At 47.2% G+C, this 57,671-nt stretch carries 47 protein-coding genes, 2 tRNA genes and 1 other RNA gene (1 of these 50 running past the window's edge); 16 read left to right on the plus strand and 34 right to left on the minus strand.

Annotation, left to right across the window (positions count from 1 at the left end; translation table 11 throughout):
* The 7 genes from HCZ42_RS11155 to rsmI all read right to left on the minus strand — a co-directional run.
* Positions 1-296: Mur ligase domain-containing protein (locus tag HCZ42_RS11155; RefSeq protein WP_254868946.1), on the minus strand; the 296-nt coding region annotated here is incomplete at its 3' end.
* Entirely contained in the window at positions 293-1,777 is a 1,485-nt protein-coding gene (murE, locus tag HCZ42_RS11160) for a UDP-N-acetylmuramoyl-L-alanyl-D-glutamate--2,6-diaminopimelate ligase (protein WP_167420778.1), read from the minus strand. The genes HCZ42_RS11155 and murE, both read right to left, overlap by 4 nt.
* Before the next feature lie 12 nt (positions 1,778-1,789).
* On the minus strand, positions 1,790-3,517 hold the full coding sequence (locus tag HCZ42_RS11165) for a penicillin-binding transpeptidase domain-containing protein (protein WP_167420779.1): 1,728 nt from the start codon (positions 3,515-3,517) through the stop codon (positions 1,790-1,792).
* Positions 3,514-3,831 carry a cell division protein FtsL gene (ftsL, locus tag HCZ42_RS11170; RefSeq protein WP_167420780.1) on the minus strand — a complete coding sequence of 106 codons (318 nt, stop codon included), beginning with the start codon at positions 3,829-3,831 and terminating at the stop codon, positions 3,514-3,516. Before ftsL ends, HCZ42_RS11165 begins: the two co-directional genes overlap by 4 nt.
* 6 nt (positions 3,832-3,837) lie before the next feature.
* Positions 3,838-4,788 (minus strand): 16S rRNA (cytosine(1402)-N(4))-methyltransferase RsmH, encoded by a 951-nt coding sequence (gene rsmH, locus HCZ42_RS11175; RefSeq protein WP_167420781.1) that lies wholly within the window; start codon positions 4,786-4,788, stop codon positions 3,838-3,840.
* A 180-nt stretch (positions 4,789-4,968) separates the two neighbouring features.
* Positions 4,969-5,398, minus strand: an RNA gene (rnpB, locus tag HCZ42_RS11180) — RNase P RNA component class A.
* A gap of 110 nt (positions 5,399-5,508) precedes the next feature.
* The gene (gene rsmI / locus HCZ42_RS11185) at positions 5,509-6,375 is read right to left on the minus strand and encodes a 16S rRNA (cytidine(1402)-2'-O)-methyltransferase (RefSeq protein ID WP_167420782.1); all 867 of its coding nucleotides are present in this window, start codon (positions 6,373-6,375) and stop codon (positions 5,509-5,511) included.
* A 63-nt stretch (positions 6,376-6,438) separates the two neighbouring features.
* Between rsmI and HCZ42_RS11190 the strand changes: the two genes are divergently transcribed.
* From HCZ42_RS11190 to HCZ42_RS11205, 4 genes are read left to right on the plus strand one after another with little or no spacing between them, the layout of a single operon-like run.
* Complete coding sequence (locus HCZ42_RS11190) at positions 6,439-8,253, plus strand: penicillin-binding protein activator (RefSeq protein ID WP_167420783.1); 1,815 nt, start codon at positions 6,439-6,441, stop codon at positions 8,251-8,253.
* Positions 8,243-8,605, plus strand: coding sequence for a YraN family protein (locus tag HCZ42_RS11195; protein WP_167420784.1), 363 nt, complete (start codon positions 8,243-8,245; stop codon positions 8,603-8,605). The genes HCZ42_RS11190 and HCZ42_RS11195 overlap by 11 nt, the downstream gene beginning before the upstream one ends.
* A gap of 3 nt (positions 8,606-8,608) precedes the next feature.
* Positions 8,609-9,199: a phosphoheptose isomerase gene (locus tag HCZ42_RS11200; RefSeq protein ID WP_053408982.1), complete on the plus strand. Its 591-nt coding sequence runs from the start codon at positions 8,609-8,611 to the stop codon at positions 9,197-9,199.
* Between the two features lie 3 nt (positions 9,200-9,202).
* Positions 9,203-9,775 carry a BON domain-containing protein gene (locus HCZ42_RS11205; protein WP_167420785.1) on the plus strand — a complete coding sequence of 191 codons (573 nt, stop codon included), beginning with the start codon at positions 9,203-9,205 and terminating at the stop codon, positions 9,773-9,775.
* 52 nt (positions 9,776-9,827) lie between these two features.
* On the opposite strand, the gene sspB is transcribed toward HCZ42_RS11205, so the two are convergent.
* The 8 genes from sspB to zapE form a co-directional block, all read right to left on the minus strand.
* A complete protein-coding gene (sspB, locus tag HCZ42_RS11210) occupies positions 9,828-10,298 on the minus strand; it encodes a ClpXP protease specificity-enhancing factor (protein ID WP_167420786.1) in 471 nt (156 codons plus the stop codon).
* Positions 10,299-10,307: 9 nt separating this feature from the next.
* A complete protein-coding gene (gene sspA / locus HCZ42_RS11215) occupies positions 10,308-10,943 on the minus strand; it encodes a stringent starvation protein SspA (RefSeq protein WP_167420787.1) in 636 nt (211 codons plus the stop codon).
* 97 nt (positions 10,944-11,040) lie between these two features.
* On the minus strand, positions 11,041-11,778 hold the full coding sequence (locus HCZ42_RS11220; RefSeq protein WP_167420788.1) for a cytochrome c1: 738 nt from the start codon (positions 11,776-11,778) through the stop codon (positions 11,041-11,043).
* Positions 11,775-13,040 (minus strand): cytochrome b, encoded by a 1,266-nt coding sequence (locus tag HCZ42_RS11225; RefSeq protein ID WP_167420789.1) that lies wholly within the window; start codon positions 13,038-13,040, stop codon positions 11,775-11,777. The genes HCZ42_RS11220 and HCZ42_RS11225 overlap by 4 nt, the downstream gene beginning before the upstream one ends.
* A complete protein-coding gene (gene petA / locus HCZ42_RS11230) occupies positions 13,040-13,633 on the minus strand; it encodes a ubiquinol-cytochrome c reductase iron-sulfur subunit (protein WP_053408987.1) in 594 nt (197 codons plus the stop codon). Before petA ends, HCZ42_RS11225 begins: the two co-directional genes overlap by 1 nt.
* 331 nt (positions 13,634-13,964) lie before the next feature.
* Positions 13,965-14,357, minus strand: coding sequence for a 30S ribosomal protein S9 (rpsI, locus tag HCZ42_RS11235; RefSeq protein WP_005436094.1), 393 nt, complete (start codon positions 14,355-14,357; stop codon positions 13,965-13,967).
* 15 nt (positions 14,358-14,372) lie between these two features.
* Positions 14,373-14,801, minus strand: coding sequence for a 50S ribosomal protein L13 (gene rplM / locus HCZ42_RS11240; protein ID WP_005372872.1), 429 nt, complete (start codon positions 14,799-14,801; stop codon positions 14,373-14,375).
* Between the two features lie 245 nt (positions 14,802-15,046).
* Entirely contained in the window at positions 15,047-16,159 is a 1,113-nt protein-coding gene (gene zapE / locus HCZ42_RS11245; protein WP_167420878.1) for a cell division protein ZapE, read from the minus strand.
* Between the two features lie 152 nt (positions 16,160-16,311).
* Between zapE and zapG the strand changes: the two genes are divergently transcribed.
* The 3 genes from zapG to degS all read left to right on the plus strand — a co-directional run bounded on the left by zapG (position 16,312) and on the right by degS (position 19,456).
* The gene (zapG, locus tag HCZ42_RS11250; RefSeq protein ID WP_167420790.1) at positions 16,312-16,767 is read left to right on the plus strand and encodes a Z-ring associated protein ZapG; all 456 of its coding nucleotides are present in this window, start codon (positions 16,312-16,314) and stop codon (positions 16,765-16,767) included.
* 126 nt (positions 16,768-16,893) lie between these two features.
* Positions 16,894-18,261 carry a DegQ family serine endoprotease gene (locus HCZ42_RS11255; protein WP_167420791.1) on the plus strand — a complete coding sequence of 456 codons (1,368 nt, stop codon included), beginning with the start codon at positions 16,894-16,896 and terminating at the stop codon, positions 18,259-18,261.
* Positions 18,262-18,394: 133 nt separating this feature from the next.
* Positions 18,395-19,456, plus strand: coding sequence for an outer membrane-stress sensor serine endopeptidase DegS (gene degS / locus HCZ42_RS11260; RefSeq protein ID WP_167420792.1), 1,062 nt, complete (start codon positions 18,395-18,397; stop codon positions 19,454-19,456).
* Positions 19,457-19,512: 56 nt separating this feature from the next.
* On the opposite strand, the gene parC is transcribed toward degS, so the two are convergent.
* From parC to nudF, 6 genes are all read right to left on the minus strand, one after another.
* The gene (gene parC / locus HCZ42_RS11265) at positions 19,513-21,786 is read right to left on the minus strand and encodes a DNA topoisomerase IV subunit A (protein ID WP_167420793.1); all 2,274 of its coding nucleotides are present in this window, start codon (positions 21,784-21,786) and stop codon (positions 19,513-19,515) included.
* A 3-nt stretch (positions 21,787-21,789) separates the two neighbouring features.
* Entirely contained in the window at positions 21,790-23,670 is a 1,881-nt protein-coding gene (gene parE, locus HCZ42_RS11270; RefSeq protein ID WP_167420794.1) for a DNA topoisomerase IV subunit B, read from the minus strand.
* A gap of 207 nt (positions 23,671-23,877) precedes the next feature.
* The gene (gene yqiA / locus HCZ42_RS11275; protein ID WP_167420795.1) at positions 23,878-24,459 is read right to left on the minus strand and encodes an esterase YqiA; all 582 of its coding nucleotides are present in this window, start codon (positions 24,457-24,459) and stop codon (positions 23,878-23,880) included.
* Positions 24,460-24,488: 29 nt separating this feature from the next.
* Positions 24,489-25,307: a 3',5'-cyclic-AMP phosphodiesterase gene (gene cpdA / locus HCZ42_RS11280; protein WP_167420796.1), complete on the minus strand. Its 819-nt coding sequence runs from the start codon at positions 25,305-25,307 to the stop codon at positions 24,489-24,491.
* Between the two features lie 10 nt (positions 25,308-25,317).
* The gene (locus HCZ42_RS11285; protein WP_053408996.1) at positions 25,318-25,758 is read right to left on the minus strand and encodes a DUF1249 family protein; all 441 of its coding nucleotides are present in this window, start codon (positions 25,756-25,758) and stop codon (positions 25,318-25,320) included.
* On the minus strand, positions 25,746-26,375 hold the full coding sequence (gene nudF / locus HCZ42_RS11290) for an ADP-ribose diphosphatase (RefSeq protein WP_167420797.1): 630 nt from the start codon (positions 26,373-26,375) through the stop codon (positions 25,746-25,748). Before nudF ends, HCZ42_RS11285 begins: the two co-directional genes overlap by 13 nt.
* Positions 26,376-26,607: 232 nt before the next feature.
* Here nudF and tolC point away from each other — a divergent pair, with 232 nt between their 5' ends.
* Entirely contained in the window at positions 26,608-27,912 is a 1,305-nt protein-coding gene (gene tolC / locus HCZ42_RS11295) for an outer membrane channel protein TolC (protein ID WP_167420798.1), read from the plus strand.
* Between the two features lie 71 nt (positions 27,913-27,983).
* Here the strand turns inward: tolC and HCZ42_RS11300 are convergent, their stop codons facing one another.
* From HCZ42_RS11300 to HCZ42_RS11310, 3 genes are all read right to left on the minus strand, one after another.
* Positions 27,984-28,430 carry a hypothetical protein gene (locus tag HCZ42_RS11300; RefSeq protein ID WP_167420879.1) on the minus strand — a complete coding sequence of 149 codons (447 nt, stop codon included), beginning with the start codon at positions 28,428-28,430 and terminating at the stop codon, positions 27,984-27,986.
* Between the two features lie 5 nt (positions 28,431-28,435).
* Positions 28,436-30,778 (minus strand): aerobic respiration two-component sensor histidine kinase ArcB, encoded by a 2,343-nt coding sequence (gene arcB, locus HCZ42_RS11305; protein ID WP_167420799.1) that lies wholly within the window; start codon positions 30,776-30,778, stop codon positions 28,436-28,438.
* A gap of 298 nt (positions 30,779-31,076) precedes the next feature.
* On the minus strand, positions 31,077-32,024 hold the full coding sequence (locus tag HCZ42_RS11310) for a TIGR01212 family radical SAM protein (RefSeq protein ID WP_167420800.1): 948 nt from the start codon (positions 32,022-32,024) through the stop codon (positions 31,077-31,079).
* Between the two features lie 532 nt (positions 32,025-32,556).
* Here HCZ42_RS11310 and gltB (HCZ42_RS11315) point away from each other — a divergent pair.
* The 5 genes from gltB (HCZ42_RS11315) to HCZ42_RS11335 all read left to right on the plus strand — a co-directional run bounded on the left by gltB (HCZ42_RS11315) (position 32,557) and on the right by HCZ42_RS11335 (position 45,441).
* Positions 32,557-37,098 carry a glutamate synthase large subunit gene (gene gltB, locus HCZ42_RS11315; RefSeq protein WP_167420801.1) on the plus strand — a complete coding sequence of 1,514 codons (4,542 nt, stop codon included), beginning with the start codon at positions 32,557-32,559 and terminating at the stop codon, positions 37,096-37,098.
* Positions 37,098-38,567: a glutamate synthase subunit beta gene (locus HCZ42_RS11320; protein WP_167420802.1), complete on the plus strand. Its 1,470-nt coding sequence runs from the start codon at positions 37,098-37,100 to the stop codon at positions 38,565-38,567. Before gltB (HCZ42_RS11315) ends, HCZ42_RS11320 begins: the two co-directional genes overlap by 1 nt.
* Positions 38,568-38,998: 431 nt before the next feature.
* Positions 38,999-43,462 (plus strand): glutamate synthase large subunit, encoded by a 4,464-nt coding sequence (gltB, locus tag HCZ42_RS11325; RefSeq protein ID WP_167420803.1) that lies wholly within the window; start codon positions 38,999-39,001, stop codon positions 43,460-43,462.
* A 20-nt stretch (positions 43,463-43,482) separates the two neighbouring features.
* Positions 43,483-44,895 carry an FAD-dependent oxidoreductase gene (locus tag HCZ42_RS11330; RefSeq protein ID WP_167420804.1) on the plus strand — a complete coding sequence of 471 codons (1,413 nt, stop codon included), beginning with the start codon at positions 43,483-43,485 and terminating at the stop codon, positions 44,893-44,895.
* Between the two features lie 117 nt (positions 44,896-45,012).
* Complete coding sequence (locus HCZ42_RS11335) at positions 45,013-45,441, plus strand: DUF1499 domain-containing protein (RefSeq protein ID WP_167420805.1); 429 nt, start codon at positions 45,013-45,015, stop codon at positions 45,439-45,441.
* 56 nt (positions 45,442-45,497) lie between these two features.
* Here HCZ42_RS11335 and truB read toward each other — a convergent pair whose 3' ends face one another.
* The 10 genes from truB to ubiT form a co-directional block, all read right to left on the minus strand.
* The gene (truB, locus tag HCZ42_RS11340) at positions 45,498-46,436 is read right to left on the minus strand and encodes a tRNA pseudouridine(55) synthase TruB (RefSeq protein WP_167420806.1); all 939 of its coding nucleotides are present in this window, start codon (positions 46,434-46,436) and stop codon (positions 45,498-45,500) included.
* Positions 46,436-46,831 (minus strand): 30S ribosome-binding factor RbfA, encoded by a 396-nt coding sequence (gene rbfA, locus HCZ42_RS11345; RefSeq protein WP_167420807.1) that lies wholly within the window; start codon positions 46,829-46,831, stop codon positions 46,436-46,438. The genes truB and rbfA overlap by 1 nt, the downstream gene beginning before the upstream one ends.
* A gap of 114 nt (positions 46,832-46,945) precedes the next feature.
* On the minus strand, positions 46,946-49,612 hold the full coding sequence (gene infB / locus HCZ42_RS11350; protein ID WP_167420808.1) for a translation initiation factor IF-2: 2,667 nt from the start codon (positions 49,610-49,612) through the stop codon (positions 46,946-46,948).
* A gap of 23 nt (positions 49,613-49,635) precedes the next feature.
* Positions 49,636-51,123 (minus strand): transcription termination factor NusA, encoded by a 1,488-nt coding sequence (gene nusA / locus HCZ42_RS11355; RefSeq protein WP_167420809.1) that lies wholly within the window; start codon positions 51,121-51,123, stop codon positions 49,636-49,638.
* 24 nt (positions 51,124-51,147) lie between these two features.
* Positions 51,148-51,603: a ribosome maturation factor RimP gene (gene rimP, locus HCZ42_RS11360; protein ID WP_053409009.1), complete on the minus strand. Its 456-nt coding sequence runs from the start codon at positions 51,601-51,603 to the stop codon at positions 51,148-51,150.
* Positions 51,604-51,825: 222 nt separating this feature from the next.
* A tRNA-Met gene (locus HCZ42_RS11365) sits at positions 51,826-51,902 on the minus strand.
* Between the two features lie 58 nt (positions 51,903-51,960).
* Positions 51,961-52,044 (minus strand) — tRNA-Leu (locus HCZ42_RS11370).
* A 15-nt stretch (positions 52,045-52,059) separates the two neighbouring features.
* On the minus strand, positions 52,060-52,392 hold the full coding sequence (gene secG, locus HCZ42_RS11375; protein WP_053409010.1) for a preprotein translocase subunit SecG: 333 nt from the start codon (positions 52,390-52,392) through the stop codon (positions 52,060-52,062).
* 273 nt (positions 52,393-52,665) lie between these two features.
* Positions 52,666-53,169 carry a GNAT family N-acetyltransferase gene (locus HCZ42_RS11380; protein WP_167420810.1) on the minus strand — a complete coding sequence of 168 codons (504 nt, stop codon included), beginning with the start codon at positions 53,167-53,169 and terminating at the stop codon, positions 52,666-52,668.
* On the minus strand, positions 53,153-53,680 hold the full coding sequence (gene ubiT / locus HCZ42_RS11385) for a ubiquinone anaerobic biosynthesis accessory factor UbiT (protein ID WP_167420811.1): 528 nt from the start codon (positions 53,678-53,680) through the stop codon (positions 53,153-53,155). Before ubiT ends, HCZ42_RS11380 begins: the two co-directional genes overlap by 17 nt.
* A gap of 197 nt (positions 53,681-53,877) precedes the next feature.
* Here ubiT and HCZ42_RS11390 point away from each other — a divergent pair, with 197 nt between their 5' ends.
* The 3 genes from HCZ42_RS11390 to HCZ42_RS11400 form a co-directional block, all read left to right on the plus strand.
* Entirely contained in the window at positions 53,878-55,917 is a 2,040-nt protein-coding gene (locus HCZ42_RS11390) for a sensor domain-containing protein (RefSeq protein ID WP_167420812.1), read from the plus strand.
* A gap of 115 nt (positions 55,918-56,032) precedes the next feature.
* The gene (gene ubiU / locus HCZ42_RS11395; protein WP_167420813.1) at positions 56,033-57,046 is read left to right on the plus strand and encodes a ubiquinone anaerobic biosynthesis protein UbiU; all 1,014 of its coding nucleotides are present in this window, start codon (positions 56,033-56,035) and stop codon (positions 57,044-57,046) included.
* Between the two features lie 20 nt (positions 57,047-57,066).
* Positions 57,067-57,671, plus strand: the 5' portion of a protein-coding gene (locus HCZ42_RS11400) for a U32 family peptidase (RefSeq protein WP_167420814.1). 274 nt of this gene lie beyond the right edge of the window; the window shows 605 of its 879 coding nt (coding positions 1-605); the start codon lies at positions 57,067-57,069; the stop codon falls past the right edge of the window.

Here is a 57,671-nt window from a genome sequence, read left to right on the forward strand (position 1 = left end):
TGGCAGACTTGATGAACAAACTGTCCCAACAAACCCAGCGCAACCTTAGTATCTTTTACTAGCAACTGAGGCGTATTGGCGTCAATCGCTTTGCTGACTAATAGTGCGCTAGCGCCCGCTTCAACCGCCTTATCGGCAAAGTCGTGAGCGTCAAAACGCTCGCCGACTAATGCAACAAACAGTGAGCCAGATTCAATGGTTCTGGTATCGGTTGAGACTTTATCAATCGCAACATCATCACCAATAAGCTGCGCGTCGAGCACGTCAACTAACTGAGAAAGCATCAAGGTGATCATTGACTCAGCTCCAATAGTTGCATTGCAGACTCTCGATCTGAGTAATGTACCGTTTCTGTCGCCAGCACTTGATAATCTTCGTGTCCTTTACCTGCGAGCAAAATAATGTCGTTCTCACTGCTGTTGTTCAACGCGTGTTGCAGCGCTTTAAAACGCTCGTGCTCGACAATTGCTCCGCTCGGCTGATTCATACCCGCGAGCATATCTTGGACGATCAACTGAGGAGACTCGCTACGCGGGTTATCGTCAGTCAGAATCACTTTGTTGGCTAACCGTTCACCGATACTCGCCATCATTGGACGCTTACCTGTATCTCGGTCCCCGCCGCAACCAAAGATCGCCCATAGCTTGCCAGTACAATGTACGCGCAGTGCTAGCAAAGCTTTTTCTAACGCATCAGGTGTGTGTGCATAATCGACGACAATTTTGGCTTTACCTTCGCGTTGGAACAGTTCCATACGGCCAAGAACCGGTTTCAACTCGCTTGCTGACTCAATCAGTTGTTGCTTGTCAAAACCTAAAGCGAGTAGTGTAGCGAACGCAACCAATACGTTATTTGCATTGAACTCACCGATTAGTGGTACGGTAAATTCACCGTCACCAAAGCTGCCCGTGAACGCAAGGGAGATTCCCTCTTCTGAGTACTCGACATGTTTGGCGTAAACCGCGTTTTTCGCCTGAGTGGGCTTAAGAGAGACTGCCAACGTATTGTCTAGTTGTAGCGCCCATTTTGCACCGACTGGATCGTCAATATTGATCACTGGAGTTTCACAAAGGTGCTGAGTGAATAGTGACAGCTTAGCGCGCTCGTACTCTTTCATCGTACCGTGGTAGTCGAGGTGGTCTCGACTGAGGTTGGTAAACACACCAGCTTTAAATGGCAGCGTCTTAACGCGCCCTTGCACTAACCCATGCGATGAAATCTCCATCGCAGTGTACTGCGCACCTTGTGTCTCTAACTCGGCCAGCGTGTACTGAATTTCAATGGCGTTACCGGTCGTATTCGCAGCTGGTTGTAGTGCGTCTAAGAAACCATTTCCCGTTGTCCCCAACACAGCGGCACGTTGGTTAACCAGTTCAAGCCACTGAGCGATGAGTTGAGTAATGGTGGTTTTGCCGTTGGTGCCTGTCACACCAATCAACTGCATGTTGTTTAGGGGATACAAACGTGCAGCCAGCGCAGACAGCTCTTTGTCTAGCTCTTCAATGTAAACAACAGGAACATTGCCATGGAACTCAACATGAGCATGGCTGTGGGTATCGCTCGCTTGGGCGATCACCGCGTTAGCACCACGCTCGATGGCAGACGCAATATAGTCACGACCATCTACCGCATGACCTTTAATCGCAACAAACGTTGTGCCTTGAGTCACCTTTCGGCTATCTAATTCCAAATGAGAAACCATCACTTCATCGGTAGGCGTTGTCGGAAGTTCCGCCCACGGTTCGAGTAATGTCGAGAGTGTGAGTTGTATAGACATAGAGTCTCTCAATTAATTATCTTTAAATCTGTTTTCGTCAGGCGCCACGTTGAGTATTTGCAGCGTGCCTTTTAAAATCTCTGAGAATACAGGCCCCGCAACCGAACCACCGTAGTAGTTATCGCCTTGCGGTTCGTTGACCACCACCACCAAAGCCACTCTCGGGTCACTTGCTGGAGCAATACCCGCGGTGTAAGCGAAATATTCATCGCCATAGCCACCTGCGATCGCTTTACGTGATGTGCCTGTTTTTGCCGCCACGCGATATCCCGGAACCGCAGCTTTTGTCGCTGTACCGCCTGGTTGCGTAACCGTCTCAAGCATAGCAAGAACTTTACGTGCGTTCTCACGATCAATAACTTGTTTTGAGAAGTCTTGCTGATTGTTTTCAATAATATGAACAGGCTGGTACTTACCTAAGTTACCCAGCGTGGCATAAGCATGCGCAAGTTGCAGCGGAGTAATGGTTAGACCATAACCAAACGAGAGCGTCGCGATCTCAAACTTCGACCAACGACGGCGGTTAGGAAAAATGCCTTGAGTCTCACCAACGAGGTTCAAACCAGAAACCTGACCAAAACCGACCGAGCTGTACATTCCCAGCAGCGCTTCTAACGGCATATCAAGAGCCAGCTTCGCCACACCGATGTTACTCGACTTTTTCAAGATGGTTGTGAGGTCGGCTTTACCAACTTTGGAAACATCCCGTACGCGGCTACCACCGATCTGCATAACCCCACGTCCGGTGTCGATAACAGTTTTATCGTTCGCCACTCCGTTTTCCAGCGCGGCGAGTACCACAAACGGTTTAATTGTCGAGCCTGGTTCAAACGCATCGGTAATAACGCGGTTACGCATTTTCGCCGACTGTAGATCTGAGCGGTTGTTCGGGTTGTAAGATGGCGCGTTGACCATCGCTAATACTTCGCCGGTCTTCACATCAAGAATAACCGCAGAGCCAGAGGTGGCGCGGTAATCGGCCACCGCCTGCTTAATCGCTCGGTAAGCGATCGCTTGGATACGCTGGTCGATAGTTAATTGCAGCGGCTTGCCTTCTTCACGTTCTTCCAGTGAGATGTTTTCGACTACGCGGCCATAACGGTCTTTACGGATAATGCGTTTGCCCGCTTCACCAGTAAGCCATTTATCGTAGCTGCGCTCAACGCCTTCCAGACCATGCCCGTCGATACCAGTCACGCCAACTAAGTGAGCACTAACCTCACCTGCTGGGTAGTAACGACGAGACTCGGCTTTTAGGCCAATACCAGACAGTCGCAACTCACGAATGTAATGAGCCATAGCCGGACTAACTTGGCGCTGAAGATAAATAAAGCGGCGGGATTTATTGTCGTTAATCTTGTTGATCAGGTCGTCACGTTTCAGACCTAATACGTCCGCGAGCGCGTGCCAGCGGTCGATATCACGCAAGCCACCTTCTTTAAAGATGGTTACCGGGTCAGCCCATACGGCTTCGACAGGGACACTCACCGCAAGTGGTTCACCATTGCGATCAGAGATAATACCGCGTGCAGAATGTAGGGTTTTTGCCCTGACAGAGCGCAGATCACCTTGTTTGATAAGATTATCGGGCTCGACAATTTGGATATAGCCGATACGACCGACTAAGGCGGCAAAAGCACAAAAGACAAAGAACAACACCAAATAAAAACGCCAACGAATCAACGTTACTGGTTGTTCTGCTTCCTGTTTCTTTACTGGTGTGACTTTTTTTGTGCTCATGGGAGATGAATAACAACTTCTTTATCTGATTCCGGACGCTTCATTTCAAGTTCGTCTTTTGCAACAGACTGAACGCGGCTATGTTCCGCCAGCGCCGTTTCTTCCAACAGTAAGTTTCGCCACTCGCTATCCAAGCGTTCACGCTCAACAAGCGCTTGATCTTTTTCAGTGATCGCCTGACGTGTGTGGTGAGTGGTAAACACCACGCCCATTGCGCTGGCAAAGATCAAAACCAATATGACAAGAGGGACTCGTCCTACTGTCAGTAGGTCAAGCGCTATCAATTTGGCTAAGTTGTGGGTCTGCTTACTCATTGGCGATTAGAGTTTTTCTGCGATACGTAATACTGAGCTGCGAGAACGAGTGTTGACTTCAACTTCTTGTTTTGACGGTTTGATTGCTTTACCTACCGCTTTCAAATTCGCGCTACCCAGCGCTTTGATTTGTTCTTCGGTCAGAGGGATTCCGTGTGGCACTTCTGGTCCTTTGCTCTCTTTGCGGATAAAGCGTTTAACCATGCGATCTTCCAACGAGTGGAAACTGATCACTGACAGTCGACCTTGAGGAGCAAGAATGCTCGCCGCGCCTTTCAATGCGGTATCAATTTCTTCCAACTCACTGTTGATGTAAATACGAAAAGCCTGAAAAGCACGAGTCGCCGGATGTTTTTTCTCTTTGAAGCTTTTTGGCGCTGCGTCTGAAATCAGTTTTGCCAATTGACCTGTACGCGTCAGTGGTTCGTTTTCTTCGTTTTCACGATACGCAACGATAGCTTTAGCGATACGGCGAGCGTGTTTATCTTCACCGAATTCACGAATCACCCAAGTGATGTCATCAAGATCCGCTTCCATCAACCATTGTGACACTGGGATACCTGATGTCGGGTCCATACGCATATCTAACGGACCGTCTTTCATAAAGCTAAAACCGCGCTCGGCGTCGTCTAACTGAGGAGAAGAAACGCCCAAATCAAGTAGTACACCATCAACCTTACCAACTAGGTCGTACCGTTGCGCATATTCCGCCATACCAGAGAAAGGACCGTGAATAATGGTAAAGCGAGGATCATCGATTTTTTTAGCTTCTTCAATCGCTTGCGGGTCACGGTCGATACTAAATAAACGACCATTTTCACCAAGCTTGGATAATATCTGACGGCTATGACCACCACGACCGAATGTACCATCGATATACGTACCATCTGGTTTAATCGCCAGCCCATCGATTGATTCATGAAGTAATACAGAAATGTGTTTAAATGCTTCGGTCATAGTAATCTCGTTTCAGCGTCACGTAGCCGGACTCATCAGTGTACCCATTTGAAAGGTTATCGCCACCTGAATACGACAGCAACACGTGATTTTGCGCTAAGTTTAATGCTTGTAAATTAAATTTGGTCAATTAAAAGCAAAAAACCCATCATAACGGTGAAGTTACGATGGGTTTCGAATAGGTGGAGCCGACGTGTAAGCCGGGTTCTGTTCCGCTTGCGCGGCGGTAGCCATTCGTCTAGGCCAGCAATCGCTCACTGGCTCAAGCAACCTACCCGCCTCCTTACGCGAGCAACGCAATGTGGAGGCCTATTTGGTCTTGCTCCGGGTGGAGTTTACCCTGCAACGAACTGTTGCCAGTCGTCCGGTGCGCTCTTACCGCACCCTTTCACCCTTACCTGATCCCTTACGGGCCATCGGCGGTTTTCTCTCTGCTGCACTTGTCGTAGGCTTGCGCCCCCCAGGCGTTACCTGGCACCCTGCTCTATGGAGCCCGGACTTTCCTCCCCTTTGTCAGTCTCCCGAAGGACGTCAACGTCAGTCTCCCAAAGGACCTCAACGTCAGTCTCCCGAAGGACATCAACAAAGCAGCGACTACCCAGTCAACTCCGAGGGCGGATTGTATAGAGATTGATGGGGTGTGTCTAGCGAGATCACAGATATGATGAAACAAACGCTTCAATTGATGGTTTTTTATCCACCCAGACCACTTTATGAGGTTTAGTCTAAGTTTTCTAAGCCCCATTTATACAAAGCATTTTTCTTCAGGTTATAGATTTCAGCAGTAAGCGCGGCGGCTTTTTTCAGCGGCAGCTCTTTGGTCATGATCGACAAGGTGCGCGTGACTTCATCTGGCAAAGCGTTGTCAACATTGTTGGCGCGGTAGCCGTGGATCAGTAACGCCATCTCACCTTTTTGTTGATTTTCATCGGAACTCACCCACTCAACCAACTCTCCCAATGGCATACCTTGGATAGTCTCAAAAGTTTTGGTCAGTTCGCGCGCCAACACAACTTCACGCTCAGGGCCGAGGATCTCAAGCATATCCGCCAAAGAGTCCAAAATACGATGTGGCGATTCGTAGAAGATACAGGTACGCTCTGCTTTAGCGATTTCTAGGAATTTGTCTTTTCGACCTTTGCTTTTGGCTGGTAAAAAGCCTTCAAAGCTAAAGCGATCCGACGGCAACCCAGACGCACTCAATGCAGTAACGACAGCACACGCACCAGGAAGTGGAACAACTTTAACGCCCGCCTGACGACACTGCGTCACAAGATGGTATCCTGGATCACTAATGAGTGGGGTACCCGCGTCAGAAACCAATGCAATCGAGTTTCCTGCTTTAAGTTTCTCAACTAATACTTGCGCTTTTTGCTGCTCGTTATGATCATGGAGAGCAAAGGTTTTAGTTTGAATACCGAAGTGAGATAGTAGCTTACCTGTATGACGGGTATCTTCAGCTGCAATTAGATCGACGTTAGATAACACGTCCAATGCTCGTTGAGTGATATCGCCTAAATTGCCGATTGGAGTTGGCACAATGTAGAGAGTTGGGATCTCTGTTGGTAAGGTTTTGTTATCTGTCATTTGTTTACCATCACTTCAACGATTAATATAGACACAATTTTATACGGAATTAAGTAAGAACTCATGGCCATGAAAAACCATAAGCGACTCAGTGTAACACGCTTACTCTCTCCTGTAGCCCTTGCTGTTGCATTGACAGCGTGTTCAACGTCACCATCAACCAGCCAGCGAGTTGATATTACTCTCGCACCAAATCAACCAACGCAAACTTACCTGATGCGTGCCGACAGCACGACGGGGAGTCAACAAAACGACTGGTTGATCATGGCGCTAAAAGCGGCGGTTGAAACTGGTGACGTTACGCAAGCAGAATTATTAGTAAAACGTCTCGCTCGTCAATCTCTCACCGAAACTCAACAAGCAGAGTGGCAACTAACGCGCGCAGAACTGTTGATTAAGCAGGACAAGCAAGACGACGCACTCTCTCTACTGAACTTCCGTCCTGAGTGGCAATTGCCACAACAACAGTGGAAAGAATACCACCAACTTCGTGCATCTCTGTACACGGCTCAAAGTAACTTCTATGAAGCAGCGCGTGAATTGACGTTCGAAAGCCAGTTTACCGCGCAGTCAGAGCAGCAGTTTATCTCTAACAGCATCTGGAACAACCTGACGCAATACTCTGCAGCACAACTGGATTCATTAAGTACACAGACTTCTGACGCTGTGCTCGCAGGTTGGGTACAACTCGCAGCGTATAACAAAAAATACGCTCACTCGTTGTCTCAACTTCAAGCGACGTTTGAAAACTGGCTAGCGGCAAATCCAACGCACCCAGCGGCAAAATATACGCCTCAAGCGATCAGCGACATCCTTTCGCTAGAGATGGTAAAACCGGTTAACACCGCTCTGTTGTTACCGTTGTCCGGCAAATTTGCTAAGCAAGCACAGTTGATTCGTGACGGCTTTATGTTGGAACTGATGAACGATAAAGAGCGTGATGAAAACGCAACACTGACCGTCATCGATACCAACGCGATTACGATTCCTCAGCTTGAGCAACAACTGATTGAAAAGAACATCGACTTTATCGTTGGTCCGCTGATCAAGGACAACATTGAGAAACTACAAAAAGCCGAAGAGAACTTTGCACAGCCCGTGCCTATGCTAGCGCTGAACATTCCAGAGGACATCGAACCTAACGTCAGCACTTGCTACCTTGCACTGTCTCCAGAACAAGAAGTCGCCCAAGCAGCCAAACACTTAGCGGCTGAAGGCTATCAATACCCACTGATTCTGGCTCCACAAGGTCGCCTTGGTGAGCGTGTAGTCGAAGCGTTTGAACAAGAGTGGACAAAACACAGCTCAAACAAAGTGGCAGTTAACTTGTTTGGCGATAAACGCCAATTGCAACGCAACATCAATAAAGTCTTTGGCTTACAAGAGAGTCAGCAAAATATCGCACAAATGAACTCACTGCTACGCACGTCGCTAGAGAGTCAGCCTAGAAGCCGACGCGATATCGACGCGGTTTACATTGTTGCCAGCAACGCAGATTTAACTCTGATCAAGCCGTTTATCGAAGTTGCCATTAACCCAGATACAACGCCACCGAAACTGTTCTCAAACTCACGCAGTAACACCAGTCGTCATCAGTACGAAGACCTGACAGGCGTAACCTACAGCGACATCCCATTGCTGATCCATCCAGATGCAGCGCTGAAAGCGCAAATGGAAGAGTTGTGGCCAAAAGGTTCTTACGCTGAAATGAGACTGCAGGCGCTTGGCATGGACGCGTACCGTTTGACAGAGCACTTACCGCAGATGAAAGTCGTACCAAGCTACACGATTGACGGCAACACAGGGGTTTTATCCATTGACGAAAACTGTGTCGTTCAACGTGAGATCAGTTGGGCCGAACACGGTGATGTTCAATAGACGCGCCAAAGGCCAACATTACGAAGCCGCAGCAGAAAAACATCTATCTGCTTGCGGCCTCGTGTTAATTGAGCGAAACTTTCACACCAAAAGTGGAGAGTTAGACCTGATAATGCGCGATGGCCCAACCACAGTGTTTGTCGAAGTTCGTTACCGAAATAGTCAAGCCTATGGCCACGCAGCCGAAACGGTCACCCACCACAAAGCTCAAAAGCTTTATAAAGCCGCCAACATTTGGCTGATGAAGCAAGGCAAGTCCATCTATTCAACAGATATCCGCTTTGACGTCGTCGCTATCCATCGCCAAGGACAGCAAGTAGAGTGGATTAAAAACGCAATAACTCAAGGATAATCGATGCTCGATAGCATTAAAGACAGTTTCAAAGAAAGTATTCAGATCCAAATAGCAGCAGCGGAAGCGCTGCCAGATGCTATCACCCATGCAGCACAGGCGATGGTCGTGAGCTTGCTCAACGGCAATAAAATTCTCTGTTGCGGTAACGGGGGCTCCTCGTCGAATGCTCAACAGTTTGTCTCTTGCTTGCTCAACCGCTTTGAAACCGAACGCCCTAGCTTGCCAGCGATGGCACTAACCGCCGACAACACCACTCTGACTGCGGTCGCGAACGACTACCATTATGAAGAAATCTTTTCCAAACAAGTTCGTGCATTTGGTCAGACTGGCGATATTCTACTCGCCATTTCAACCAGCGGTAACAGTAAAAACGTGATTAAAGCGATGGAAGCGGCGGTCACTCGCGACATGACCATCATCGCACTGACCGGCAAAGACGGCGGTGAAATGGCGGGTCTGTTGGGGGAAAATGATGTTGAAATTCGCATCCCGTCTCACAGAACGGCAAGAATTCATGAAGTGCATATGGTGACACTTCACTGCTTGTGCGATCTTATTGACCAAGTGCTATTCCCAACCCACGAAGAGTAAATGATGACGCTACTGAGAGCCTTAGTTCTGAGCTTTTTCGCCCTGTCTGTCACTGGTTGTGCAGGTTTGTTTGTTGCGGGCGCGGCGACTACAGCAAATATCGTCACGGATCCTAGAACCACCAAAGAAATTTGGAATGATAGTAACCTCGAATTGGAAATTATGGGATTGGCGAATAAGCCTCCGTTCCGCACCGACACCCGTGTTACAGCCAGCTCTTACAACGGTACAGTGATTCTCATCGGCCAAGCTGCGACAGAAGACCTCAAGACTCAATTTGGGGAAAAAGCCCGTCAGGTAAAAGGTGTCTCTACCGTTTACAACCAACTCAAGGTTAAACGACCACTATCGATGGGTAACATCAGCCACGACAGCTGGATCACAACCAAAGTGAAATCTGCCCTATTAGCGAAGTCTGAACTTAACGGCGTAAAAGTCTCGGTGATTACTGAAGATAACGAAGTTTACTTGCTGGGGTACGTTTCTCGAGAGCATGCGGATATCGCAGCTGAAGTAGCGCGAAACATCTCTGGAGTGAAACAGGTGATCAAGGCGTTTCAATACGGTGACGAATAGTCTTAAATCAGATTTTCAGGTAAGAAAAAAGCAGCGGTAAACGCTGCTTTTTTTATTTCACGACTCGTAAGCTTGGACGACCTTTGGGTCTTGGAGGCTCGCTATCAGAATCCGCGTCGCTGTGTTCAGCGCTTGCTTCGGCTAAAGAGGTTGTATCTTCTTCCTCAATAAGCCCTTCTTCAAACTCATCCATGTAACCTTCTTCAGGTTCAAACATGGTTCCTGCACCATTTTCACGAGCATAAATCGCTTGTACGGCATAAAGTGGCACAATCACTGAATGTGGTCGACCACCGAAACGAGCATTAAACGTGATCGCTTCATTGCCAAGCTCCAAGTTCCCCACAGCTCGCGGAGCAATATTCAAAATGATTTGTCCATCTTGAATAAACTCTTCCGGAACTCGTACCCCTGGAAGCATCGCCGCTACGACTAAATGCGGCGTTAAATCATTGTCCACCAGCCACTCATAATATGCTCGAAGCATATACGGACGACGTGGTGTCATATTTGCAATATCCATTAGCCTTGATTAACGAGACAGACGCATTTCACGTTCAGCTTCTGTTAGAGAAGCAAGGAATGAATCACGCTCGAATACTCGGTTCATGTACACTTTTAGCTCTTTAGAGCCAGGACCAGTAAGCTCGATACCTAGTTGAGGTAGGCGCCACAATAGTGGTGCTAGGTAACAATCAATCAAGCTGAATTCTTCACTCATGAAGTATTCGTATTCAGCAAACACTGGCGCTAGAGTCAACAGGTCGTTACGTAGTTTATTACGTGCAGATTCCGATTCTTCAGCGCTACCTTTTACGACTTTCTCAGCCAATGTGTACCAGTTTCTCTCGATACGGTAAATCATCAGACGACTGTTACCACGTGCAACCGGGTAAACAGGCATCAAAGGTGGATGAGGGAAACGCTCATCTAGGTATTCCATAATGATCTTTGAGTCATAAAGCGCTAGCTCTCGATCAACTAGAGTAGGTACTGTTTTGTATGGGTTAAGCTCAATAAGCTCAGCAGGTAGATTTGCTTCATCAACAAGCTCTACTTCAACACTTACACCTTTCTCAGCCAGAACAATACGTACCTGATGGCTATACATATCAGATGCACTTGAAAATAGAGTCATCACAGAACGTTTATTGGCAGCTACAGCCATGGAGCCCTCCAGCACACTTACAACGATAAAAACAATGGAGGCTAAGCCTCCATTGTATAGTTAAAAAATTTGGAATTAGCACGGCATAATAGCACAATTAGTGCACATCACGCCAATACTCTTTCTTCAACAGTACTACAACGATAGTGAAGATAACTAGGAAACCCATTACCCACCACCCTAAAGCGTGGCGCTCTAGCTTCACAGGGTCACCTGAGTACTCCAGGAAGTTCACCAAATCGCGTACAGCGTTGTCATACTCTTCAGTATTTAGCTCGCCCGTACCGTCTGATTCCACACCCACAACAACTTGGTGTTCTTCGCCATTAACCATTTTGGTTTCAAAAATAGGCTGAGGAATACCTTGTAGCTCTTCCAATACGTGTGGCATACCAACGCTTGGGAAGACGATGTTGTTCACGCCAAATGGACGTGTTGGGTCTGCGTAGAAAGAACGCAGGTAAGTGTATAGCCAATCCGCACCACGAACACGAGCAACCAATGTTAGATCCGGCGGTGGAGCACCAAACCATTTCGCTGCTGACTTATCAGGAATTGCGTTTTCCATCAAGTCACCCGCTTTTGCTTCTGGGTCGAAAATTAGATTTTCTTTCATCAGCTCAACTGGGATACCAATGTCACGAGCAACTCGCTCGTAACGTTGATACTGAGCAGAGTGACAACCGAAACAGTAGTTCATAAACAATTTTGCACCGTTCTGAAGAGACGCCTGATCCGATAAGTCATTGTTTGCTTTATCTAGTGGAACATTAGCACCTGCTGCCATCGCCAGAGAAGGCAGCATTGCAAATAAAATTACAATCCATTTTTTCATTTGAATGTCACCCTTTCTGGTAGTGGCTTAGTCGCTTCGTTCTTACTGTAGAAGTACAGCAGCACGAAGAACATGAAGTAGGCTAAGCTGAAGATCTGAGCTAGGAGCGTGTAAGTTGGTGTCGCTGGAAGCGCACCTAAGATACCTAGCGCGATAAAGCTGATCGTAAATTGGATGATATTAAATAAATGGAACTTACTGCGGTAACGGTAAGAACGTACCTTACAACGGTCTAACCAAGGCAGAACAAACAGAACCACAATCGACGCACCCATGGCGACAACACCTAGTAGCTTGTCTGGAACCGCACGCAGAATCGCGTAAAACGGAGTAAAGTACCAAACAGGGGCAATATGTGGTGGTGTTTTCAGTGGGTTTGCCGCTTCAAAGTTAGGTGGCTCAAGGAAGTAACCGCCCATCTCTGGGTTAAAGAACAGCACGTAACAGAACAGGAACAAGAATCCAGCTACACCTACCATGTCCTTAACCGTACCGTAAGGGTGGAAAGGAATTGAGTCGATGATGTCGTACTTTTTAGTGTAGTAGTCGTGGAACTTGAACTGAGTCTTGTAGTCGTCGCCCATCGAACCTTTCGGTAGCTTGGTTTCGATACCGTCTGGGTTATTTGAACCCACTTCGTGCAGTGCCAATACGTGCAAGACGATGAGCAGCAGAAGAACGATTGGTAGCGCGATTACGTGCAGTGCAAAGAAACGGTTCAGCGTCGCACCAGAGATTACGTAGTCACCACGAATCCATAGTGTTAGGTCATCACCGATAACTGGGATAGCACCGAATAGAGAGATAATTACCTGAGCACCCCAGTAAGACATCTGACCCCATGGTAGTAGGTAACCCATGAAAGCTTCAGCCATCAGCACCAAGAAGATCAACATACCGAAGATCCACAGTAGCTCACGAGGCTTCTGGTATGAACCGTAGATGAGGCCACGGAACATGTGCAGGTAAACAACAACGAAGAATGCAGAAGCGCCAGTTGAGTGCATATAGCGAAGTAGCCAACCGTACTCAACATCACGCATGATGTATTCGATAGAAGCGAATGCACCGTCACCAGACGGTACGTAGTTCATGGTTAGCCAAATACCCGTTAGGATTTGGTTAACCAATACAAGCATCGCTAGCGAGCCGAACAGATACCAGAAGTTAAAGTTCTTTGGCATCGGGTACTCAGAAAGGTGCTTTTTGTACGCATTCATTGCGGGTATGCGTTTTTCTACCCAATCAAGTAGAGCTTGCATTATGCCTCCCCTTCTTCGTCAATACCAACGATGATCTTGGTATCACTCAGATACATGTGCTTTGGAACGACTAGGTTTAATGGAGCTGGTACACCCTGGAATACACGGCCAGCCATATCGAACTTAGAACCGTGACAAGGGCAGAAGAAACCTGATTTAACACCCTGCACTTGTTCACTAAAACTGTCAGGTAAATAGGTCGGTGAACAGCCAAGGTGAGTACAGATACCAACCGCGACAAAGTATTCAGGCTTAATCGAACGGTAAGCATTGGTAGCGTAAGCTGGTTGTTGTGCTTCACCAGAATCTGGGTCACGTAGCTGACCGTCGATTTGTTTTAGTGCATCCACAACTGACTGTGCGCGACGGACAACCCATACAGGCTTACCACGCCACTCAACACGAACCATCTGCCCTTCTTCAAGTTTACTAATATCAACTTCAACAGGGGCACCTGCAGCTTTTGCTTTTTCACTTGGGTTCCAAGATTTAATAAAAGGCACGGCGACAGCAGCAGCTCCAAGACCACCCACAACAGCAGTTGTAGCAGTTAAGAAACGTCTGCGACCGTTATTTAAAGGCGCATTGCTCATCCAAACATTCTCCCATTTGCTCCTTTTGGATTTTTGTTATTCCGCTTAAAGAGCATGGCTAACAAAATACGAATTTAGTTGTATTTATTTGATGGCAAATGATAAATAAAACCCTACTTTTTGACAAGATAAAGCTACCTTTTTGTAACATCTGTGAGGCAAATCGCCTATGAGGTCACAAAAGGGGCATAAGTAAGGGAAAAGTTCGAGAAAACGAGAATTAGAAAGGATTTATTTTATGTAGAAAAACAAAAAGCCCGGCATGAAGCCGAGCTTTGAACCACAATTTCCAGTAAAAAACCGGAATAGCGGAATTTCCAGAAAGAGGAAATTAACGCTTAGAGAACTGTGGACGACGACGTGCTTTACGTAGACCAACTTTCTTACGTTCAACGCAACGAGCGTCACGAGTAACGTAACCTGCTGCACGTAGAGTAGGACGTAGAGACTCATCGTATTCCATTAGAGCGCGAGTGATACCGTGACGGATAGCACCTGCTTGACCTGAAATACCGCCACCTTTAACAGTAACGTATAGGTCTAGTTTCTCAGTTAGTTCAACTAGCTCTAGAGGCTGTTTAACAACCATGCGAGAAGTTGGACGACCGAAGTACTCATCAAGACTACGCTTGTTGATTACGATGTTGCCGCTGCCTGGTTTAATGAAAACACGTGCAGCTGAGCTTTTGCGACGGCCAGTGCCGTAGTATTGATTCTCTGCCATTTTCGAAATCCCCGATTAGATGTCTAGTACTTGTGGTTGTTGAGCAACATGGTTGTGCTCAGCGCCAGCGTAAACTTTTAGCTTACGGTACATAGCACGGCCTAGAGGACCACGTGGTAGCATACCTTTAACCGCTAGCTCAAGCGCCATTTCAGGCTTACGATCGATCAGCTTTTCAAAAGTGATTGATTTTAGGCCGCCTGGGAACTCAGAGTGACGGTAGTACACTTTGTTCTTAGCTTTGTTGCCAGTTACAGCAACTTTCTCAGCGTTGATAACGATGATGTAATCACCAGTGTCAACGTGAGGAGTGTATTCAGCTTTGTGTTTGCCACGTAGGCGAGATGCAATTTCACTTGCTAGACGACCAAGAGTTTTACCTTCAGCGTCTACAACGTACCAGTCGCGTTTTACAGTTTCTGGTTTAGCAACGAAAGTTTTCATGCTAACAATAACCCGTTAATATTTAAATTTACACTTAAGGAGCTTTCGCTCCCACTGACTAAGAGTCCAGTCAACACCCCTTCGAGTGGTTGGCACTCTCGACCCGTTATGTCGAAATACCTTCGATAATCAAGGTCTGCAGTAACGGTGGGTCGCAGGATTATAGAGAAGTCAGTTGAAAAAATCACCTCTTTTTGGCAAAAAAGTTCATTTTTTTTTGCCTGATAATCCAGATGGAATCTAGCTTAAGCCAAATGCTCCTTAGCTAAGTAATCATGGCTTTGCATTTCGATTAAACGCGACTGACATCGTTTAAACTCAAATTCCAATTGCCCACTGGTATAAAGCTCTTCCAACGCCACTTCTGCGGAAATAATCAACTTAACGTGACGCTCATAGAACTCGTCGACCAATGCGATAAAGCGACGCGCGGCGTCATCAATCGTGCGGTCCATCTGTTTTACATCGGCAAGCAGCACCGTGTGATAGATTTTTGATAGTTCAATATAGTCGTTTTGACTGCGTGCAGACTGACAAAGCTGGGCAAAGCTCGCGTGCAACACCCCTTCAGCCGTTTCATTGACTTCGATTTGGCGATGGTTAATCTCAATCTGTTTTTCACCACGCTTGCCTTCACCAACCAATTGCTCAAAGTACTGGTGTAAGTTTTTGCTGGCTTGTTCATCTAACGGATAGTGATAAATTTCTGCTTGTTCAAGCGTGCGCAGACGGTAGTCGATACCACTGTCGACGTTAAGCACCAAGCAATTACGCTGAATCAATTCAATCGCTGGCAAAAAGCGCACACGCTGTAATCCATTGCGGTACAAATCTTCCGGCGGGATATTCGAGGTCGCCACTAGAACAACGCCACGCTTAAACAACGCTTGGAATAAAGTTCCTAAAATCATCGCATCGGTAATATCTGAAACAAAGAACTCGTCAAAACAGATGATCTCCGCTTCTGCCTTAAAGGTATCCGCAACCAGCTCCAGCGGGTCATTCACATCGCCGAGAGCGTTCAGCTCATCATGGACACGATACATAAAACGGTGGAAGTGAACGCGCATTTTCTTTTGCGTCGGTAATGCATCGAAAAACGTGTCCATCAGATACGTTTTCCCGCGCCCTACTCCGCCCCAAAAATACAAACCCTTGGGTGCTTCGGGAGCCTCAACTTGACTTTTTTTACTGAACCAGCTTTTCCAGCCAGTGCTTTTTTCTACTACCGGAGTTTCGATGTACTGAATAAACTGATGGTATAAGTTATCGAGAGCAGTGACCGCTTGTAGTTGAGCGCTATCTTGCTGGAATCCATGCTCTTTTATGTCATTTTGATAGATTTGTAGGGGAGTCATCACTTCATATACCTATAGAGGAAGAGTTGAAACTGCTATGTAGAGCACATGCATTTTTCTTTATTGGCTGAATCACTCATAGTACCATGTCTTCAGAACATGTGTAACTTAACAGTGAAAAACATGTTAAATAACAACAATAAGGAGCTATTATGCCTTGGATTTATGCCATTGTAGGTTTGCTTGTCGGCACGCTGTTGGGCGTTATCATATCTCGTTTGACCACTCCCGATTACAAAAAGCAAAAGAGCGTCCAAAAAGAATTAGACACAGCAAAATTCGAATTGGAACAACAGAAACAAGATTTGGCGGATCACTTCGCGCAAACCGCTGAAATGCTTGATTCGCTTGGTCGAGAGTACACTAAGCTCTACCAACACATGACAAAGACGTCTTCAGAATTACTGCCTAACATTCCTGATCAGGATAACCCGTTTGTGAAAAAAGTAACGGATCAGTCCAAGTCAGAAACAGTGATTGAGGCGGAAAACGACGAGTCTATCGATCAGGCACCAAAAGATTACGCATCAGGCGCTACAGGTCTTTTGAAAGAGCAGAAGAAAGAGATTCTTGATTCAGACCAAGTAGTTACTGCAAGAGCTTCTTAACTATCACCGTCATCACGGTGAACTTTGTAAAGGTTTTTGAGTCTTAACTCCCACAGGTGTCCCTTGAATTAATATTTTTTATACAAATATTAATTTCAAAGGCCTTAACTTAATAGGAGTTATCAGATGAAAAAACCTTTGCTTGCTTTAACTGTCCTATCCTTAAGCTTAAGTTCAATCATCACGCCATTATCCGCCACTGCGGCACTACCTTTAACTGTTGGTGGAGAGCAGCTTCCAAGCCTTGCCCCAATGCTTGAGAAAGTCACCCCTGCGGTTGTGAGCATTTCTGTCGAAGGTACTCAGGTATCTAAACGCCAAATCCCGGACCAGTTTCGCTTCTTCTTCGGTCCAGACTTTCCAACAGAGCAATTGCAAGAGCGCCCATTCCGCGGCTTAGGCTCTGGTGTCATTATCGACGCTAAGAAGGGGCATATCGTCACCAACTATCACGTGATCAACGGTGCGGAAAAAATTCGCGTTAAGCTGCATGATGGCCGTGAATACAACGCGGAACTGGTTGGCGGCGACCAGATGTCAGACGTGGCCTTGCTGAAACTCGAAAAAGCGAAAAACCTGACTGAAATTAAGATCGCAGATTCAGACAAATTGCGTGTCGGTGATTTCTCTGTCGCGATCGGTAACCCGTTTGGCTTAGGACAAACCGTTACTTCAGGGATTGTTTCTGCGCTTGGTCGCAGCGGTCTCAACCTCGAAAATTTTGAAAACTTTATCCAAACCGACGCGGCAATCAACAGCGGTAACTCGGGTGGCGCACTGGTTAACCTCAACGGTGAACTGATCGGTATTAACACCGCGATTCTTGGCCCGAATGGCGGCAACGTCGGTATCGGCTTTGCGATTCCATCTAATATGATGACCAATCTTACCGATCAAATCTTAGAGTTCGGTGAAGTGAAGCGCGGCATGCTAGGCGTACAAGGTGGCGAAATTACCTCCGAGTTAGCGGATGCGCTGGGTTATGAATCAAGCAAAGGTGCCTTTGTCAGCCAAGTGGTTGCAGATAGTGCTGCGGATAAAGCTGGACTAGAAGCAGGTGATGTTATTGTGTCGGTCAACGGCAAAAATATCCACTCATTCAGCGAGCTACGAGCCAAAGTAGCAACACTTGGTGCAGGTAAAGAGATCACACTCGGCGTGATTCGCGACGGTAAGAAGAAAAACTTCGACGTGACGCTTGGTGAACAGCAAAACATGAAAGCCTCAGCGGAAAAACTCCATGAAGGCTTATCGGGTGCCGAGTTAACCAACACCACACCGAAAGATTTGGTCCAAGGCGTCAAAGTCGCTGCTGTCGAGAAAGGCTCAAATGCGGCTGCGTATCAATTGGAACAAGGTGACATCATCATTGGTGTTAACCGTCAGAGAGTGAAGAACTTGGCGCAGTTCCGCAAAGCAATTGAGAAGCAAACTGGCGTCCTCGCGCTGAACATTCAACGTGGTGACAGAACACTGTATCTGGTCATTCGTTAGAAAAAAGTTAGGTTAGAAAAAATAAGACCTGTGACTGAAAGGACAGCTGGAAATCCAGCTGTCCTTTTATTATTAACTAAACTAGTGATATTCTTCGATAACTTAATAACAAACGATTCTTAATGAGGAAAATATGCTGCAATTTTTATTGCGCTCTGCGGGTTTAGGATTAGCCACGGCAGTGCTTCTACTGCTTGCTGTACCCTCACTGAGGAGCAATATTTTTCCTCCCTCGACCTCTGATGACACGGAAATTAGCAGTCGCGACCAAATTTCGTTTAATCACGCGGTGCGTAATGCTGCACCAGCCGTGGTTAACATTTACAGTCGTAAATACGCAGAGAAAGACCGTTCAAAACTGCTAACACAAGGCCTGGGTTCTGGCGTAATTGTTAGTGAGAAAGGTTACATCATTACTAACTACCACGTGGTTGCCCAAGCCGACCAGATAGTGGTTGCTCTTCAAGACGGACGCGTTGCAGCTGCTCAGTTAGTCGGTAAAGACCGCCGAACCGATATTGCCGTACTACGTATCGAGGTCACTAACCTACCGGTCATTCCAACCAATCCAAATTACACACCTAAAGTAGGCGATATAGTGTTAGCGATTGGTAACCCGTACAACCTCGGACAAACCACCACTTTCGGTATTATCTCTGCCACCGGACGCTCTTCTATCAGTGCTGATGGCCGCCAAGCGTTTATTCAAACGGACGCAGCGATCAACGAAGGTAACTCAGGTGGCGCTCTAGTAAATACTCGTGGTGAGCTCGTCGGAATCAATACCGCCTCTTTCCAACAGGCAACGGAGTTGGAAACTTACGGGATCTCTTTCGCCATTCCATACCAGCTTGCCAACAAGATTATGCAAAAGATCATTGCTGACGGACGCGTAATTCGAGGTTACATCGGTATCGATGGACGTGATATCAACTCCGTTACGTCGCGCTTGCTCGGTAACGAGCACCTTGGCGGTATCGTCGTTTTAGGCGTTGACCCGAATGGCCCAGCTGCTGACGCTGGCTTTGAAGCTCAAGACATCATCTTGAAGATCGATGGAGAAAAAGTGAATGGTCGCCAAAGCGTGCTTGATATTGTCACCGAGCTAAGACCCGGTTCCAAAGTCGATATCTTAATCCTGCGTAAAGGTGAAGAAATGACACTCAGTGTCACTGTGGCAGAAGACACTAACTAAATAAAGCTAAAACGCTAACAATAAAAAATCCCATGCAGTGCATGGGATTTTTTGTTTTACTCTTCGCTAGAAGGTTCACTATTGGAAGTTTCGACTTCTATCTTGGTCACTCTTTGCAAGCCACGAGGAAGTAAACCGCCTCGACGACCACGTTCACCACGGAAGTTATCAAGGTCACTTGGTTTGAGGCCAAGTTTACGTTTACCTGCATACAGGGTCAGCGTCGCGTCTTTTGGCACTGAAATCAGGTGAGAAAGAATTTCTTCTCGATCTTTCGCCTTCGCCGCTGGAATGTTGATGATCTTGTTACCCTTACCTTTCGCTAGTTGCGGCAGGTCTTTAATTGGGAACAACAACATTCGGCCTTGGTTGGTAATCGCGACAATTTCGTCCGAATCTAGGTCCGAAATCGCATTTGGCGTCATCACTTCCGAGTTCGCAGGTAACGTCACCAGCGCTTTACCGCTGCGGTTCTTCGACAATAAGTCACTTCCTTTACATACGAAACCGTAACCCGCATCCGAACCCACTAACCAAAGCTGATCATCTTCGCCCATGATCACTTGGCGAATGTTGCTACCCGCAGTGATATTCAGACGACCGGTAATCGGTTCACCTTGGCTACGAGCCGATGGTAACGAGTGAGATTCGAGTGAATAACTGCGACCATCACTGCCTAAAAATACCGCTTGCTGATTACTCTTACCTCTAGCCGACGCGAGGAACTTATCCCCTGACTTATAGTTCAAGCCTTCCGCGTCTACATCATGGCCTTTCGCATGACGAATCCAACCTTTTTCAGACAACACAACCGTAATTGGTTCGCTAGGCACGAGGTCACGCTCGGTCAGTGCTTTGGCTTCTGCACGTTCAATAAGAGGCGAACGACGGTCATCACCGTACTTCTCAGCATCCGCTTTGATTTCTTTTTTCAGTAGCGTGTTGAGACGACGCTCAGAACCCAATAGCTGTTCTAGCTTCTCGCGTTCTTTTTCCAGCTCTTCTTGCTCGCCACGGATCTTCATCTCTTCCAATTTGGCAAGATGACGAAGTTTAGTATCCAGAATCGCGTCAGCTTGGATCTCCGTAATACCAAAACGTGCCATTAACACCGCTTTCGGGTCATCTTCAGTACGGATGATTTCGATGACTTCATCAAGGTTGAGGTAAGCAACCAACAAACCTTCTAACACGTGCAAGCGCGCCAGTACTTTATCTAGACGATGCTGTAAACGACGGCGTACTGTAGTGCGGCGGAACTCAATCCATTCAGATAAGATCTGAACCAAACCTTTAACCTGAGGACGATTGTCCAAGCCAATCATGTTCAGGTTAACACGGTAGTTCTTTTCTAAATCGGTTGATGCAAACAAGTGGTTCATCAACTGATCGCAGTCGACGCGGTTTGAGCGCGGTACGATAACAATACGAGTCGGGTTTTCGTGGTCTGACTCGTCACGCAGATCGTCAACCATTGGTAGCTTCTTCGCGCGCATCTGGTTCGCGATTTGCTCAAGTAGCTTCGCACCTGACACTTGGTGAGGTAGCGCAGTAATCACTACGTCTGAACCTTCTTTGTGCCAGACTGCGCGCATCTTGATGCTGCCACGACCAGTGCGGTAGATTTTTTCCAAATCGGCTTTTGGTGAAATGATCTCTGCTTCAGTCGGATAATCCGGACCTTGAACAAAGTTCATCACATCCGCCAGTTCTGCTTTTGGACTATCGATCAGATGAATCGCTGCCTCAGCAACTTCGCGAACGTTGTGTGGTGGAATATCTGTCGCCATGCCTACCGCGATCCCCGTTACACCATTCAGTAGGATATGCGGTAGACGAGCAGGCAGCATTTGCGGCTCTTTCATCGTGCCATCAAAGTTTGGTTGCCATTCAACCGTACCCTGACCTAATTCACCTAAAAGAACTTCAGCAAACTTAGACAGTTTCGCTTCGGTATAACGCATCGCCGCGAATGATTTCGGATCGTCCGGAGCACCCCAGTTACCTTGACCATCCACCAGCGGGTAACGGTAGGAGAACGGCTGAGCCATCAACACCATGGCTTCGTAACACGCAGAATCACCGTGCGGGTGGTATTTACCCAACACGTCACCAACGGTACGTGCCGATTTTTTGTATTTTGCCGCTGCCGAAAGACCAAGCTCCGACATTGCATAGATGATACGTCGTTGAACCGGCTTTAAACCGTCACCGATATACGGCAACGCACGGTCCATAATGACGTACATTGAGTAGTTCAGATAAGCGTCTTCAGTGAACTTGCGCATTGGCAATTGTTCAACGCCATCGTAGGTAATTTCTGTAGACATTCGTTAAACCTCTGCCATATCGCCGTTGCGTTGTAGCCAGCTACGACGGTCATCTGCACGTTTCTTACCGAGCAGCATGTCCATCATTTCCATGGTCGACTCGTTGTCGTCGATGGTCAACTGCACCAGACGACGAGTATTTGGATCCATGGTGGTTTCACGCAACTGCAGTGGGTTCATCTCACCCAGACCTTTGAATCGCTGCACGTTAATTTTGGCTTTCTTCTTCGAAAGACGCTCTAAGATACCTTCTTTCTCATCGTCGTCTAACGCGTAGAAGACCTCTTTACCACAGTCAATTCGGTACAGAGGAGGCATCGCAACGTAGATATGGCCAGCTTCAACCAGCGCCTTAAAGTGACGGGTAAACAGTGCGCACAATAGCGTCGCAATGTGCAGACCATCCGAGTCCGCATCGGCAAGGATACAAATTTTACCGTAACGCAGGCTTTCAAGGTTGTCGCTGTCTGGGTCAATACCCAAAGCAACAGAGATGTCATGGACTTCTTGAGATGCCAAGACTTGGTCAGCAGACACTTCCCAAGTATTCAGAATCTTACCGCGTAGCGGCATCACCGCTTGGAACTCACGGTCACGCGCCTGTTTTGCACTACCGCCCGCCGAGTCGCCCTCGACAAAGAAGATTTCAGTGCGGTTAAGGTCTTGAACAGAGCAGTCGGTCAGTTTGCCCGGTAGCGCCGGACCTGACGCCACTTTCTTACGTACAACCTTTTTGCTCGCACGCATGCGGCGATGAGCATTCGCAATACAGACTTCGGCTAATTGCTCCGCTAGCTGAGGTTTTTCGTTCAACCACAGGCTGAAGGCATCTTTGACCACACCGGAAACAAACGCCGCGGTTTGGCGAGATGAAAGACGCTCTTTGGTTTGACCGGCAAACTGCGGGTCTTGCATCTTCACCGATAAGACGTACGAACAGCGGTCGAAGATATCGTCACCGGTCAACTTAACACCACGTGGCAGTAAGTTACGGAACTCACAAAACTCACGCATTGCATCAAGCAAGCCTTGGCGTAAACCATTTACGTGCGTACCACCTTGTTTGGTCGGTACCAAATTGACGTAACTTTCGGTGATCATATCACCGCCTTCTGGTTGCCAGATCACCGCCCAGTTTGCCATTTCCGTATCAGCGACAAACTCGCCAATGTATGGCTCTTCTGGCAAGACCGGATAACCTTTCACGCCTTCCGCTAGGTAGTCTTTCAGTCCGTCTTCGTAATACCACTTGTGCTCTTCGTTATTGACCTTGTCACTGAAGATGATCTCAAGGCCTGGACACAATACGGCTTTCGCACGTAAGTTGTTTACCAAACGAATCGCAGAGAATTTTGCGCTATCGAAGTATTTGCTGTCTGGCCAAAAGTGCACTGCGGTACCAGTGTTTCTGTGACCACACGTACCAGTGACTTTTAAATCACTGACTGTCACGCCATTTTCAAATGCGATTTCATGCACCTGACCTTCGCGTTTTACTGTCACTTCGACACGTTTGGAGAGCGCGTTTACTACCGAAATACCAACACCGTGTAAACCGCCAGAAAACTTGTAGTTATCGTTGGAGAACTTACCACCAGCGTGAAGCTTGGTCATGATAAGTTCGACGCCGGAAATACCTTTCTCTGGGTGAATATCAACCGGCATGCCTCGACCATCATCAATTACTTCCAATGATTGGTCTGCGTGAAGAATAACCTTAATCTTCTTAGCATGCCCTGCGAGTGCCTCATCCACCGAGTTATCAATAACTTCTTGCGCTAAGTGGTTTGGTCGCTCTGTTTCGGTATACATGCCAGGACGATGTCGTACTGGGTCGAGACCTTCAAGAACCGAGAGGTCTTTCGCATTATATTGTTCAGTCATAATACGGATATCGTTATAAAGAATAAAAAGATGACTTGGCGGGCAGTCAATGAGGCTTAGTAATGATTAAAAGTGCCAAAAATGATCAATCTATGACCAACTAAAGCCGCGCAAGTATAGGTGAAACATAGTCTTGGAAGAGACCTGATCATGTCAAGCGAGATACGCAAGTATCAGGTAAATTTATGACTCTTCCCTCAATGAGGGTTAAAGCTCAAGGAATTCTATGATCTGCTGAGGATAGCGTTCAAAGTTGATAAAACTGTGGTCGCCGCCCTGCTCAACCGTTTGTTTCGCGCCGGTAAACTTCGCCACCGCTTGACGATAATCGAGTACTTCATCGCCTTCTTGTTGCAGCAGCCAGAAGTCAGCAACATTGTTAAGATTAGGCGTATCGAGTGCCTTCAACTCATCAATATGTTTAGATTCAAGAATGTATGTTTCATTCGTGTATGGGTTGGTTTGCTCACCCAGAAAATCTGCCAATAGTTCGTATGGCTTAACTGCTGGGTTCACCACCACCGCTTTAAAACCAAACTGTTGGTTGAGCCACATCGACATATAACCGCCGAGTGAACTGCCAACAAGTCCAATTTGAAAATCGTCTTTGCTCTGAGCAACGATCTCAGCTAAGTGCTGCGCTGCTAACTGTGGAAAACACGGCAACTTAGGAACGACGACGTTTATATCAGGCCTGTGCTGCTCACAGTACGCTTTCATCACATTCGCTTTATGTGAAAATGGCGAGCTGTTAAAACCATGAATATAAAGAAGTAATGAAGGTTTCATAATGTTCCTAGTTTTGACGACGTTAGCGATTAGTATCCCGCTGAATTAAAGTCAGGTTGAAAGCTGCCTTGAGGTAAGCGTTTCACCAAGGTTTCAACTTGACCATCTGGCTTAAGATCTAACTCTCGCCAACCTGGGGAGCGCGTGTCTAAGGCAAAATCGTCAGAGTTAGGCTTAAACTGCACACACGTTGACGGTGTTGCCATAACTCGAACGTTATTGTGCATCACGTTCATATCTTGATGCACGTGCCCACATAGTATCGCGTTCACGTTCTCGTGTTTGTCTACCACGTTCCAAAAGTCTTGAGCGTCTTTTAAAGTGTGCTGGTCAAGCCAAGCGCTACCCACCAAGATCGGATGATGGTGGAGTAAAATTAACGTATGACGGTCAGCATGTTGGGTCAGTTTCTCTTCCAATAGTGCTAACTGTTGATCGCTTAATCGCCCATGTGGTACTCCGACAACTTGAGAGTCAAGCAGAATCATTTGCCAATGGTCACCCAGCAACACGTGCTCAATGTGTTGAATCTGTTGAGACGGGAGCACCGAAGTCATGTTCGGTTTAAAATCGTGATTACCCGGTAGCCAAAAACAGTGTTTCTCTAGTGGTACAATACCACGTTCAAATCGCTGATAAGACACTTCGCTATGATCTTGAGAAATATCACCCGTCGCCAGCACTGCGTCGTATTCACACTGCTGTTCGAGAATCGCATTAACCACTGCGTTAAAACTGTCACCGGTATTAACGCTCAACAAGCTACCATCTGTTGCTTCAAACAGGTGAGTATCTGTAATTTGGAGCAGCTTAATACTGCCGTCTGAAGAGCTTGAAGTTACTTTCAAAATTACAAACCTAAATATTGATCGGCGTTCGGCTGATACCATGCCGTAAACAAAACGTTAACCAATCGCCCAAAAAACGGTTCAGTTGTGCTTTTTCATCTTGTTGAACCATTTTGTCATTCGGGTAGTCGTAACGTGCGTTAATGCGTTTCAAGTGAGCGCATTCACAGACCTCTGCTACGCGAGCATCGTGGTAGAGCCTGACAGACATTTTTGGCAATGGAAATACCGGAACGTCATCGCTTTGACAGATATCGACCAAAGTTGTGTACTTTGTGACTTCGCCCACTTGAATTTGGTAAGTCATACTCGCGGCTTGGTAGCAACGTACGTCTCCGACGCTCGCATTATTCGGAATGAGAGCGTTCAATTTTGCATAATTGGTTTCGTACGTTCGCATCAGTTCTGCTAAATCAACATGATACGGTTTTCTCTCTGCTACTTTTGCCATTCGCTTCTTAAACGCTGATAGTTGAGCTGCAACCATTGGAGAGCAATGATCGACGCTCCATTTTCAAACTTACCGTTCACAACCCATTGGTAAGCCTGTTCGCGGCTAACCACATGGACTCGAATATCTTCACCTTCATAGTCTAAACCATGAACACCCTGTGCGGTTGACGCATCCACTTTACCCACGTACACGTCGAGCATTTCTGAACAGCCACCAGAAGAAGGATAATAAGACGTCACTTTTTCAAGTAAAGACACCTCAATGCCAGCTTCTTCGACGGCTTCACGACGTACCACTTGCTCGGCCGATTCGTCGCGGTCGATGATTCCTGCGACAATTTCTAGCTGCCACGGATGCTCGTGCTCAAGTGCACCAACTCGAATCTGCTCAATAATGACCACTTGATCGGTCTCAGGGTCATAAGGAAGCATGGCTGCCGCGTGGCCGCGCTCGAACATTTCTCGTTCGATAGTTTGGCTCCAGCCTCCTTCAAACAATTTATGTCTGAAACGGTACTTCACCATACTAAAAAAACCTTTGAAGAGTGTCTCTTTTGAGAGAACGTCAACATCTTCAGGCGTAAACTCGCGTTGTTGTTGGTCAGGATGTTGCATTTGGCACCTCGCTGAGTGAATCTTATAGTTTACTCAGACAAAAGCGGTTGTTCCAAGGACATGGCTCAACTTTTTATATAATTTTTATAATCTGAGTTAAATTGAACAATTATTTTATTGCACACTCGGGCAGTTAAGTGTAAAAAGTTGCAAAGTTTTGCATGAATTAACATCACTTTGAGTTAAACTCTGGAATAGTCACCATTTTTATATTTGGCAGGAAAAAATACCTATGAAGAAACTGCTTCCACTATTTGTTAGTGCCGCGTTAGGCAGTCTAAGCGCTACTGCTTACGCTGATACATTGGCAGACATTTACAATCAAGCAAAAGAAAATGATCCAACATTACTAAGCGCAGCTGCGCAGCGTGATGCTGCATTTGAAGCAGTGACCTCTAGCCGCTCAACATTGCTGCCTCAAATTACGCTAAATGCTGGTTACAACATCAACCGTAGTGACGAAGATACTCGTGATAGTGACAAATTTACCGCTGGTATTAACTTCTCTCAAGAACTCTACCAACGTTCAAGCTGGGTAACGCTAGACGTAGCAGAGAAAAGTGCACGTCAATCAGATGCGTCATACGCTGCGATTCAACAAGCACTGATCTTACGCGTATCACAAGCGTACTTCGAAGTACTTCGCGCTCAAGATAACCTAGTTTTCGTTCAAGCAGAGAAAGCAGCGGTTGGCCGTCAGCTAGAGCAAACGAAACAACGCTTTGAAGTGGGCCTATCAGCGATCACTGACGTACACGATGCACAAGCACAGTACGACGCGGTACTTGCCGATGAAGTACTTGCGCGCAATGACCTGAACAATAGCTACGAAGGTCTACGTGAAATCACTGGCCAAGAACATTCAAATCTAGACGTTTTGGATACTCGTCGCTTCTCTGCGAGCAAACCGTCAACGCCGATCAACCAACTGATTGAAGAAGCACAACAAAAAAACCTTAACCTGTTGTCTGCTCGTATCGCTCAAGATGTAGCGAAAGACCAAATTTCTCTCGCGAGTTCTGGTCACCTGCCATCCCTAACTTTAGACGGTGGCTACAACTACATTGACGAAAGCAACGACAACACTGCAACTTATGACACGTCTGATTTCAGTGTCGGTGTAAACTTGGAGGTACCACTCTACACAGGTGGCAATACAACCTCACTGACCAAACAAGCAGAATACAACTATGTTGCCGCTAGCCAAGATCTAGAAGCCTCTTACCGTAGTGTGGTACGTGATGTTCGTGCATTTAACAACAACATCTCTGCTTCTATCGGCGCACTACGCGCGTACGAGCAGACAGTGGTTTCAGCGAAATCAGCACTTGAAGCGACAGAAGCAGGTTTTGATGTAGGTACTCGTACTATCGTAGACGTATTAGACTCGACTCGCCGTCTATACGACGCGAACAAGAACCTGTCTAAAGCGCGTTACGATTACATCCTAAGCGTACTTCAACTGCGCCAAGCGGTAGGTACTCTGAGTGAGCAAGATATCTTAGACATCGACTCAGGTCTGAAGTCGGCGAAATAAGTCAACGCAAAACACAAAAAGGCTTGCCGTATGGCAAGCTTTTTTATTGGCTGGGATTTGAGGTACAGTCGCTAGTAAACCTTTTGAATTTTAACGTTCTTTTCAACCAACCACTCAACTTGCTGGTCAATATTGAGTTCAAGCGCGACATCGACCGTCTGTTCTGGGTCGAGCTGCAACTGCCAGATAAACGCCACTTCCCATTTGTTCTGATTATGGGTTCTCAGTTCAAGCAAATCACCTTCAATATCCCAACTCTGCTCTCCTTGCTTAATCGACACACGCTCGACATTCAGTTCCGCAGGCAGGATATTATCTGACTCCAAATACAGTGCAGCGTGAAGCGTGCTATCTTGCACTTCACCGATCGTAGGCATCATGTTGAGCCACAGGTGGCTTTGCAACTCAACCGTCGACTGAGCAAACTCGACCCGATTGGTTTCTTGCCACGTAATAGATTGATTGGTGCAGCCACCTAACAATACTCCACTTAACACCCACGCCACTACTTTGTTCATGTTCTTCACTTCTTCGCCAGCCATTGTTTGAGCACCTGAATATCATGTTGGTACTCGTTTTTGATTTCTTCCACCCAATCGTCGATGTTCTCCCACCAGGCAGGAAGCTCTGGAGATTGCGCTTTTTGCGCCACCTTCTGAATGCGCTTAAGACCAATTGAACCCGCTGCGCCTTTGATTTTATGCGCTTCTGAAACAATGCCGTCTTGATGCTTCGCGGTCATATTGGAGTCAAGCACTTCGATGTAATCGGGCATCATATCTTCAAACATGGTGATGCTATCTAACACAGGTTGTGAACCGACAATATCAACATAAGAATCAAGCATATCGAGATCCAACAGACGGGTAATTTGATCGCTATCGTCAGCGTGTTCTGGCTCAGGCGTCACCACCGCTTCAATCGCGGCTTGCTCACGTTGAGTAAACTTCGCGATCACATCCTGCACGTCTTTGACTGAGAGCGGTTTGCTGATCGCATCGTCCATCCCTTTCTCAAGGTATTCCGATTTGTTCTTCAGTACATTCGCCGTTAACGCCACCAGCGGAGGAAGGTCTTTGTAGGTTTTACGGAAGTACTCAGCGACATCGAACCCGGTCATGTCAGGCAACTGAATATCGAGGAACACCAGATCGTAGATCTCTGGATCAAACATCTCCAACGCTTCTTCACCCGTCATGGCGACACTCACTTCGTGGCCCATACTCTCTAGCAGCGAACGAGCTACCGTGATGTTGAGCTCAATATCTTCGACCATAAAGATATTGAGTTCCTGTTGCTGCACAGGTACGACTGCTTGCAACTCCTCTTCTTCAGCTAATGGGACGTGAATGGAAACCGTGAAGGTGCTACCAAAACCTTCTTCGCTGGTTACGCTGATGTCGCCATCCATCATGTTGATTAACTGCTTAGAAACCGCCAAGCCGATGCCGGTGCCCACCGCGTGCAGGTTGTCTTTGCCCGACTTAACCTGGTAGTACATCGCGAAAATCTTATCCAGTTCCGACTCTGGGATGCCGATACCGCTGTCTTCCACTTCCATCGTGATGTCAGCATAGCCGTCTTGAACCTCAGCGCTGACCGTCATCACCACACCGCCTTCTTTGGTAAACTTCATCGCGTTGCTGACGAGGTTCCACAGCACTTGGCGTAAACGAGTGGCGTCAACTTCAATCGCTGAAGGCAGCTCACTCAAACGTTCCAAATCAAAACGCAGCCCTTTTTGCGACGCCATAAGCGCAGAGATACTCTCCATTTCAGCGACAAACTGTTCAAAGTTAAGCGTCGATGGATATAGCTCTAACTTGCGGCGGTCAAACTTGTCCATATCAATGATGTCATTAAAGATATTGCCAAGCGTGATCGCACTGACGTTGATGGTCTGCATGTGATGGCGCTGCTCTTCATTTAATTGCGTATCGAGTAGCATGCGACTTAGACCAACAATCCCGTTGAGCGGCGTACGCAGCTCGTGACTGATGGTCGTGATAAATGTGGTTTTATCGCGGCTGGCTTTCTCTAGTGACTCTTCATGGCGTTTACGCTCGGTGATGTCTCGGCCAAAACCGACCAAGCCAAGATGGCGACCGTCTTTGCTGTAAAACGGCACTTTACGCAGTTCAAAGTAGTTGCGATGCCCGTCTGGGTACTCGAGCCATTGTTCATAAGTAATCGCCTGGTTATCGGCAAACACTTTCTGGTCGGTATCGACGATCTGCTGCGCCACTTCTTTGCTGTAGACATCCCACGGAGTTAAACCAACCAATTGGTTCTCTTTCTTACCGGTCAGCTCTTCCATTGCGCGGTTACAGCCTGAGAACACGCCGTCCGCGTTGCGGTAATAAATCAAGTCAGGTGAGGCATCGATAAACGAGCGCAATAGCGCCGTTCGCTCTGCCAGTTCCACCTGAGTACGTTCGCGTTGATACACCTCATTTTCTAGGTCTTTCATCGCTTCTTCGCGCGCTTCCTCGGCTTTAATCCGTTCTTCAATTTCTTGATTTAGCTTAGCAATATTCTGCTGCAGCTTTTGGTTGAGTTCTTGGTCACGCGATCGCATATCTTTGAGTTTCGAAACCAGTTTAGAGAGACGTTGGCGAGATTCTTCCAACTGATCGACAACCACAGACAAGAAGTACACCGCCCAAGGGGTGATAAGCAGACCAAAGAACACCGAACGAACGATGTCGATGTCATCGACGTGGCCAGTCAACACCAAAGTCACACCGACTTGCACCACTACCGCCAATGCAACCAGTGCCAATGCGAGCAAGATGGAAAAACGTAAAATGCCAAGCTTAACGAGAAGGTCTACGTAATATTGGGCGAGATTTTTTATTGGCTTCATTCAGCGCTCCGTGCAGGTAAATCAGGCAAAACGTCATATGAACAGGTTCGGCTCTTTAGGCAATGAGAATTCATATAATGCGGCCTAAAGGTTGTTGTCGCTATTCTAAATATGAAGCGACAAAGTTCACGTATCGTTTTAAGCGGTTAGCTCGATTTTACCTTTTTTACCCCACAACGGCTAAAAGAATACTGTGCCGTCAAAGGGCTAAATGCCTGATGTGTGACGCAAGAAGGGTTGCTAATAGGAAGCGGTGACTTTGGCTGCTTCCTATTACTCTTGAAATGCGGAAATGAGGTTATGAGTTTGTCTTGAGTTGCGGCTTAACGTAAGTATAAGGTTGGCCAATCAGCGAGCCTTGCGCGCCGTCTTGATTTAACGCACGGCCAATTTCGGTCATCGCCAGCCAACGGTTCTCACACCAAAGTGGCGCAAGCAGAGTCGGTCTTCTCGCCGCTGAGGAAACACGGTGAAATATCACATGCGGCGGAGTCATGCGGATCAGCTCACTGGCAATGGCGACATATTGGTCTAGCTCAGGAGCTTGAAGTTTGCCCGCTTTCCACGCTTTTGCCATCGTACTGCCTTCAACAATATGCAAACCATGCAGTTTAATCCCGTCGGTCCCCACTTCCAGCACCCGACGCATTGTCTCAATATTATCTTCACGCTGCTCTCTCGGTAAGCCAACAATGAGATGAGTACACACTTTAATGCCCAAAGCCCGAGCCCGTTGGGTAATTTCAGCATAGCACTCAAAATCGTGGCCACGGTTAATGCGTTTCAGAGTTTGATTGTTGGCGGTTTGCAAGCCAAGTTCGAGCCAAATCTCGTAACCTTGATTAACGTACTCAGACAATAGTTCCAGCACCGCGTCGGGGACACAATCCGGACGAGTTCCGACACATAGCCCGACAATATCAGCCACTTGCAACGCTTGCTCATACATACTTTTCAATACCTGAACTTCCGCATAAGTACTGGTATATGCCTGAAAGTAAGCTAAGTACTTTTTCGCTCGGCTCACTTCGCCTGCACGATCTTTGAGTTGTGATTCAATACTTTTGATTTGTGCCTGTTCATCAGCAAACGACGCTACGTTGCAAAAGGTGCAGCCCCCTCGGCCAATCGTGCCATCTCGGTTAGGGCAACTGAATCCACCGTGTAGGGTTAGTTTGTGTACCTTTTCGCCATAACGTCGTTGTAGATCCTGTCCGATGGTATTAACCAACTCATGTAACTGCATATATAACCCTAAATAATACGAGAATGAATATCATTGCGATTAGTGTAATTAAATTACAATTCTGAAAATATTCGAGGGTGGAATGTAGCGATTTCAAACAAGATAAGAGTTAAGCAAAGTCAATAAACATTCACAAAACTGGTGAATAAGACAAATGTTACGCAAAAGTTAAACATATTATCAAAATAATAACCCCAAAAAAGTGGGCGACAAGGCGATTTTTGATTGCATTAGAAGTGGACAAAATTGTAGGATACTTTCAGTTTTTAGTAATTTTTGTGTTTTTTATTACACAATAGATAACTGAAACTTCGGTGATATTCCCCTCCCACCTATATAAATCACTGGATAGTGATACTTAAAAAACGGATATCACCAAGGATTGTTTATCTCGCAATATTTTTCCTGCGAGAAGCGGAATGGACTCAAAGCCTCCAACCTAGGAAGGCTTCGAATCATAAAAATAAAGGACAGGTCGTAAAGTCAGTTTCGACTCGCACTTTCACGCCTACTGAACTGGAAGGATGTATCTATGGTAGATAGAGAGCAAAAAGCCCAAGGTCTTTATACTCCTGAGCTGGAGCACGACGCTTGTGGTATCGGTTTTGTTGCTCACCTAAAAAACCGTAAATCTCACGAAGTAGTAACCCAAGCACTCGACATGCTGGCGCGTATGGAACACCGCGGCGGTCAAGGCTGTGACCCATGTAGTGGTGACGGCGCAGGTATCTTGCTACAAAAACCTCACGAATTTCTTTTGGAAGAAGCGGTTAAACTTGGTATTAAACTGCCTTCTTTCGAAAAATACGGTGTCGGCGTGGTGTTGTTCCCTAAAGACGAACACAAACGCGCACAATGCCGTGACATTCTAGAACGTAACGCACAACGTCTTGACCTAGAAGTACTGGGTTACCGTGTACTGCCAACAGACAACTCAATGATCGGTGCTGATCCGTTAAGCACTGAACCTCAGTTTGAACACGTGTTTGTCTCTGGTGGTCCAAGCACAACACCTGAAGAACTTGAGCGTAAGCTATACGTACTGCGTAACTACACGGTACGTGTTTGTCTAGAAAGCGTGTCTAACATTGGTGATGACTTTTACATCAACTCAATGTCATACAAGACGTTGGTGTACAAAGGCCAGTTAACGACAGAACAAGTACCACAATACTTCCTAGACTTACAAAACCCGACGATGGTGACAGCGCTCGCTCTTGTACACTCTCGTTTCTCTACCAATACATTCCCTAAATGGCGTTTGGCGCAGCCTTTCCGTTACATTGCCCACAACGGTGAGATCAACACCGTGCGCGGTAACTTGAACTGGATGAAAGCGCGTGAAGCGATCATTCAATCGGATCTGTTTACTCAAGCAGAGATCGATATGCTGTTGCCAATTTGTCAGGAAGGCAGCTCGGATTCATCGAACTTCGATATGGCTCTAGAACTATTAGTTCTTTCAGGCCGTTCACTGCCACATGCATTGATGATGATGATTCCTGAAGCATGGCAAGAAAACAAAAACATGGATCCAACACGTCGCGCGTTTTACCAATACCACGCGAACATTATGGAACCGTGGGATGGACCGGCTTCTGTTTGTTTCACCGATGGTGTTCAAGTTGGTGCAACGCTTGACCGTAACGGCCTGCGCCCTTCACGCTACACAGTGACCAAAGACGATTTCCTAGTGATGGCGTCAGAGTCCGGTGTTGTTGAAATTGCACCAGAGAACGTTGAGTTCCGTGGTCGTCTACAACCAGGTCGTATCTTCGTTGCTGACCTAGAGCAAGGTCGTATCATCTCTGATGAAGAAGTGAAAGACAGCATCGCGACAGCGCAGCCATACGAAAAATGGGTTGAAGAAAACCTACTCAGCCTAAACAAACTGCCTGCTGCTGACAGCGTGCACAGCCAGCCAAACCCTGAGCGTGTTCTTCACCGCCAGCAAGCGTTTGGTATCACTTCTGAAGAAGTAAACGAGCTTATCGTACCAATGGCCAACGAAGGTAAAGAGCCTTTATCCGCTATGGGTGCAGACTGGCCATTGGCGGTGCTTTCACACCAATCTCAGCATCTTTCAAACTACTTTAAGCAGTTATTTGCCCAGGTAACCAACCCGCCGATCGACCCGATTCGTGAGCGTATGGTCATGTCTCTGAACACTTACATCGGTAAGGATCAGAACCTGTTAGCAGAGTCTCCAATCCACTGTCGTAAAGTAGAACTGGAATCACCTGTTATCTCTAACTCTGAATTAGAGAAACTGCGTGCGATCGATAACGAACACTTACAAGCGAAAACGCTTGATATCGTATTCCAAGCGAGTGAAGACGAAGGCAAACTCGAGCGCGCTCTGAAACGTATTTGCCAATACGCAGAAGACGCAGTAGTTGACGGCTACTCGATCATCGTATTGACCGACCGTGCCGTGAACTCAAACCACGCAGCGATTCCAGCAATGCTGGCGGTTGGCGCGGTTCACCACCATCTGATCCGTAAAGGTCTACGTGCAAAATGTGGCATCGTGGTTGAAACCGGTGACGCACGTGAAACACACCACTTCGCTACATTAGTTGGCTACGGTGCAAACGCTGTTAACCCGTACATGGTTATCGAAACCATCATCGACCTGCAGCGTAAGAAAAAACTGGATGCAGACGCAGACCCGCGTGACCTATTCGACAACTACCGCAAAGCGATCAACGGCGGTCTGTTGAAGATCTTCTCGAAGATGGGCATCTCGACACTACAGTCTTATCACGGCGCGCAGATCTTTGAAGCTCTGGGTATCAGCAAATCAGTGGTTGAAAAATACTTCACTGGTACCGTTTCACGTATCCAAGGTCTGACGCTAAACGATATCGCCAAAGAAGTACTAATCCGACACCGTGTGGGTTACCCAACACGTGAAATCCCAGTACAGATTCTCGATGTGGGCGGTGTTTATCAATGGAAACAACGTGGCGAACGTCACCTGTTCAACCCAGAAACGATTTCGCTGCTACAACAATCGACTCGCAACAAAGATTACGCTCAGTTTAAGCAATACGCTGATGCGGTAGATAAGCAAGGTGATAAAGCAGTCACACTACGTAGCCAGCTTGAATTTGTGAAAAATCCAGCGGGCAGCATTCCATTGTCTGAAGTCGAACCAATCGAGAGCATCGTTAAACGTTTTGCTACTGGTGCGATGTCGTTTGGTTCTATCTCATACGAAGCGCACTCTACCCTAGCTGTCGCGATGAACCGCTTAGGCGCAAAATCGAACTCGGGTGAAGGCGGCGAAGACCCAATGCGTTTCGAGCGTAAAGAAAATGGCGATTGGGAACGCTCAGCGATTAAACAGGTAGCGTCAGGTCGCTTCGGCGTTACCTCGTACTACCTAACCAACGCTGACGAGCTACAAATTAAGATGGCTCAAGGTGCGAAACCAGGTGAAGGCGGTCAGCTACCGGGTGATAAAGTGGATGACTGGATCGGTGCAACGCGTCACTCAACTCCGGGTGTCGGCCTTATTTCACCACCACCACACCACGATATCTACTCAATCGAGGATTTGGCTCAGCTAATTTACGATTTGAAGAACGCTAACCGCGCGGGCCGAGTTAACGTAAAACTGGTATCGGAAGCGGGTGTAGGTACTATCGCATCGGGCGTAGCCAAGGCAAAAGCAGATGTAGTGCTTATCGCAGGCTTCGACGGCGGTACAGGTGCATCACCAATGTCTTCTATTCGCCACACTGGTCTTCCTTGGGAGCTGGGTCTGGCAGAAACACACCAAACGCTACTGAAGAATGGCCTACGTAACCGTATCGTGGTTCAGGCTGATGGTCAGATGAAGACACCACGTGACTTAGCGGTCGCAACACTATTGGGTGCTGAAGAATGGGGCGTCGCAACCGCAGCCTTGGTGGTTGAAGGTTGTATCATGATGCGTAAGTGTCATAAAAACACCTGTCCAGTTGGTATCGCAACACAAAACAAAACTCTGCGTGAGCGCTTTGACGGCCGCGTAGAAGATGTCGTGACCTTCTTCCAATACATGGCTGAAGGCCTACGTGAAATCATGGCTGAACTGGGTTTCCGCACTATCGACGAAATGGTTGGTCAGGGTGAGAAACTGAAAATTCGCCAAGACATCAGCCACTGGAAGTACAAGAATCTTGACCTGACGCCAGTTCTACACGTCGAACAAGCTCGCGAGCTAGACGGTGTGTACAACCAGACTCAACAAAACCACAACCTAGAACAAGTACTAGACCGCCAGTTGATTCAAGCGGCGATTCCAGCACTTGAGAAAGGTGAAGCAGTCAACGCAGCGTTCCCGATCATCAACACTGACCGCTCTGCAGGTACTATGCTATCGAACGAAATTTCGAAAGTGTACAAAGACCAAGGTCTACCTCAGCCAATGAACGTCAAGTTCACCGGTTCTGCTGGTCAATCGTTCGGTGCTTTCCTAGCGAAAGGCGTTAAGTTTGAAGTCGAAGGCGATGCGAACGATTACTGGGGTAAAGGTCTGTCAGGCGGTACCCTAGTGCTGTACCCAGATTCAAACTCTAGCATCATCGCAGAAGATAACATCGTGGTTGGTAACGTATGTTTCTACGGTGCGACTTCGGGTGAGTCTTACATTCGCGGAATGGCTGGTGAGCGTTTCTGTGTTCGTAACTCTGGTGCCAAGGTTGTTGTTGAAGGCATCGGTGACCACGGTTGTGAATACATGACTGGCGGTGTGGCGGTGATCCTTGGCTCAACTGGTCGTAACTTTGCCGCGGGTATGAGTGGCGGTGTCGCCTACGTTTGGGACAAGTCAGGTGATTTTGAATCCAAGCTCAACGCCGAGTTGGTTGACCTAGACCCAATCGAACAGGAAGACAAAGAACTACTACTTGATATGCTGACTAAGCATGTCGAATTCACAGGAAGTGAAGTTGCTCAATCGTTCCTTGCTAACTTTGAAGAGAGCTTGCAAAGCTTGGTGAAAGTCATGCCACGTGACTACAAAGCCGTGCTTCAAAAACGCAAGGCGGAAGCAACGCAACAACAAGAAGCGGAGGCAGTGTAATGGGTAAGCCTACTGGATTTTTAGAGCACGGTCGTGAGTTACCACAAAAGATCGACCCTGCTGAACGTATTAAGAACAACAAAGAGTTCGTTCTTAACGAAGAGTTTGGTGACAAGATCAATACACAAGCTTCGCGTTGTATGGATTGTGGCGTGCCGTTTTGTCATAACGGCTGTCCAATCGGCAACATCATTCCAGAGTTTAATGACGCTGTGTACCGCGATAGCTGGGAAGAAGCGTGGAACATTCTGAGTACCACCAACAACTTCCCTGAGTTTACTGGTCGTGTGTGCCCTGCTCCGTGTGAAAGCGCGTGTGTATTGGGCATCAACCAAGACCCAATCACGATTTGTAATATCGAGAAAACCATCGTTGAGACCGCTTACCGTGAAGGTTACGCGAAGCCGAAAACGCCACGTACTCGCACAGGTAAAACCGTCGCAATTATCGGCAGTGGACCAGCGGGTCTGGCAGCGGCGGAGCAACTAAACAGCGCGGGTCACCATGTGACCGTATTTGAGCGTGACGAAAAAGTCGGTGGTCTTTTGCGTTTTGGTATTCCTGATTTCAAATTGAGCATGGAAGTGATCGATCGCAAGGTTAACCTAATGGCGGAAGCTGGCGTTGAATTTAAAGTAAACCAGCACATTGGTGTTGACGTTAACGCGCAACAACTGCGTCAAGAGTTCGATGTCGTACTGCTGACAGGTGGTTCAACCGTACCGCGCGACCTACCAGTACCGGGTCGTGAACTGAACGGCGTTTACTTTGCGATGCAATTCCTTGCTCAGAACAACCGCCGTGCAAACAATATGGACCTGAAAGGTGAAGAAATTCACGCAGCGGGCAAACATGTTGTCGTTATCGGTGGTGGTGATACCGGTTCTGACTGTGTGGGTACGTCAAATCGTCACGGAGCGGCGAGTGTCACACAAGTAGAGATCATGCCGATCCCGCCTGAGAAACGTCCAGCCAACATGCCTTGGCCGCAATACCCGATGATCCTTCGTACCTCAACGTCTCATGAAGAAGGGGTTGATCGTCATTGGAACATCTTAACCAAAGAGTTTATCGGTAACGATAAAGGCGAAGTAACTGGCCTACGCATTGCGGATATCGTTTGGGAAGATGCAAAACCGGGCGAGCGTCCAAACTTCAAAGAAGTGGAAGGCAGTGAGCGCGTGATCCCATGTGACATGGCATTCCTTGCTATGGGCTTCCTACACCCTGAACCAACCGGTGTACTGGCACAACTGGATGTTGCTTTGGATGAACGTGGCAACGTTGCCACTCAAGACTTCCAAACCAACCAAGCAGGCGTATTTGCAGCTGGTGATATGCGTACTGGCCAATCTTTGGTCGTACGTTGTATCAATGAAGGCCGTGAGTGTGCTCGCGCTGTCGATCAGTACTTAATGGGTAACACAAACCTAGAAGCTAAAGCAGACTCTTTAATGCTTTCGGCTTAACACGATCTCAGCCAGAACCTGTAAACCTTGAATGGTTCTGGCTGAATCAACATAAGCAATCATTCCTTCCAAACTTTTTTATTTGACCAGCACAATGTGCTGGTCTTTTTTATTCTCTCAACATTCATTTGTTGCAAAAATGTAACAACAAAAAATCTATCTAACTGATATCTAATAAATTTTCTAGGGTATTACGTGGTAAATCCGATACTTACGTGATTATCCACCAAAAACTTGACCTTTTTCATAATAAGCTATACGTTGTGAAGTCGATGAAAATGAGTTTGTCGATTATTGTAAAACTATAACAAAGTATTTTTTGCATTCTTATGCAAAATTTAACAATTTGAAAGCATAGTTAGTCATACATACCAACCCTTTTGATGTTGGTAGTTCTGTCTGGAAGACAGCGAAGCAAAGGGAGAATTGCAATGGCTCTTTATGATCCAAGTCTTGAGAAAGACAACTGTGGATTTGGTTTGATTGCGCACATGGAAGGTGAACCGAGCCATAAACTGGTTCGAACCGCAATCTCGGCTCTTGACCGCATGACCCACCGTGGCGGTATCGCTGCGGACGGTAAAACCGGTGATGGCTGTGGTCTACTACTACAAAAGCCCGACTCATATTTACGCCTTATCGCGGAAGAAAACGGTTTCAACCTAGGCAAACAATACGCCGTAGGTATGATTTTCTTTAGCCCAGACCCGGTTAAGGCTCAATCTTCAAAAGATATTATTAACAAAGAGTTAGCTCAAGAAACTCTGACTATCGCCGGTTGGCGAGAAGTGCCAACTAACGCGGAAGTGCTAGGCCCGATTGCACTTAACTCTTTACCCAATATCCAGCAAGTCTTCATTTCCGCTCCCGCAGGATGGCGTGAGCGAGACATTGAACGTCGCTTGTATATCGCACGCCGACGCATTGAAAAACAAATCACTGATGACAGCGATTTTTATATCTGTAGCCTTTCGACTCAAGTGATAGTCTATAAAGGTCTATGTATGCCAGCCGACTTACCGCGCTTCTACTTAGACTTGGCTGACCTACGCATGGAATCTGCTATCTGTTTGTTCCACCAACGTTTTTCAACCAATACCCAACCTCGTTGGCCATTGGCTCAACCGTTCCGTTATTTAGCGCACAACGGTGAAATCAATACGATCGAAGGTAACCGCCAATGGGCTCGCGCTCGCGCCTACAAGTTTTCCTCGCCACTGTTGCCAGACTTGCAAACCGCTGCGCCATTTGTCAACGAGACCGGCTCGGATTCGTCAAGTCTGGATAATATGCTCGACTTGTTCTTAGCTGGCGGCATGGATATCTTCCGTGCGATGCGTATGCTGGTTCCGCCTGCGTGGCAAAATCACCCAGACATGGACGCCGATTTGCGCGCTTTCTATGACTTTAACTCAAAGCACATGGAACCGTGGGATGGCCCTGCGGGGATTGTCCTCTCTGATGGTCGTTACGCAGCGTGTAACTTAGACCGTAACGGTCTTCGCCCTGCACGATATGTGATCACCAAGGACAAGCTAATTACGCTCGCTTCTGAAGTCGGTATTTGGGATTACGCGCCTGATGAGGTCGCCGAAAAAGGACGAGTGGGTCCTGGCGAATTACTGGTTGTCGATACGCGTCGTGGTAAGTTGTGGCAGTCAAGCGAGATCGATAACGACCTCAAAGGCCGTCACCCTTACCGCGAGTGGATGGAAAACAACGTCCATAAGCTCAAACCGTTTTCTGAATTGCCAGAAAACCAAGTTGGTGAACGAAACTTTGATAGCGACCTGCTCAAGACTTACCAAAAGCAGTTTGCGATGACCAACGAAGAAGTCGATCAAGTGCTGCGAGTACTCGGTGATATGGGGCAAGAAGCGGTCGGCTCAATGGGTGACGATACGCCGATGGCAGTACTTTCATCGAAAGAGCGTCTGGTGACCGATTACTTCCGCCAGAAATTTGCTCAGGTAACCAACCCACCGATTGACCCGTTACGTGAAAAACACGTGATGTCACTGGCGACCAGCATCGGTCAGGAGATGAATGTCTTCTGTGAAACCGATGGACACGCACATCGTGTGACGTTTGACTCTCCAGTACTGCTTTACTCTGATATGCAGCAACTACTGGAGCTGGCGGATGCGCACTATCGCAATACCATTCTCGATATCAACTACGATCCGAGTGAGAAAGACCTCAAACAAGCGCTCACAGATCTATGTGACCAAGCGACCCAAGTGGTACGTGAAGGCACAGTACTAGTCGTACTCTCTGATCGCGCTCTGGTTAAAGGAAAATTACCTATCCCAGCGGCGATGGCCGTAGGCGCAGTACAGACTCGTCTAATCGAAGAAAACCTGCGTTGTGACGCGAACATCATTGTGGAAACCGCAACCGCGCGCGACCCACACCAGTTTGCAGTACTACTCGGCTTTGGTGCAACAGCGGTGTATCCATACCTTGCGTACGAAGCGCTAGGCAAACTCATTGACGATGGTGCACTCGACAAGAGCTACCGTGACGTGATGCAGAACTACCAATACGGCATCAACAAAGGTCTGTACAAGATCATGTCAAAAATGGGTATTTCTACCGTGGCGTCTTACCGCTGCTCACAATTGTTTGAAGCCGTTGGTCTTAGCCAAGATGTGGTCGACCTATGTTTTACTGGTGTTACCACTCGTATCCAAGGTGCTGGTTTTGAAGATTTCCAACAAGACCTGTTCAACTTGTCACGCAAAGCATGGGCAAAACGTAAAGCGATTGAACACGGCGGTCTACTGAAATACGTTCATGGCGGCGAATACCACGCCTACAACCCAGATGTGGTCGGCACGCTACAAACTGCGGTAAAATCGGGCGAAAGCGCAGACTATAAAAGCTTTGCAAAACAAGTTAACCAACGACCTATTGCGATGCTGCGCGATATGATGAAGTTGAAAAAGTCCGACCAACCACTGCCACTGGAAAAAATTGAGCCAGCAACTGACTTGTTCAAACGCTTTGACTCAGCAGCAATGTCAATCGGAGCTTTGAGCCCTGAAGCGCACGAAGCACTGGCAATGGCAATGAACCGCTTAGGCGGCTACTCCAACTCTGGTGAAGGTGGTGAAGACCCACGTCGCTTTGGTACCGAGCGCAATTCACGTATTAAGCAAATCGCTTCAGGCCGTTTCGGCGTGACACCTCATTACCTAACTAACGCCGACGTGCTGCAGATTAAAGTCGCCCAAGGGGCGAAACCGGGCGAAGGTGGTCAGCTTCCAGGTCATAAAGTGACCGCGGAGATCGCTAAGCTGCGTTACTCAGTGCAAGGTGTGACTCTGATTTCCCCTCCTCCGCACCATGACATTTACTCGATTGAAGATCTAGCCCAGCTAATTTTCGATTTGAAACAGGTAAACCCGCAAGCACTCGTCTCAGTGAAGCTGGTATCTGAGCCAGGTGTCGGTACGATTGCGACGGGTGTAGCAAAAGCGTACGCCGACTTGATTACCATCTCAGGTTACGATGGTGGTACAGCGGCAAGCCCACTTACATCTGTAAAATATGCAGGTTGTCCGTGGGAGCTTGGCTTAGCTGAAACGCAACAGGCACTGGTTTCCAACGGCCTACGCCATAAAATCCGTCTTCAGGTAGATGGTGGTCTTAAAACAGGCTTAGACGTAGTAAAAGCCGCCATTCTCGGTGCCGAGAGTTTCGGTTTTGGTACTGCGCCTATGGTGGCGATGGGATGTAAGTTCCTACGTATCTGTCACCTTAACAACTGTGCGACGGGCGTTGCGACTCAAGACGAAACATTGCGTAAAGAGTTCTTCAAAGGTTTACCAGAAATGGTGATCAACTACTTCACAGGCCTAGCTGAAGAAGTTCGCGAGTTGCTCGCAGAGCTAGGCGTTGAAAAGCTGACAGACTTAATTGGTCGCACCGATTTGTTAGAAACGGTGCAAGGTATGACGGCAAAACAGTCGAAGCTTGATCTGTCCAATATTTTGGAAGCACCAGTATCACCAGAAGGCCATCCGCTGTTTTGGAGTGAGCCAAACCAACCGTTTGATAAAGCCGAACTAAACCAGAAAATGGTTGAAGACGCGCTTGCTTCGGTAGAGGCTAGACAATCGGCAAGCTACTTCTACAAAGTCATCAACACAGACCGCTCGGTCGGTGCACGTCTATCCGGTGAAATTGCCAAGCGCTATGGCAACCAAGGCATGGCGGCATCACCAATCAAGATCTACCTCGACGGTACTGCTGGTCAGTCATTCGGTGTGTGGAATGCAGGTGGCGTGGAACTGTATCTGACTGGCGACGCGAACGACTACGTCGGCAAAGGTATGGCAGGTGGTAAGATTGTCATCAAACCACACCTAGGTACGGCGTTCAAATGCAATGAAGCGACGATCATCGGTAACACTTGTCTGTACGGTGCAACGGGCGGCAAACTGTTCGCAGCGGGTACCGCTGGTGAGCGTTTTGGCGTACGTAACTCCGGTACTATCGCGGTGATCGAAGGCGCTGGCGATAACGCATGTGAATACATGACGGGTGGTATTGTCGCGATTCTTGGTGCGACAGGCGTGAACTTTGGCGCAGGTATGACAGGCGGTTTCGCTTACGTACTGGACAAAAACGATGACTTTACTGGTCGCGTCAACAACGAATCGGTCGAAGCGATCTCATTGTCTGAGTTGTACATTCATCAAGAACACTTGCGCGGCTTGATCGCCGAACACCTTGAGGAGACTGGCTCTTCTTACGCAGAGAATATCCTAGCGAACTTTGATGAATGGATTCCAAAGTTCTATCTAGTGAAACCACAAGCAGCGGATCTCAACACGCTGTTAGGCCATCAAAGTCGTAGCGCAGCAGAACTACGCGTTCAAGCACAGTAATCATGGAGGATGTCTGAATCATGAGCCAGAACGTATACCAATTTATCGATGTACAGCGCGTAGATCCTGCGAAAAAACCCATCAAGGTACGTAAGATCGAATTCGTTGAAATCTATGAACCTTTTACCAAGCAACAAGCAACCGCTCAGGCGGACCGCTGCTTAGACTGTGGCAACCCTTATTGTGAATGGAAGTGTCCAGTTCACAACTACATTCCTCAATGGCTCAAACTTGCCAATGAGGGGCGTATTTTAGAAGCGGTGGAGCTTTCTCACCAAACCAATAGCTTGCCCGAAGTATGTGGTCGAGTGTGTCCGCAAGACCGCCTGTGTGAAGGTTCGTGTACGCTGAACGACGACTTTGGTGCGGTCACCATCGGTAATATCGAGAAATACATTACCGATAAAGCTTTTGAAATGGGCTGGAAACCAGACATGTCAAAAGTGGAATGGACCGATAAGAAAGTCGCGATCATCGGTGCTGGCCCCGCAGGCCTTGCCGCCGCGGATGTTCTTGTACGTAACGGCGTCAAGCCAGTGGTATTTGACCGCTACCCTGAGATCGGCGGCCTACTGACGTTCGGTATCCCGTCTTTCAAGCTCGAGAAAGGTGTAATGGAAAACCGTCGCCGCGTATTCAGTGAGATGGGTGTGGAGTTCCGCATGAATGTTGAGGTCGGTAAAGACGTGCAAATGCAGGATCTTATCGATGAATACGATGCGGTATTCTTGGGCGTCGGCACTTACAAATACATGCGTGCAGGTTTGCCAAACGAAGATGCGACAGGTGTTTACGACGCACTGCCTTTCTTGATTTCCAACACCTATAAGGTAATGAACCTCAAAGATGACCAGCCATTTATCGATATGGCAGGTAAGAAAGTCGTCGTGCTTGGTGGTGGTGATACCGCGATGGACTGCGTACGTACTTCAGTTCGTCAAGGAGCGTCCAACGTAATCTGTGCTTACCGTCGCGACGAAGCCAACATGCCTGGCTCTCGCCGTGAGGTGAAAAACGCGAAAGAAGAAGGCGTAAACTTTATGTTTAACCTTCAACCGCTGGGTATCGAAGTCAATGCTTCAGGCCAAGTGACTGGGGTGAAAGTCGTGAAAACTGCGCTTGGTGAGCCGGATGAAGCGGGTCGCCGCCGTCCAGAGCCAGTAGCGGGTAGTGAACATGTACTTGACGCTAACGTGGTGATCATGGCCTTTGGTTTCCAACCACACAAAATGGAATGGTTAGAACCGTATGGTGTCGATCTAGACCAATGGGGACGCATCAAAGCGCCTGTTGAGCAAGAGTTTATGTATCAAACCAGCAACGCGAAAATCTTCGCTGGCGGTGATGCGGTTCGTGGTTCAGATTTGGTGGTCACCGCCATTGACGAAGGTCGAAAAGCGGCAGAAGGCATTATGGATTACCTTGAAGTGTAAAGCATCAAGATAAGCAAGACGTTACAAAGGCTGATGTACATACATCAGCCTTTTTATTTGATCTATTATTAGCGTTGCGCTCTATAATAAGGCTAAACCAGAATAAGGACATCAATGATGAAACGACCCGCTCTCCTCGCTCTTTCATTGTTCGCACTCACCGCCTGTAGCCAAGGAGTATCGACCATGACCGACCGCACGATGACACCATGTGGCGACAAGCCTAACTGTGTCTCGACACAAGACGAACGTGAACAATTTGCCCTTGCTCCATTTACCCTGACTCTCGATGCCAATATCGACAAAGTAGAACAGACCGCACTTCAACTCCCTGGTACCAAAACCGCGGTGAAGGACGACGGCTACCTGCGCATTGAATGCACATCTAGAATTATGCGTTTTGTCGATGACTTAGAACTGCGTATCCACGATGGACAGTTAATCGTTCGTTCAGCGTCCCGGGTCGGCTATTCTGACTTTGGCGTCAACCGAAAGCGCGCCGAACAACTAAGAACACTACTGAGCGAACAAGGCTTGATTCAATAGCCATAAAAAAACCGAAGCCTACGCTTCGGTTTTTATTTGTTCTGAATAAACGAGGTTTAATCACGAAATACGACAAGGCGCTTAGGCGCAATCTTACCGTCATCGTTCATCTCACCCACACCGATAAATAGCTTTTCTTCACCCATAGTCAGGCGAACAGGACCTTCCGTCGGCGCACCGAATACCTGTACCGGTTGTCCATGTTGAACCATGTTCGCTAAATCAGGAATCAAATTAACTTCTGGTAAATCTTCAACCGCGGTATCCATTGGCATCAGAAGTGGGTCGAGCAGTTCACGTGGCGCTTTTTCTTCACGATGCGCTTGCTCTAATAGCTCGTTCAGTTGCTCTAGCGTTACCATCTTTTCGTATGGGTACTTAGCCACCGCAGTGCGACGCAGCATAGTCACGTGAGCACCACAACCCAGCATCTCACCCAAATCGTCGACGATAGTACGAATGTAAGTACCTTTTGAGCAGTGTACTTCCATCTCAACTTCATCGCCTTCAAAGCGATGCAGAACGATCTCGTAAACGGTGATTTTGCGCGATTCACGCGGTACTTCAATGCCTTGACGAGCGTACTCATAAAGAGGCTTGCCTTGGTATTTAAGCGCCGAGAACATCGATGGGATTTGGTCCGATTCTCCACGGAACTTATCGATGCACGCTTCGAGTTTAGTCAGGTCGACATCAACTGGGCGTGTCTCGACCACTTCACCGTCAGAGTCTGACGTATTGGTACGTTCGCCCAGTTTAGCGATCACTCGGTAGCGTTTATCTGAATCGAGCAAAAACTGCGAGAACTTGGTCGCTTCACCAAGACAAATTGGCAACATACCCGTCGCCAAAGGGTCAAGTGCGCCGGTATGGCCTGCTTTTTCAGCAAAATAAATACGCTTTACTTTTTGCAGTGCGTCGTTAGATGAAATCCCGGTAGGTTTATCCAGCAGGATCACACCATCGATAGGACGCCCTTTACGACGACGAGCCATTATTCCTCGTCCTCACGACCAGCATCTTTTTGCTTTTTCTTGTCAGTGCTGACCACTTCTGTCACAAGGTTAGACATACGCATACCTTCAACCAAAGTGTTGTCGTAGTAGAAACGAATTTCAGGCGTCAGACGCAGACGAATGCGCTTGCCCAACATCATACGGATGTGGACTTCGTGCTCACGCAACGCTTCTAAACAAGACTCAGGCGTTTGCTCGCCAACACATAGGAAAGTCACAAATACTTTCGCGTATGCTAGGTCACGAGAGACCTCAACGTCCGAGATCGTTACCATACCAAGACGAGAATCACGCACTTCACGTTGCAGGATCATCGCCAATTCTTTTTGCAGCTGCTGAGATACGCGCTGCGTGCGGCTAAATTCTTTTGACATATCTTTTCTCACAAATAGAAAGAATGGGGGGATGGTCAACCCAGCCCCCCATGGTGTATTCAACAACCAATTACCACTTCATCTTTATCAGATATCGTGAGTAATTTTAGTCAATTAGTCCAGTGTACGTTTAATTTCCACTGTTTCGAAGACTTCGATTTGGTCACCAACGCGAACGTCATTGTAGTTCTTAACGCCGATACCACATTCGTAGCCGTTCTTAACTTCTTGAACGTCATCTTTAAAGCGACGTAGTGACTCTAGTTCACCTTCGTAGATAACTACGTTTTCACGTAGAACACGAATTGGGTTGTTACGCTTAATCAGACCTTCAGTAACCATACAACCTGCGATTGCACCAAGTTTCGGCGACTTAAATACGTCACGAACTTCAGCAAGACCAATGATCTCTTGCTTGAATTCTGGAGCAAGCATACCGCCCATCGCTTGTTTCACTTCATCGATTAGCTGGTAGATGATTGAGTAGTAACGTAGATCTAGGTTTTCGTTTTCAACAGTACGGCGAGCTGATGCATCTGCACGAACGTTGAAACCAAGGATAATAGCGTTAGACGCTGCGGCTAGAACAGCATCAGTTTCCGTAATACCACCGACACCAGAGCCAACGATGTTCACTTTCACTTCTTCTGTTGAAAGCTTACGTAGTGAATCTGCGATTGCTTCTACAGAACCTTGTACGTCAGCTTTTAGTACAACATTTAGCTCAGCAACTTCACCAGCAGTCATGTTAGAGAACATGTTCTCTAGTTTAGCTTTCTGTTGACGTGCTAGTTTAACATCACGGAATTTACCTTGACGATAGTTAGCAACTTCACGCGCTTTACGCTCGTCACGAACAACAGTTGCTTCGTCACCAGAAGCTGGCACACCTGACAGACCTAGAATCTCTACTGGGATTGAAGGACCTGCGCTCGTTACTTCTTGGCCGTTCTCGTCGCGCATTGCACGAACACGTCCGTATTCTTGGCCACAAAGTACGATATCGCCTTTGTGTAACGTACCTGATTGAACAAGTACTGTTGCAACTGGACCACGACCTTTATCTAGGCGAGATTCTACTACTACACCAGAAGCCATGCCTTCTTTAACCGCAGTCAGTTCCAGAACCTCAGCTTGAAGAAGGATTGTTTCTAGCAGACCATCGATGTTAGTACCCTGTTTCGCAGAGATGTGAACGAACATGTTCTCACCGCCCCACTCTTCAGGAATAACGTCGTATTGAGCTAGCTCGTTCTTAACGTTATCTGGGTTCGCATCTTCTTTATCGATCTTGTTCACTGCAACGATCAGAGGTACACCCGCCGCTTTCGCGTGCTGGATCGCTTCGATTGTTTGTGGCATTACACCATCATCTGCTGCAACAACAAGAACAACAATATCTGTCGCCTGAGCACCACGAGCACGCATAGCAGTAAACGCTGCGTGTCCAGGAGTATCAAGGAAGGTGATCATGCCGTTTTCAGTTTCAACGTGGTATGCACCAATGTGCTGTGTAATACCACCAGCTTCGCCTGAAGCAACGTGTGCTTTACGAATGTAGTCTAGAGTCGATGTTTTACCATGGTCAACGTGACCCATGATAGTTACAACTGGAGCACGGCTTTCAGCAACGGCATCGCTATCACGATCCGCTAGTACTGCTTCTTCTAGCTCGTTCTCTTTACGCAGAATTACCTTGTGACCCATTTCTTCCGCAACTAGTGCTGCTGTTTCTTGGTCGATAACCTGGTTGATAGTCGCCATTGCGCCCATCTTCATCATCACTTTGATGACTTCAGTGCCTTTCACTGACATTTTGCTTGCCAGTTCAGAAACTACGATAGTTTCACCGATAACAACGTCTTGTTTTGCAACGGTCGCTGTTTTATCAAAGCCATGTTGCATAGAAGTTGGTTTAGCAAGTTTACCGCGATTGTTACGACCTTTACCGCCTCGTTGGTTACGACCACCACGAGATTGGTCATCATTACCCGCCGCTTTCTTCTTCTTCTTGCGACGGCCACCTTCTTCTTTACGGTCAGCCGCATCTTCAGCTTCACGTGCATAAGTAGAAGTCGTTACGTGGTAGTCAGAGTTCTCTAACTCTTTCTTTTTCTTTTCTTCTTCAGTCCAACGAGCTTCGTTTTCTTCAGCTAGTTTGCGCGCCTCTTCAACAAGCTTTGCCGCTTCTTGTTCAGCTTTGCGCTTCGCTTCTTCTTCCTGACGACGTTTTAGTTCGTCAGCTTCTTTCTTAGCTTGCGTATTAGCATCCGCATTTTTTGCATTCATGTCTTTCTTAGCCTTATCAGCTTGTACGCGTTTGGCTTTTTCTTCAGCGTCACGTTTTGCATCCGCTTCTCGTTTCGCTTTCTCTTCAGCCTCGCGTTGTGCTTTCTCTGCAGCTTCACGTTTTGCTAGCTCTTCAGCCTCACGCTTCGCTGCTTCCTCAGCTTCGCGTTTTGCGTCATCTTCGATAATGCTGCGTTTAACATAAGTTCGCTTTTTGCGTACTTCTACTTGAACATCCTTACTCTTGCCGCCACCAGCATTAACGCTGAGTGTGCTGCGAGTTTTACGCTGGAGAGTTAAGCGAGTAGGCTCGGTTTCACCAGAAGTGTCACCGTGCTCTTTCTTTAGGTGAGTCAGTAGTTTCTGCTTTTCATCATCAGAAACCTGATCACCACTTGCTTTCTTCATACCAGCATCAGCAAGTTGTTCTAATAAGCGGTCCACTGGTGTACCAATTTCTTCACTCAGTGCCTTAACAGTAATTTGTGTCATGCCGCTTCCTCCTTGCTGAAAAATTATGCGTCTTCGCCGAACCAACAGATGTTACGAGCAGCCATGATTAGCTCGCCAGCACGTTCTTCGGTTAGACCTTCAATATCTTCAATATCATCAATACCCTGGTCAGCTAGATCTTCTAGTGTTACTACACCTTTAGCCGCCAGTTTGAATGCCATCTCACGCTCTAAGCCTTCAAGAGCAAGTAGGTCTTCAGCTGGCTCAACACCTTCATAAGACTCTTCTCGCGCAAGAGCTAGAGTTGTAAGTGCATTTTTTGCACGATTACGTAGTTCTTCAACTAGGTCTTCATCTAACCCGTCTACTTCTAGCAGCTCGTTAACTGGAACGTACGCTACTTCTTCTAGAGTAGAGAAGCCTTCTTCAACCAACAGTTGAGCAAAGTCTTCTTCAATATCTAGGTGTTTCATGAAGCTTTCAATCGCAGCTTGAGATTCTTCAACATGCTTCTTCTGAAGATCTTCGACAGTCATGACGTTTAGTTCCCAACCTGTAAGTTGAGATGCTAGACGTACGTTTTGACCGTTACGACCGATAGCTTGCGCTAGATTGTCCGCTTCTACCGCGATGTCCATTGCGTGTGCGTCTTCATCAACGATGATAGAAGCAACGTCTGCTGGAGCCATTGCGTTGATAACGAATTGCGCTGGGTTATCGTCCCAAAGAACGATATCGATACGCTCGCCACCTAGTTCACCAGAAACCGCTTGTACACGTGCGCCACGCATACCAACACACGCACCTACAGGGTCGATACGTTTGTCGTTAGTCTTCACTGCAATTTTAGCGCGTGAACCTGGATCGCGTGCTGCACCTTTCAGTTCGATGATCTCTTCTGCGATTTCTGGTACTTCAACGCGGAACAGTTCAGCAAGCATTTCAGGCTTAGAACGAGTAATGAATAGCTGGAAGCCACGAGCTTCTGGTGCTACACGGTATAGCAGACCACGTACACGGTCGCCTGGGCGGAAGTTTTCGCGTGGAAGTTGGTCATCACGTAGGATTACCGCTTCTGCGTTGTTGCCTAGGTCTAGTACCACAGTGTCACGGTTAACTTTCTTAACCACACCTGTTACTAGCTCACCTTCGTTGTCGATAAACTGTTCTACGATTTGCGCACGCTCAGCTTCACGTACTTTTTGTACGATAACTTGCTTCGCTGTTTGCGTCGTAATACGGTCAAATGTTACAGATTCGATTTCATCTTCAATGTAATCACCTAACTCGATTGAATCATCGTCGTAACGTGCTGCATCAAGAGAAATCTCTTTGGTTGGATGCTCAACCTCTTCAACCACCAACCAACGACGGAAAGTAACGAATTCACCCGTTTTACGGTCGATTTCTACACGTACATCGATTTCGATTTCGTGCTTTTTCTTTGTAGATGTAGCTAGTGCGATTTCTAGTGCTTCAAAGATTCGCTCGCGAGGTACCGCTTTTTCATTCGATACCGCTTCTGCTACCGCTAAAATTTCTTTACTCATTTTAAATAGCCTCTAAGACTCTGCTTAAAATTTAGGGATCAGGTTAGCTTTAGAAATGTTGCTTAATGCAAACTCTTCATCATTACCATCAACGGTAACAGTGACCGTCTCACCATCCACAGAATGGATAACACCTTTCCACTTGCGGCGGTTACCAACAGCCATTTTCAAAACGATGTTTACCTCATGACCAACGAATTGCTCATAATGTGCAGCTTTGAAAAGTGGTCTTTCTAAACCTGGAGAAGACACTTCTAGGTTGTAAGCCACAGTGATTGGATCTTCAACGTCCATAACAGCACTGACCTGATGGCTAACTTCCGCACAGTCATCGACTGTAATGCCGTTTTCGTGGTCAATATAGATACGTAGCGTTGAATGTTCGCCTGCGCGAATAAATTCTAATCCAACTAACTCATAACCTGATGCCGCTACTGGAGCTTCAAGCATTTCAGTAAGTTGTCTTTCTAAACCAGTCATTTAAACCACCCCAGAAACAAAAAAAGGGCTCAGAGCCCAATTTAAATTCCAAGCACTCTCTAAATTTCTCAGTAAGGAAATTTAGATAACAAAAAACCCCGATATAGTCGGGGTTTTTTGTTGCTGGACCCTGATGTGTTAAGTATCAAAGTTACTTAACTCACAGTGCTGACACTGTGCAAACTTGTCCACATCTACTCTTCTATAAAAGAAAAAGAAGATTGGTTGCGGGGGCCGGATTTGAACCGACGACCTTCGGGTTATGAGCCCGACGAGCTACCAAGCTGCTCCACCCCGCGTCCGACTTGCCGAGCATTATACGCGCTCTACAAGGTGTTTTACAAGTTTGTAAATCAATGGTGCCGAGAGAGGGACTCGAACCCTCACACCTAAGGCACTAGCACCTCATGCTAGCGTGTCTACCAATTTCACCATCTCGGCAGCTAAATCTTTAGCTTATTGAGGAATTTCGCTGCTCTCTTGAGCTGGAACTTCACTCACGCTATCAGCTTGTTCGATAACTTGACCTTGAGTCGGGTCAACCCACTGAGATTCAGTTTTATGAGTTGACATGTTACCTAATACTAGGCTGATAACAAAAAATGCTGTTGCAAAAATTGCAGTCATTCGGGTTAGGAAGTTTCCTGAGCCGCTTGCGCCAAACACTGTGTTTGATGCGCCTGCACCGAATGAGGCTCCCATATCTGCGCCTTTACCTTGTTGAATCAACACTAGGCCGATTACACCAATCGCTGCCAACAGGTAAATCACAAGTAGAACTGTAAACATTATTTCCACCTATGTTCCAAATTGTTGAGCCAGCGCCGCTCGAAATAACATTTCAGAACAAGGCTAGCGACCTCCTTAACGAAGGCGGAGCAATACTAGCGAAACGCTCTAACGCTGACAAGAGATAATTACTAAAAAAACATACTAACAGCGTCAAACGGTCAAAAAAAGGACAAAAACTCACTTTTATCCGTCTATGACTCGCACTAGGGCTAGTTTGTCGTGTTTGGTGCCGCTGCGATTACTCACCCAGCACCGGAATCGAGAACTTTATTAAAGTTCAGAAAACTCAGGGCAATATTCAATTAAGCCGCTACGACCATTAAACTCGCCATCACGCAGCGCAATCACCTGAAACGCACCAGCTGGCACTTCCCAGCGGCAACGCATATTGTGCTTTTCGCTTGCAACAAAACCGAAGCGGCCATAGTAGTTTGGATCGCCAAGCACAACACAAGCTGGATAACCCAGCTCTTTCAAAGAGGCAAACGCTTCTTCTACCAATTGCTTCGCTACACCTTGACGACGATACTCTTCTTTCACCGCTAATGGCGCGAGACCTTGCCAACTGTCATCTTGACCATCGAGTGTGACTGGGCTAAACAGCGCGTATCCTACGACTTCACCGTTATCATCGGCCGCGACCAGAGATAGTGTGCGATGTCCGTTTTCTCTTAGTTTCATGACTAAGTTCGCTTCCGCTTCTGTTTCAAAAGCAGATTTCAATAATTGGTCAACGGCAAGGATATCGGCCGGAGCTTCAGTTCGAATAAGCATTTACTACCTCACTTTGTGTGGAAGGCGATTGTAAGCCTTTATATACAAAGTCGGCTAGTTGATTTAACAAAGTTTGCAACGGCTTTGGCATTGCTTCAAGATCAACACTGTCCATCAGGTTCTTCACTTCTAAGCCCAACTCCGTATCTCCTTCAATAGAAAGACGACGCTGGAAAAACAGTGTGTCTGGGTCTTCTTTACGCCCTGCGATCAGCACTAAATCATTCAGGTTACCGCTAAACGACACATCTTCTTTTTGAGCTTGGTCTGCCACAATCAGCTTTTCATCTTCGTAACTGACATACCAATCCAGGCGCATATCGACCACAGAGACCTTTAACCACTTACCTTCAAGGAATTCGAAGTCACCGTCTTCCAACGCTTCTTTGAACGCCATTTTCAGCCCCTCAAGTAAGGCTTTTTTTTGTACAGATTGAGGCAATAAGTGGACTGGAGATCGCAAAATTGAAGCGGCATTTTGAACTAGTTGAGTGCGAATCTTGTTAATCACGCGAATTATCCGTTACTTTGTTAATAGTAACCACACATCATAGTAGATGTTCACAGGTCGATACCTGTCATTTATCAAAGAATCGACGTTAACCGGCTAAGTCTTTAATAACTAATAAATGCCAGCTATATTGTTAGGTCAAGGTAATCCTCAAACTTATGGATTTCACAGCCCTTATGGAAATTGGTAACTCCTGAATGCTATCGCAACAGTTACAGCACTGGTTTACAAAAATTACGGCTAACAGCCCATTTTTCTTTGCCATACTGGATCGCCAACATAACTATACGTTGGTTAATGGGCGCTATTGCGACATTTCAGGCTTAGCAGCAGACGAACTGGTCGGCATGCGTGATACACAGATCCTTGGTGAACAGTTTTACGATCTGCTCAAACCTTATTATGAGCGCGCTTTTGGTGGTGAAACACTCGAAGCGGAAATCACCCTAGGTGAAATCGACCTCGAAACCAGTCTGCACTTTAGTTTGTCACCGATAGAAAATGATGAATGCGTCGAGCACGTCATTTTTCACGCCATCGATACTTCCGAAAAGCATATTCTGATCCGCTCTTTAGAAGAGTCGGAAGGTAAATACTCCACGCTGACAACACTGCTGCCTGACGGTCTATTGTTGGTTGAAGATGACTGCATCATTTCATCAAACCCTGCTGCCATCCGTTTATTAGGCTTTGATTCGATTCAAGATTTATTAGGTGAAAACCTTTCACGCCTATTCATTGATGAAAAGACCAAAACAGTTTTCCCGACCTCATTTGCAGAGACATTGGGCGAAGCGCCGCTAACTTGCCTGACAGGACCTCGCTGCGGTTTTGAGCGTAAAGTGCTGCTCAACGCCGACAATACACTCGTCCTAGGCAGCAGTTCCCAACTGGTGTTAATTCAAGATGCGGAAGATACGCCAAAGATTTTGACGAAAAAATCGCATGAAGACGTCAATATCGACTCTCTTACAGGCTTGTACAATCGATTTGGCTTCACTAAGCGTCTAGAGCAACTGATTCACAACGAAACACCGTTGATCATGCTCTATTTAGATATTGATAACTTTAAGAACATTAACGACTCACTCGGCCACCACATCGGTGACAAGGTCATCAAAGAAGTCTCATCTCGTCTTAAGCGCCTTTTACCAAATAAAGCAATACTAGGGCATTTAGGAGGCGATGAGTTTGGCATCATCCTGCCAGAACCTGACAACAACCGTATGGCTGAAATGTTGTCAGAACGAATTATCTCGCTGATCAACCAACCTTTCGATCTACACCATTTTAGCAAGCGACTTGCGTGTTCGATTGGTAGTGTCGCCTACCCCGGCGACGGCAACGACGCGCGTATTTTGCTGCAAAATGCTGACACTGCGATGTACGAAGCCAAAGATCGAGGTCGTAATCGTCTGATCAAGTTCAACGATCAAATGAATAAAGAAGCGCGTATGCGTTTATGGCTCGAGATCGAATTACAAAAAGCGCTGCAACAAAATGGTTTAGAGGTTTGGTATCAACCTAAGGTCAACGCACGTGACTTCAGCATTAATGGTGCTGAAGCGCTGATCCGTTGGAAACACCCGGTAGAAGGTTATATCAGTCCGAGTGCGTTTATTCCTGTCGCAGAGAGAGCCGGATTGATCGAGCACCTAGGCCGAGTGGTGATGCGTGAAGTATTCAACACAGTTAAGCGTTGGAAAATCCAAGGGATATTACCGGGCCGTGTTGCGATCAACTTATCGCCAGAACAGTTCGGCAACCCGAAACTGATCGATTACATGGAGAAACTGCTCCGTACCACCGAACTAGATTCCAGTTGCATCACTTTCGAACTGACCGAAAGTGCGGTCATGAGTGACAGCGAACACACGATTCAAATGCTCAATGCGATCAAGAAGTTAGGTTTCTCACTTTCGATCGATGACTTTGGTACTGGCTATTCGTCGCTCTCTTATTTAGCACGCTTCCCCATTGACGAGCTGAAGATCGACCGCGCGTTTATTAGCGACCTAGATACGTTACCAAAGCAGGTCACGGTGATCGAAAACATCATCAACCTAGGTAAATCACTCAACCTGACTGTCGTCGCCGAAGGTGTAGAAACTCAGCAGCAAGCAACTCTGCTGTCAAATCTCAACTGCCATTCAATCCAAGGTTTCCATTTCTATAGACCTCAACCGAAACAAGAAGTGGAAGAACTGTTCGCCCAGAACCGCCGCCATAAAAGCTAACTCCAATTGAGTATTTAACCAAGAAACTCACTTAAACCTGCCTTACATCAAATTTGCCATTCATAATTCTTCATAAAATGCGGGGCACTTTGAAGAGATAGTCTGGTAGAAAGCAATGGAACTCCTATGCCCAGCAGGAAACTTACCTGCCCTAAAAACCGCCATTGATTGCGGTGCTGACGCGGTCTACATCGGATTTAAAGATGATACCAACGCGCGCCATTTTGCGGGGTTAAACTTCACCGGTAAAAAGTTAGAAAAAGCGGTGCAGTACACCCACGATCACGACAAAAAAATCCATGTGGCACTCAACACCTTTGCCCACCCAGATGGATTCGAGCGCTGGACAGATGCGGTAGACCGAGCTGCGGATAATGGGGTGGATGCACTGATCGTTGCAGATATTGCGGTACTCGATTACGCCGCACGTAAACACCCAGATTTAGAGCTGCATTTGTCGGTACAAGCCTCTGCGACCAACGTACCTGCAATCGAGTTCTACAAGAACAACTTCAACGTTAAACGTGTGGTTCTGCCGCGCGTCCTATCGATTCATCAGGTTAAACAGTTATCTCGTAATATCACCAGCGATGTCGAACTTGAAGTCTTTGCCTTTGGTAGCCTGTGCATCATGTCAGAGGGACGTTGCTACCTATCGTCTTACATGACAGGCGAATCTCCTAACACCGTAGGCGCGTGCTCACCAGCCAAATACGTGCGCTGGCAAGAAACCGAGCAGGGTTTAGAGTCTCGTCTGAACGATATCCTGATCGACCGCTACAGTGCTGGTGAAAATGCAGGATACCCGACATTGTGTAAAGGTCGTTTTATCGCCGAGTTAGACGGTGAGAAAAAACGCTACCACGCGTTGGAAGAGCCCACCAGTTTGAACACACTCTCGATGCTGCCAGAACTGTTTGCGGCTAATGTTGCGTCGGTCAAGATAGAAGGTCGCCAACGCAGTCCTGCCTATGTTGAACAAGTAACTCGTACTTGGCGCGCCGCAATCGACCGCTACCAAGCAAATCCTGAAGCGTACCAAGTTGAAGCCGCATGGGATGCCGCACTAGCAAACGTCTCCGAGGGCACTCAAACCACTCTCGGTGCTTACCACCGTAAATGGCAGTAGAGGTAACAATGGAAAACAACATGAAATACGCGTTAGGCCCACTACTCTACTTTTGGCCAAAGCAAGATGTCGAAGCGTTTTACCAGCAAGCGGCCAACAGCTCAGCAGATATCGTTTACCTCGGAGAGAGCGTGTGCTCCAAACGCCGTGAAATGAAGCCAGCGCATTGGTTTGATATTGCCAAAGAATTAAGGAGCGCAGGTAAACAAGTGGTGCTTTCTACAATGGCTTTGCTTGAAGCGCCGAGCGAAGTCAACGTAATGAAGAAATACATCGATAACGGCGATTTCGCGATTGAAGCTAATGACGTCTCGGCGATTCAACTGGCAGCAGATAAGAAAGTGCCGTTTATTGTTGGACCTGCGGTGAATACCTACAACGCCCACACGCTAAACCTGTTCCTAAAACAAGGCATGACACGCTGGTGTATGCCGGTAGAGTTGTCACGCGAGTGGCTCAGCAACGTATTAAATCAATGTGAACAACTCGGGATTAAAAATCAGTTTGAAGTCGAGGTATTTAGTCACGGCTATCTGCCTCTCGCCTATTCAGCCCGCTGCTTTACCGCTCGCGCCGAAAACAAAGCCAAGGACGACTGCGAGACTTGTTGTATTAAGTACCCGAC

The sequence above is a fragment of the Vibrio hepatarius genome, assembly GCF_011806575.1.
Taxonomy (GTDB): domain Bacteria; phylum Pseudomonadota; class Gammaproteobacteria; order Enterobacterales; family Vibrionaceae; genus Vibrio; species Vibrio hepatarius_A.

Coding starts and splice junctions, on each gene's coding strand:
- murE (WP_167420778.1), bottom strand. CDS start 1,777: ATGTCTATACAACTCACACTCTCGACATTACTCGAACCGTGGGCGGAA.
- HCZ42_RS11165 (WP_167420779.1), bottom strand. CDS start 3,517: ATGAGCACAAAAAAAGTCACACCAGTAAAGAAACAGGAAGCAGAACAA.
- ftsL (WP_167420780.1), bottom strand. CDS start 3,831: ATGAGTAAGCAGACCCACAACTTAGCCAAATTGATAGCGCTTGACCTA.
- rsmH (WP_167420781.1), bottom strand. CDS start 4,788: ATGACCGAAGCATTTAAACACATTTCTGTATTACTTCATGAATCAATC.
- rsmI (WP_167420782.1), bottom strand. CDS start 6,375: ATGACAGATAACAAAACCTTACCAACAGAGATCCCAACTCTCTACATT.
- HCZ42_RS11190 (WP_167420783.1), top strand. CDS start 6,439: ATGGCCATGAAAAACCATAAGCGACTCAGTGTAACACGCTTACTCTCT.
- HCZ42_RS11195 (WP_167420784.1), top strand. CDS start 8,243: ATGTTCAATAGACGCGCCAAAGGCCAACATTACGAAGCCGCAGCAGAA.
- HCZ42_RS11200 (WP_053408982.1), top strand. CDS start 8,609: ATGCTCGATAGCATTAAAGACAGTTTCAAAGAAAGTATTCAGATCCAA.
- HCZ42_RS11205 (WP_167420785.1), top strand. CDS start 9,203: ATGACGCTACTGAGAGCCTTAGTTCTGAGCTTTTTCGCCCTGTCTGTC.
- sspB (WP_167420786.1), bottom strand. CDS start 10,298: ATGGATATTGCAAATATGACACCACGTCGTCCGTATATGCTTCGAGCA.
- sspA (WP_167420787.1), bottom strand. CDS start 10,943: ATGGCTGTAGCTGCCAATAAACGTTCTGTGATGACTCTATTTTCAAGT.
- HCZ42_RS11220 (WP_167420788.1), bottom strand. CDS start 11,778: ATGAAAAAATGGATTGTAATTTTATTTGCAATGCTGCCTTCTCTGGCG.
- HCZ42_RS11225 (WP_167420789.1), bottom strand. CDS start 13,040: ATGCAAGCTCTACTTGATTGGGTAGAAAAACGCATACCCGCAATGAAT.
- petA (WP_053408987.1), bottom strand. CDS start 13,633: ATGAGCAATGCGCCTTTAAATAACGGTCGCAGACGTTTCTTAACTGCT.
- rpsI (WP_005436094.1), bottom strand. CDS start 14,357: ATGGCAGAGAATCAATACTACGGCACTGGCCGTCGCAAAAGCTCAGCT.
- rplM (WP_005372872.1), bottom strand. CDS start 14,801: ATGAAAACTTTCGTTGCTAAACCAGAAACTGTAAAACGCGACTGGTAC.
- zapE (WP_167420878.1), bottom strand. CDS start 16,159: ATGACTCCCCTACAAATCTATCAAAATGACATAAAAGAGCATGGATTC.
- zapG (WP_167420790.1), top strand. CDS start 16,312: ATGCCTTGGATTTATGCCATTGTAGGTTTGCTTGTCGGCACGCTGTTG.
- HCZ42_RS11255 (WP_167420791.1), top strand. CDS start 16,894: ATGAAAAAACCTTTGCTTGCTTTAACTGTCCTATCCTTAAGCTTAAGT.
- degS (WP_167420792.1), top strand. CDS start 18,395: ATGCTGCAATTTTTATTGCGCTCTGCGGGTTTAGGATTAGCCACGGCA.
- parC (WP_167420793.1), bottom strand. CDS start 21,786: ATGTCTACAGAAATTACCTACGATGGCGTTGAACAATTGCCAATGCGC.
- parE (WP_167420794.1), bottom strand. CDS start 23,670: ATGACTGAACAATATAATGCGAAAGACCTCTCGGTTCTTGAAGGTCTC.
- yqiA (WP_167420795.1), bottom strand. CDS start 24,459: ATGAAACCTTCATTACTTCTTTATATTCATGGTTTTAACAGCTCGCCA.
- HCZ42_RS11285 (WP_053408996.1), bottom strand. CDS start 25,758: ATGGCAAAAGTAGCAGAGAGAAAACCGTATCATGTTGATTTAGCAGAA.
- nudF (WP_167420797.1), bottom strand. CDS start 26,375: ATGCAACATCCTGACCAACAACAACGCGAGTTTACGCCTGAAGATGTT.
- tolC (WP_167420798.1), top strand. CDS start 26,608: ATGAAGAAACTGCTTCCACTATTTGTTAGTGCCGCGTTAGGCAGTCTA.
- HCZ42_RS11300 (WP_167420879.1), bottom strand. CDS start 28,430: ATGAACAAAGTAGTGGCGTGGGTGTTAAGTGGAGTATTGTTAGGTGGC.
- arcB (WP_167420799.1), bottom strand. CDS start 30,778: ATGAAGCCAATAAAAAATCTCGCCCAATATTACGTAGACCTTCTCGTT.
- HCZ42_RS11310 (WP_167420800.1), bottom strand. CDS start 32,024: ATGCAGTTACATGAGTTGGTTAATACCATCGGACAGGATCTACAACGA.
- gltB (WP_167420801.1), top strand. CDS start 32,557: ATGGTAGATAGAGAGCAAAAAGCCCAAGGTCTTTATACTCCTGAGCTG.
- HCZ42_RS11320 (WP_167420802.1), top strand. CDS start 37,098: ATGGGTAAGCCTACTGGATTTTTAGAGCACGGTCGTGAGTTACCACAA.
- gltB (WP_167420803.1), top strand. CDS start 38,999: ATGGCTCTTTATGATCCAAGTCTTGAGAAAGACAACTGTGGATTTGGT.
- HCZ42_RS11330 (WP_167420804.1), top strand. CDS start 43,483: ATGAGCCAGAACGTATACCAATTTATCGATGTACAGCGCGTAGATCCT.
- HCZ42_RS11335 (WP_167420805.1), top strand. CDS start 45,013: ATGAAACGACCCGCTCTCCTCGCTCTTTCATTGTTCGCACTCACCGCC.
- truB (WP_167420806.1), bottom strand. CDS start 46,436: ATGGCTCGTCGTCGTAAAGGGCGTCCTATCGATGGTGTGATCCTGCTG.
- rbfA (WP_167420807.1), bottom strand. CDS start 46,831: ATGTCAAAAGAATTTAGCCGCACGCAGCGCGTATCTCAGCAGCTGCAA.
- infB (WP_167420808.1), bottom strand. CDS start 49,612: ATGACACAAATTACTGTTAAGGCACTGAGTGAAGAAATTGGTACACCA.
- nusA (WP_167420809.1), bottom strand. CDS start 51,123: ATGAGTAAAGAAATTTTAGCGGTAGCAGAAGCGGTATCGAATGAAAAA.
- rimP (WP_053409009.1), bottom strand. CDS start 51,603: ATGACTGGTTTAGAAAGACAACTTACTGAAATGCTTGAAGCTCCAGTA.
- secG (WP_053409010.1), bottom strand. CDS start 52,392: ATGTTTACAGTTCTACTTGTGATTTACCTGTTGGCAGCGATTGGTGTA.
- HCZ42_RS11380 (WP_167420810.1), bottom strand. CDS start 53,169: ATGCTTATTCGAACTGAAGCTCCGGCCGATATCCTTGCCGTTGACCAA.
- HCZ42_RS11390 (WP_167420812.1), top strand. CDS start 53,878: ATGCTATCGCAACAGTTACAGCACTGGTTTACAAAAATTACGGCTAAC.
- ubiU (WP_167420813.1), top strand. CDS start 56,033: ATGGAACTCCTATGCCCAGCAGGAAACTTACCTGCCCTAAAAACCGCC.